78 protein-coding genes and 1 tRNA gene (2 of these 79 only partly in view) are annotated in these 53,884 nt (G+C 41.1%); 11 read left to right on the top strand and 68 right to left on the bottom strand.

All coding sequences use genetic code 11. The features are described 5' to 3' along the window. Nucleotides 1-234, top strand: partial view of a hypothetical protein gene (locus IRB79_RS27385; RefSeq protein ID WP_243510253.1) — the 3' portion only. It extends 123 nt beyond the left edge of the window; 234 of the gene's 357 nt are visible here — the last part of the coding sequence; its start codon lies beyond the left edge, outside the window; the stop codon is at nt 232-234. 28 nt (nt 235-262) lie between these two features. Here IRB79_RS27385 and IRB79_RS27380 read toward each other — a convergent pair whose 3' ends face one another. Together IRB79_RS27380 and IRB79_RS27375 are read right to left on the bottom strand one after the other, a co-directional pair. After that, entirely contained in the window at nt 263-1,162 is a 900-nt protein-coding gene (locus IRB79_RS27380; protein WP_243510251.1) for a DUF2628 domain-containing protein, read from the bottom strand. A gap of 233 nt (nt 1,163-1,395) precedes the next feature. Then, the gene (locus IRB79_RS27375; RefSeq protein WP_243510250.1) at nt 1,396-1,716 is read right to left on the bottom strand and encodes a hypothetical protein; all 321 of its coding nucleotides are present in this window, start codon (nt 1,714-1,716) and stop codon (nt 1,396-1,398) included. 172 nt (nt 1,717-1,888) lie between these two features. On the opposite strand from IRB79_RS27375, the gene IRB79_RS27370 reads away from it, so the two are divergent. The 7 genes from IRB79_RS27370 to IRB79_RS27340 all read left to right on the top strand — a co-directional run bounded on the left by IRB79_RS27370 (nt 1,889) and on the right by IRB79_RS27340 (nt 6,203). After that, a complete protein-coding gene (locus IRB79_RS27370) occupies nt 1,889-2,038 on the top strand; it encodes a hypothetical protein (protein ID WP_243510249.1) in 150 nt (49 codons plus the stop codon). Beyond that, complete coding sequence (locus IRB79_RS27365; protein WP_243510248.1) at nt 2,031-2,579, top strand: hypothetical protein; 549 nt, start codon at nt 2,031-2,033, stop codon at nt 2,577-2,579. The genes IRB79_RS27370 and IRB79_RS27365 overlap by 8 nt, the downstream gene beginning before the upstream one ends. Before the next feature lie 89 nt (nt 2,580-2,668). Next, nucleotides 2,669-3,265: a hypothetical protein gene (locus IRB79_RS27360; protein ID WP_243510247.1), complete on the top strand. Its 597-nt coding sequence runs from the start codon at nt 2,669-2,671 to the stop codon at nt 3,263-3,265. A gap of 50 nt (nt 3,266-3,315) precedes the next feature. Next, on the top strand, nt 3,316-4,614 hold the full coding sequence (locus tag IRB79_RS27355) for a metallophosphoesterase family protein (protein ID WP_243510246.1): 1,299 nt from the start codon (nt 3,316-3,318) through the stop codon (nt 4,612-4,614). A 47-nt stretch (nt 4,615-4,661) separates the two neighbouring features. Further along, the gene (locus IRB79_RS27350; RefSeq protein ID WP_243510244.1) at nt 4,662-5,141 is read left to right on the top strand and encodes a crossover junction endodeoxyribonuclease RuvC; all 480 of its coding nucleotides are present in this window, start codon (nt 4,662-4,664) and stop codon (nt 5,139-5,141) included. Further along, complete coding sequence (locus IRB79_RS27345) at nt 5,138-5,407, top strand: hypothetical protein (protein WP_243510242.1); 270 nt, start codon at nt 5,138-5,140, stop codon at nt 5,405-5,407. The genes IRB79_RS27350 and IRB79_RS27345 overlap by 4 nt, the downstream gene beginning before the upstream one ends. Continuing rightward, nucleotides 5,397-6,203, top strand: a complete 807-nt coding sequence (locus tag IRB79_RS27340) for a sigma-70 RNA polymerase sigma factor region 4 domain-containing protein (protein WP_243510240.1) — start codon at nt 5,397-5,399, stop codon at nt 6,201-6,203. Before IRB79_RS27345 ends, IRB79_RS27340 begins: the two co-directional genes overlap by 11 nt. Before the next feature lie 26 nt (nt 6,204-6,229). On the opposite strand, the gene IRB79_RS27335 is transcribed toward IRB79_RS27340, so the two are convergent. The 4 genes from IRB79_RS27335 to IRB79_RS27320 form a co-directional block, all read right to left on the bottom strand. Then, the gene (locus tag IRB79_RS27335) at nt 6,230-6,817 is read right to left on the bottom strand and encodes a DUF4236 domain-containing protein (protein WP_243510239.1); all 588 of its coding nucleotides are present in this window, start codon (nt 6,815-6,817) and stop codon (nt 6,230-6,232) included. A gap of 77 nt (nt 6,818-6,894) precedes the next feature. Then, entirely contained in the window at nt 6,895-7,491 is a 597-nt protein-coding gene (locus IRB79_RS27330; protein WP_243510236.1) for a hypothetical protein, read from the bottom strand. 37 nt (nt 7,492-7,528) lie between these two features. Further along, nucleotides 7,529-7,795, bottom strand: coding sequence for a hypothetical protein (locus tag IRB79_RS27325; RefSeq protein WP_243510234.1), 267 nt, complete (start codon nt 7,793-7,795; stop codon nt 7,529-7,531). A gap of 32 nt (nt 7,796-7,827) precedes the next feature. Continuing rightward, the gene (locus IRB79_RS27320; RefSeq protein ID WP_243510231.1) at nt 7,828-8,712 is read right to left on the bottom strand and encodes a CRISPR-associated protein Cas4; all 885 of its coding nucleotides are present in this window, start codon (nt 8,710-8,712) and stop codon (nt 7,828-7,830) included. A 33-nt stretch (nt 8,713-8,745) separates the two neighbouring features. Here IRB79_RS27320 and IRB79_RS27315 point away from each other — a divergent pair, with 33 nt between their 5' ends. After that, nucleotides 8,746-9,192, top strand: coding sequence for a hypothetical protein (locus tag IRB79_RS27315; protein WP_243510229.1), 447 nt, complete (start codon nt 8,746-8,748; stop codon nt 9,190-9,192). On the opposite strand, the gene IRB79_RS27310 is transcribed toward IRB79_RS27315, so the two are convergent. The 31 genes from IRB79_RS27310 to thyA all read right to left on the bottom strand — a co-directional run bounded on the left by IRB79_RS27310 (nt 9,189) and on the right by thyA (nt 29,820). Then, complete coding sequence (locus IRB79_RS27310; RefSeq protein ID WP_243510226.1) at nt 9,189-9,377, bottom strand: hypothetical protein; 189 nt, start codon at nt 9,375-9,377, stop codon at nt 9,189-9,191. The genes IRB79_RS27315 and IRB79_RS27310 overlap by 4 nt on opposite strands. Before the next feature lies 1 nt (nt 9,378). Next, nucleotides 9,379-9,717, bottom strand: coding sequence for a hypothetical protein (locus IRB79_RS27305; RefSeq protein WP_243510224.1), 339 nt, complete (start codon nt 9,715-9,717; stop codon nt 9,379-9,381). Continuing rightward, nucleotides 9,718-10,092 carry a hypothetical protein gene (locus IRB79_RS27300; protein ID WP_243510223.1) on the bottom strand — a complete coding sequence of 125 codons (375 nt, stop codon included), beginning with the start codon at nt 10,090-10,092 and terminating at the stop codon, nt 9,718-9,720. Between the two features lie 3 nt (nt 10,093-10,095). Then, nucleotides 10,096-10,392 carry a hypothetical protein gene (locus tag IRB79_RS27295; protein ID WP_243510222.1) on the bottom strand — a complete coding sequence of 99 codons (297 nt, stop codon included), beginning with the start codon at nt 10,390-10,392 and terminating at the stop codon, nt 10,096-10,098. A 106-nt stretch (nt 10,393-10,498) separates the two neighbouring features. Next, entirely contained in the window at nt 10,499-11,965 is a 1,467-nt protein-coding gene (locus IRB79_RS27290) for a sensor histidine kinase (protein WP_243510220.1), read from the bottom strand. Continuing rightward, complete coding sequence (locus IRB79_RS27285; protein WP_243510219.1) at nt 11,946-12,644, bottom strand: response regulator transcription factor; 699 nt, start codon at nt 12,642-12,644, stop codon at nt 11,946-11,948. Before IRB79_RS27285 ends, IRB79_RS27290 begins: the two co-directional genes overlap by 20 nt. 462 nt (nt 12,645-13,106) lie before the next feature. Then, complete coding sequence (locus IRB79_RS27280; protein ID WP_243510218.1) at nt 13,107-14,156, bottom strand: hypothetical protein; 1,050 nt, start codon at nt 14,154-14,156, stop codon at nt 13,107-13,109. 33 nt (nt 14,157-14,189) lie between these two features. After that, entirely contained in the window at nt 14,190-15,242 is a 1,053-nt protein-coding gene (locus IRB79_RS27275) for a hypothetical protein (RefSeq protein ID WP_243510216.1), read from the bottom strand. Between the two features lie 80 nt (nt 15,243-15,322). Beyond that, a complete protein-coding gene (locus IRB79_RS27270) occupies nt 15,323-15,883 on the bottom strand; it encodes a hypothetical protein (RefSeq protein WP_243510215.1) in 561 nt (186 codons plus the stop codon). A 191-nt stretch (nt 15,884-16,074) separates the two neighbouring features. Continuing rightward, nucleotides 16,075-16,350, bottom strand: a complete 276-nt coding sequence (locus IRB79_RS27265; protein WP_243510213.1) for a hypothetical protein — start codon at nt 16,348-16,350, stop codon at nt 16,075-16,077. A 54-nt stretch (nt 16,351-16,404) separates the two neighbouring features. Continuing rightward, the gene (locus IRB79_RS27260; protein WP_243510211.1) at nt 16,405-18,180 is read right to left on the bottom strand and encodes a DEAD/DEAH box helicase; all 1,776 of its coding nucleotides are present in this window, start codon (nt 18,178-18,180) and stop codon (nt 16,405-16,407) included. Nucleotides 18,181-18,215: 35 nt separating this feature from the next. Next, a complete protein-coding gene (locus IRB79_RS27255) occupies nt 18,216-18,968 on the bottom strand; it encodes a 3D domain-containing protein (RefSeq protein WP_243510210.1) in 753 nt (250 codons plus the stop codon). Between the two features lie 169 nt (nt 18,969-19,137). Then, nucleotides 19,138-19,272 (bottom strand): hypothetical protein, encoded by a 135-nt coding sequence (locus tag IRB79_RS28125; RefSeq protein WP_279401071.1) that lies wholly within the window; start codon nt 19,270-19,272, stop codon nt 19,138-19,140. Between the two features lie 162 nt (nt 19,273-19,434). Beyond that, on the bottom strand, nt 19,435-20,025 hold the full coding sequence (locus IRB79_RS27250; RefSeq protein WP_243510209.1) for a hypothetical protein: 591 nt from the start codon (nt 20,023-20,025) through the stop codon (nt 19,435-19,437). Between the two features lie 330 nt (nt 20,026-20,355). Continuing rightward, complete coding sequence (locus tag IRB79_RS27245) at nt 20,356-21,096, bottom strand: hypothetical protein (RefSeq protein WP_243510206.1); 741 nt, start codon at nt 21,094-21,096, stop codon at nt 20,356-20,358. Then, complete coding sequence (locus tag IRB79_RS28120; RefSeq protein WP_279401070.1) at nt 21,089-21,223, bottom strand: hypothetical protein; 135 nt, start codon at nt 21,221-21,223, stop codon at nt 21,089-21,091. The genes IRB79_RS27245 and IRB79_RS28120 overlap by 8 nt, the downstream gene beginning before the upstream one ends. 156 nt (nt 21,224-21,379) lie before the next feature. After that, entirely contained in the window at nt 21,380-21,577 is a 198-nt protein-coding gene (locus tag IRB79_RS27240) for a hypothetical protein (protein ID WP_243510203.1), read from the bottom strand. After that, entirely contained in the window at nt 21,574-22,053 is a 480-nt protein-coding gene (locus IRB79_RS27235) for a hypothetical protein (protein WP_243510201.1), read from the bottom strand. The genes IRB79_RS27240 and IRB79_RS27235 overlap by 4 nt, the downstream gene beginning before the upstream one ends. Continuing rightward, on the bottom strand, nt 22,050-22,667 hold the full coding sequence (tmk, locus tag IRB79_RS27230) for a dTMP kinase (protein WP_243510200.1): 618 nt from the start codon (nt 22,665-22,667) through the stop codon (nt 22,050-22,052). The genes IRB79_RS27235 and tmk overlap by 4 nt, the downstream gene beginning before the upstream one ends. Before the next feature lie 124 nt (nt 22,668-22,791). Next, nucleotides 22,792-23,277, bottom strand: a complete 486-nt coding sequence (gene dut / locus IRB79_RS27225) for a dUTP diphosphatase (RefSeq protein ID WP_243510199.1) — start codon at nt 23,275-23,277, stop codon at nt 22,792-22,794. Nucleotides 23,278-23,309: 32 nt separating this feature from the next. After that, nucleotides 23,310-23,480 (bottom strand): hypothetical protein, encoded by a 171-nt coding sequence (locus tag IRB79_RS27220; protein WP_243510198.1) that lies wholly within the window; start codon nt 23,478-23,480, stop codon nt 23,310-23,312. 11 nt (nt 23,481-23,491) lie between these two features. Then, the gene (locus IRB79_RS27215; RefSeq protein ID WP_243510197.1) at nt 23,492-25,459 is read right to left on the bottom strand and encodes an ATP-dependent helicase; all 1,968 of its coding nucleotides are present in this window, start codon (nt 25,457-25,459) and stop codon (nt 23,492-23,494) included. A 19-nt stretch (nt 25,460-25,478) separates the two neighbouring features. Next, on the bottom strand, nt 25,479-25,718 hold the full coding sequence (locus IRB79_RS27210; RefSeq protein WP_243510196.1) for a hypothetical protein: 240 nt from the start codon (nt 25,716-25,718) through the stop codon (nt 25,479-25,481). Nucleotides 25,719-25,821: 103 nt separating this feature from the next. Then, nucleotides 25,822-26,019, bottom strand: coding sequence for a phage holin (locus IRB79_RS27205; protein WP_431833459.1), 198 nt, complete (start codon nt 26,017-26,019; stop codon nt 25,822-25,824). 110 nt (nt 26,020-26,129) lie between these two features. After that, nucleotides 26,130-27,011, bottom strand: coding sequence for a Sak single strand annealing protein (locus IRB79_RS27200; protein WP_243510194.1), 882 nt, complete (start codon nt 27,009-27,011; stop codon nt 26,130-26,132). A 34-nt stretch (nt 27,012-27,045) separates the two neighbouring features. Beyond that, nucleotides 27,046-27,513 carry a hypothetical protein gene (locus tag IRB79_RS27195; RefSeq protein ID WP_243510193.1) on the bottom strand — a complete coding sequence of 156 codons (468 nt, stop codon included), beginning with the start codon at nt 27,511-27,513 and terminating at the stop codon, nt 27,046-27,048. Between the two features lie 103 nt (nt 27,514-27,616). Continuing rightward, a complete protein-coding gene (locus IRB79_RS27190) occupies nt 27,617-27,832 on the bottom strand; it encodes a hypothetical protein (protein WP_243510192.1) in 216 nt (71 codons plus the stop codon). A 2-nt stretch (nt 27,833-27,834) separates the two neighbouring features. Further along, the gene (locus IRB79_RS27185) at nt 27,835-28,185 is read right to left on the bottom strand and encodes a hypothetical protein (RefSeq protein WP_243510191.1); all 351 of its coding nucleotides are present in this window, start codon (nt 28,183-28,185) and stop codon (nt 27,835-27,837) included. After that, nucleotides 28,160-28,714 carry a dihydrofolate reductase gene (locus IRB79_RS27180; RefSeq protein WP_243510190.1) on the bottom strand — a complete coding sequence of 185 codons (555 nt, stop codon included), beginning with the start codon at nt 28,712-28,714 and terminating at the stop codon, nt 28,160-28,162. The genes IRB79_RS27185 and IRB79_RS27180 overlap by 26 nt, the downstream gene beginning before the upstream one ends. Nucleotides 28,715-28,717: 3 nt before the next feature. Further along, a complete protein-coding gene (locus IRB79_RS27175; protein ID WP_243510188.1) occupies nt 28,718-29,011 on the bottom strand; it encodes a hypothetical protein in 294 nt (97 codons plus the stop codon). Then, nucleotides 29,011-29,820 (bottom strand): thymidylate synthase, encoded by an 810-nt coding sequence (gene thyA / locus IRB79_RS27170; protein ID WP_243510187.1) that lies wholly within the window; start codon nt 29,818-29,820, stop codon nt 29,011-29,013. Before thyA ends, IRB79_RS27175 begins: the two co-directional genes overlap by 1 nt. Before the next feature lie 952 nt (nt 29,821-30,772). On the opposite strand from thyA, the gene IRB79_RS27165 reads away from it, so the two are divergent. After that, nucleotides 30,773-32,065: a replication initiation protein gene (locus IRB79_RS27165; protein ID WP_243510184.1), complete on the top strand. Its 1,293-nt coding sequence runs from the start codon at nt 30,773-30,775 to the stop codon at nt 32,063-32,065. Between the two features lie 88 nt (nt 32,066-32,153). Here IRB79_RS27165 and IRB79_RS27160 read toward each other — a convergent pair whose 3' ends face one another. From IRB79_RS27160 to IRB79_RS27020, 29 genes are all read right to left on the bottom strand, one after another. After that, complete coding sequence (locus IRB79_RS27160; RefSeq protein ID WP_243510181.1) at nt 32,154-33,230, bottom strand: recombinase RecA; 1,077 nt, start codon at nt 33,228-33,230, stop codon at nt 32,154-32,156. Between the two features lie 8 nt (nt 33,231-33,238). After that, on the bottom strand, nt 33,239-33,577 hold the full coding sequence (locus tag IRB79_RS27155) for a hypothetical protein (RefSeq protein WP_243510178.1): 339 nt from the start codon (nt 33,575-33,577) through the stop codon (nt 33,239-33,241). A gap of 54 nt (nt 33,578-33,631) precedes the next feature. Then, nucleotides 33,632-34,126: a single-stranded DNA-binding protein gene (locus IRB79_RS27150; RefSeq protein WP_243510175.1), complete on the bottom strand. Its 495-nt coding sequence runs from the start codon at nt 34,124-34,126 to the stop codon at nt 33,632-33,634. A 19-nt stretch (nt 34,127-34,145) separates the two neighbouring features. After that, a complete protein-coding gene (locus tag IRB79_RS27145) occupies nt 34,146-34,643 on the bottom strand; it encodes a hypothetical protein (protein ID WP_243510174.1) in 498 nt (165 codons plus the stop codon). Nucleotides 34,644-34,645: 2 nt separating this feature from the next. Next, nucleotides 34,646-35,224 carry a thymidine kinase gene (locus tag IRB79_RS27140; protein ID WP_243510171.1) on the bottom strand — a complete coding sequence of 193 codons (579 nt, stop codon included), beginning with the start codon at nt 35,222-35,224 and terminating at the stop codon, nt 34,646-34,648. A 27-nt stretch (nt 35,225-35,251) separates the two neighbouring features. Next, nucleotides 35,252-35,680: a hypothetical protein gene (locus tag IRB79_RS27135; protein WP_243510168.1), complete on the bottom strand. Its 429-nt coding sequence runs from the start codon at nt 35,678-35,680 to the stop codon at nt 35,252-35,254. Nucleotides 35,681-35,820: 140 nt separating this feature from the next. Next, nucleotides 35,821-35,894: transfer RNA gene (locus IRB79_RS27130), tRNA-Trp, on the bottom strand. 161 nt (nt 35,895-36,055) lie between these two features. Further along, entirely contained in the window at nt 36,056-36,277 is a 222-nt protein-coding gene (locus tag IRB79_RS27125; RefSeq protein ID WP_243510165.1) for a hypothetical protein, read from the bottom strand. A gap of 566 nt (nt 36,278-36,843) precedes the next feature. Beyond that, the gene (locus IRB79_RS27120; protein ID WP_243510163.1) at nt 36,844-37,272 is read right to left on the bottom strand and encodes a hypothetical protein; all 429 of its coding nucleotides are present in this window, start codon (nt 37,270-37,272) and stop codon (nt 36,844-36,846) included. 124 nt (nt 37,273-37,396) lie between these two features. Then, nucleotides 37,397-37,924 (bottom strand): hypothetical protein, encoded by a 528-nt coding sequence (locus IRB79_RS27115; protein WP_243510162.1) that lies wholly within the window; start codon nt 37,922-37,924, stop codon nt 37,397-37,399. A 66-nt stretch (nt 37,925-37,990) separates the two neighbouring features. Next, complete coding sequence (locus IRB79_RS28115; protein ID WP_279401069.1) at nt 37,991-39,154, bottom strand: peptidoglycan recognition protein family protein; 1,164 nt, start codon at nt 39,152-39,154, stop codon at nt 37,991-37,993. An 81-nt stretch (nt 39,155-39,235) separates the two neighbouring features. Beyond that, nucleotides 39,236-41,686 (bottom strand): hypothetical protein, encoded by a 2,451-nt coding sequence (locus IRB79_RS27100; protein ID WP_243510160.1) that lies wholly within the window; start codon nt 41,684-41,686, stop codon nt 39,236-39,238. 167 nt (nt 41,687-41,853) lie between these two features. Further along, nucleotides 41,854-42,123, bottom strand: coding sequence for a hypothetical protein (locus IRB79_RS27095; protein ID WP_243510158.1), 270 nt, complete (start codon nt 42,121-42,123; stop codon nt 41,854-41,856). Nucleotides 42,124-42,218: 95 nt separating this feature from the next. Beyond that, nucleotides 42,219-42,821 carry a hypothetical protein gene (locus IRB79_RS27090; protein WP_243510156.1) on the bottom strand — a complete coding sequence of 201 codons (603 nt, stop codon included), beginning with the start codon at nt 42,819-42,821 and terminating at the stop codon, nt 42,219-42,221. A 16-nt stretch (nt 42,822-42,837) separates the two neighbouring features. Then, nucleotides 42,838-43,761 (bottom strand): phosphoadenosine phosphosulfate reductase domain-containing protein, encoded by a 924-nt coding sequence (locus IRB79_RS27085; protein WP_243510154.1) that lies wholly within the window; start codon nt 43,759-43,761, stop codon nt 42,838-42,840. Between the two features lie 13 nt (nt 43,762-43,774). Next, nucleotides 43,775-44,584 carry a ThiF family adenylyltransferase gene (locus tag IRB79_RS27080; protein ID WP_243510152.1) on the bottom strand — a complete coding sequence of 270 codons (810 nt, stop codon included), beginning with the start codon at nt 44,582-44,584 and terminating at the stop codon, nt 43,775-43,777. Nucleotides 44,585-44,588: 4 nt separating this feature from the next. Next, nucleotides 44,589-45,116, bottom strand: coding sequence for a hypothetical protein (locus tag IRB79_RS27075; protein ID WP_243510149.1), 528 nt, complete (start codon nt 45,114-45,116; stop codon nt 44,589-44,591). A 3-nt stretch (nt 45,117-45,119) separates the two neighbouring features. Next, complete coding sequence (locus IRB79_RS27070) at nt 45,120-45,860, bottom strand: hypothetical protein (protein ID WP_243510147.1); 741 nt, start codon at nt 45,858-45,860, stop codon at nt 45,120-45,122. After that, a complete protein-coding gene (locus tag IRB79_RS27065; protein ID WP_243510144.1) occupies nt 45,857-46,465 on the bottom strand; it encodes a hypothetical protein in 609 nt (202 codons plus the stop codon). The genes IRB79_RS27070 and IRB79_RS27065 overlap by 4 nt, the downstream gene beginning before the upstream one ends. After that, a complete protein-coding gene (locus IRB79_RS27060) occupies nt 46,458-47,123 on the bottom strand; it encodes a hypothetical protein (RefSeq protein ID WP_243510142.1) in 666 nt (221 codons plus the stop codon). Before IRB79_RS27060 ends, IRB79_RS27065 begins: the two co-directional genes overlap by 8 nt. Beyond that, nucleotides 47,120-47,518, bottom strand: coding sequence for a hypothetical protein (locus tag IRB79_RS27055; RefSeq protein ID WP_243510141.1), 399 nt, complete (start codon nt 47,516-47,518; stop codon nt 47,120-47,122). The genes IRB79_RS27060 and IRB79_RS27055 overlap by 4 nt, the downstream gene beginning before the upstream one ends. After that, nucleotides 47,515-47,733, bottom strand: a complete 219-nt coding sequence (locus IRB79_RS27050) for a hypothetical protein (protein ID WP_243510139.1) — start codon at nt 47,731-47,733, stop codon at nt 47,515-47,517. The genes IRB79_RS27055 and IRB79_RS27050 overlap by 4 nt, the downstream gene beginning before the upstream one ends. Nucleotides 47,734-47,852: 119 nt before the next feature. Further along, nucleotides 47,853-48,215: a hypothetical protein gene (locus IRB79_RS27045; protein ID WP_243510137.1), complete on the bottom strand. Its 363-nt coding sequence runs from the start codon at nt 48,213-48,215 to the stop codon at nt 47,853-47,855. Next, nucleotides 48,199-49,035 carry a prohibitin family protein gene (locus IRB79_RS27040; protein WP_243510133.1) on the bottom strand — a complete coding sequence of 279 codons (837 nt, stop codon included), beginning with the start codon at nt 49,033-49,035 and terminating at the stop codon, nt 48,199-48,201. The genes IRB79_RS27045 and IRB79_RS27040 overlap by 17 nt, the downstream gene beginning before the upstream one ends. Further along, complete coding sequence (locus IRB79_RS27035; RefSeq protein WP_243510130.1) at nt 49,025-49,186, bottom strand: hypothetical protein; 162 nt, start codon at nt 49,184-49,186, stop codon at nt 49,025-49,027. The genes IRB79_RS27040 and IRB79_RS27035 overlap by 11 nt, the downstream gene beginning before the upstream one ends. Before the next feature lie 384 nt (nt 49,187-49,570). Beyond that, complete coding sequence (locus tag IRB79_RS27030) at nt 49,571-49,714, bottom strand: hypothetical protein (RefSeq protein WP_243510127.1); 144 nt, start codon at nt 49,712-49,714, stop codon at nt 49,571-49,573. A 64-nt stretch (nt 49,715-49,778) separates the two neighbouring features. Then, nucleotides 49,779-50,900: an AIPR family protein gene (locus IRB79_RS27025; RefSeq protein ID WP_243510125.1), complete on the bottom strand. Its 1,122-nt coding sequence runs from the start codon at nt 50,898-50,900 to the stop codon at nt 49,779-49,781. Nucleotides 50,901-51,018: 118 nt separating this feature from the next. Beyond that, nucleotides 51,019-51,150: a hypothetical protein gene (locus tag IRB79_RS28110; RefSeq protein WP_279401068.1), complete on the bottom strand. Its 132-nt coding sequence runs from the start codon at nt 51,148-51,150 to the stop codon at nt 51,019-51,021. 62 nt (nt 51,151-51,212) lie between these two features. Beyond that, nucleotides 51,213-52,046 (bottom strand): hypothetical protein, encoded by an 834-nt coding sequence (locus tag IRB79_RS27020; RefSeq protein ID WP_243510121.1) that lies wholly within the window; start codon nt 52,044-52,046, stop codon nt 51,213-51,215. A gap of 426 nt (nt 52,047-52,472) precedes the next feature. Here IRB79_RS27020 and IRB79_RS27015 point away from each other — a divergent pair, with 426 nt between their 5' ends. Next, nucleotides 52,473-53,105 carry a hypothetical protein gene (locus IRB79_RS27015; RefSeq protein ID WP_243510119.1) on the top strand — a complete coding sequence of 211 codons (633 nt, stop codon included), beginning with the start codon at nt 52,473-52,475 and terminating at the stop codon, nt 53,103-53,105. 13 nt (nt 53,106-53,118) lie between these two features. On the opposite strand, the gene IRB79_RS27010 is transcribed toward IRB79_RS27015, so the two are convergent. Continuing rightward, entirely contained in the window at nt 53,119-53,451 is a 333-nt protein-coding gene (locus tag IRB79_RS27010) for a hypothetical protein (RefSeq protein ID WP_243510117.1), read from the bottom strand. A gap of 66 nt (nt 53,452-53,517) precedes the next feature. After that, nucleotides 53,518-53,884, bottom strand: partial view of a hypothetical protein gene (locus IRB79_RS27005; RefSeq protein WP_243510114.1) — the 3' portion only. The gene runs 116 nt beyond the window's last position; 367 of the gene's 483 nt are visible here — the last part of the coding sequence; its start codon lies off the right edge, out of view; the stop codon is at nt 53,518-53,520.

The raw sequence follows: 53,884 nt of genomic DNA, 5'->3' as shown, positions 1-53,884 counted from the left end.
CTTTCAGAAGATGAGCGGGCTTTTCGTACCGAGCTAAGGGAAGAGATTAGGGGATACCGTGAGGAGATAGAAAGTCTCCGGGCAGAAATGAGCCAATTGAGGATCACCAATACCGAACTGACAATTGAAAATCGCAGGCTATTGCTTGAAATGGAAGAACTCCGCTTACAGCTTGCCAGATTCCTGGGTTCAAGTTCTAGCACATCTCCGTATAATGGGGAAGACCACGAATAAACGTGGTCTTTTTTTCGGAATCAAAATATCATCGACCGGAGAGAAGCGAGTCTAATAGCGACAACATGTCGTCTTCAGATAGTTTATTTTGATTTATCCATGCCGAATGAGCTTCAAATGAATCATCGGTTATTATAAAATCCATTGTAACTTCAATATCGTTACCTTCCTCGGATAAGTCATATCCGGTGAATCGCACAATATCATAGGCGCTACCTGAGACATACTCCCACTCCGGTTCGGAAAAGTAATCCTCAAAGGCATTTCCGACAGTAGTAGTCGGATAGTCATAAAACGATCCGTTTTTCACTATCATTATTTTGTCTTCATCGGTCGGGAAAATAAAAGCAGTAAGAACACCATAAATTAATAAGCTAATTACAGTAAACAATACCCCTAACCAGCTGGTTCCACCTTTTCTTTTTAAATAAAACATTTTTTGTTCATTATTCAATGGGGTTAAGTTCGCCTTGTTTATATGTTTGTTTGTATGTTTAAGATAAATATAATTTCCAAACATCGCCAGGATAATAGTTAAAGGAAAAATAAAAAGATTCCAAAGATCAGATCCAGTTGCATACAAAATCAGATCAACAAATAAATAAGCAACTAAAATAAATAACAGCGGAACATACATTTTTCTATACCCAAACCAAAACGGTCCAAATAAAAATGTTGCCCAATTCCAGCTAATTCTACCATTCTTTTCTTCAAGCCTATCCCATCTGTCAATATAGGTATCGTAATTTTTCCCTACAAACGCTTCTTCCAATTTTTGTTCAAGCGAAAAATCTTCCGATTCTTGACCAATCGCCTCTTGGTCTATATCCAGAGCTGTATTTCCAACTGTCGGATTAACTGACCTTCCGCACTTGGAGCAAAATGAATCTTGTTCCCTCAGTTGTGTACCGCAACTCGTACAGAACATTTTCTCCCCCCTATTACTCATATTGTTTTATTTTTAATGTAATACATTAGTTCATTTTACTCAATAAAAAAATGGAAAATGATTCTATATCTGAAATACCAATCCATTCAAGTTTATTATCGGTAATTTTTTTCTGTTAATGGGTTGATAACAGAACGTTTGTTCGATATAATGAGGACAGAAAATAAAAAGAGAAGACACTCTGAATGCCTTCTCTCTAACTAACTATTAAATTAATTATTCGTACCCTCTATGTTTAAGTCGGTGGGTATGAACCCGGCTTCTATAATAATATCGTTCAATATAAATCCGATAGGATTATTCTGTTCTAGGTTTAGATATATAGGCTTTGCATCTAATTCTTTTCTAATTAGGTGTTCGTTTAGGTCTTCTACTTTATTGTTAGAGATAACTTTGTCCTCTGATTCTAATATGGCGATGCCCATAGTCGGGAAGTAAAGCAATACCTCAGTTGTCCCTATCATTAAATTCTCTTCGTAAATAAAATGGCCGAAGGTGTCTTTAATGATCTGCAGGGCTTCGTGTTTGTTCAATTCTTCCACCTCATAATGTTCGACTCTATATCTTAAACTATTCCAATTTATATAATACCACACAAAACACTGAATAATCACGCACAATAACAGCCATTTGTAGAGATTTTCCTTTACAAGTGGTTTTTTAATGGTTCAAATACTCCTAGAAAAAGAAATAGGAGGATTGAACATGCTTAAATTCATTAACAAAAAAGGCCAAAAAGTGATGGAGCTTGCTGACAGCGGCGACGTTAAAATCCTAAATGAGGATCTGGAAAAGTCTTTTGAAAAGTCTCCAAAAGAAAAGACAAAGAAAAAGGAGAACGAAAAGAATGACTAATCAGCAAGAAGTCCTCGGCATTTTTATTACTAAACAAGAGATCGGCAATATGAAGATTGACCATATCCATGTTTCCGACTTTGCTTTGCAGGCTATCTTAAAATCTGTCCACCTGACTAAAGAAGCACAGGAAGAAATCGTTGATAAACTCGTTGACAGAACCCCTAACTGGGTCAAGCTGGACACCAATACTCAAGTGAATAAAATCAAAACAGTTCTAACCCAGGAAACCATCATAGAGTATCTTCGCCTCAATGACTATATACGGGAAGGTGTTGATATGGTTGAGGTCGGTATTGATGAAGAAGGGTCTGTTGTTGCTTCCGTTTTTTATGTTGAAAAGACTGAAGTTCTTGAAAAGGTCTTTACCGATGAAATGACGGAAGAGCAAGTCAACCAGCTCGAAAAAGAGATCAATATCCTGGATGGCTCTATCAATATATATGAAGAAGCGAAAAAGAAAATGGAGCAGATGGATAAAAACAAAGTGGTTCCATTTATGAATCGTGCCGCTCGCAGAAAAGCTGCTAAGAACAAGTGAACCATAGCAGACATGGGAGTGCCCATAAAACAGTGGAGCAACCATGTTAAGGAGATACTAGAAACTTATTTCAATGAGGAGAAGAACACATGAAAAAACATGAATACACTGAACCGCTATATGAGGTTGAAGAAGAAGACGATGAGGAAGAGACCATTACGATTGATTTTGAAAATAAGCAGATTTACTCAAAAGAAGAACAGCTTATTATATCTGGCGATATTGGTACTTCAGAACACATCAAAGCAGACCATATCAAAGCAGACCATATACAAACTTTTATCAATGATGTCAATGTAGGTTCTGGCTCAATTTATTGGAATTCAAAACCTACTTTCGCCACTATTGACACAACCCCTCCTAAACCAACCTTCAAAGACGAGCTGCAGGAACATCTTCTAAACAGCATCACTTCCAAGGCAGTCTCATCCCTACTGCAAAAACACAATGATTTATCTAATGAATTAGACAAAATCATACTTTCCAAACGCATCGGAAAATTGGGCGACATGGTAGAAGGTGATGTGGCTGATCTGATGTTCAAAAAGCGAATCGAACTGAGAGAGTGCTTGGTTGGCGGGTCTGTACGCTACGAGAAGATTCCACAGTGGGCCCATGAATACGTAAAAGATTATATGAAAAACATGATCCATGGATTATCTATATTAGCGGAGGACGGGGAGTAGGGAACTATTCCCCTTCCCTTCATCCGATGAAAACGGAGGAGCAAAACATCGTGAGAAGCTATCGAAATTCAGATGACATCATGACACCCGTAACTAAAGAACACCTTGATAAGGCCATCGATATTAAGCTCGAGCTGCAGGAAATGAGTCCGTCCCGTAAAACAAACTGGCTAGAGCATAAAAGACTGATGGAACTAGCCGGCTTTTACGACTCGGATACAAATGAACCCTACCGCTCCCTAATTAAGCATTATCAGAAAGAAGTCGGAAGGCTTGCCAATGCCCAGCGTTTTACAGACATGATTGCAGATGGAAAGCTTGAAGCAATCAAACATGCTGTGGGTGAAATGTATTTGGAAAAACAAGATTTTATGCGTGTAAAAAGAGAGCTCAACAAGGTTAAAAGAGAATTGTCTAAACCCCTATTAATCGCTGAAGAAGTACGAAATGTCATGCTTGATGACACTGACTTCCAAATCCCTCCCCTGGCTCTAAACCCTCCCTATCAATTCACCCATTCTACAAAAGCCATTATCGTCATTACAGACTGGCATATCGGTGCAACTGTCCACCACATGAAAGGTAACCACTACAATTTCAAAATAGCTCAGAAGCGGATTGACAAGCTGCTTAAAAAGTCCCTGGAGTACTGCGATCAATTTGGCATATGGGATGTAACTGTTGCGTGTATCGGAGACATGGTTGAGCACATCAATATGAGAAATGTTAATCAGAGCTACGAAGCCGAATTTCCGCTTGCAGAGCAAATTGTAAAGGCAACCAAACTGATCACGAGCTTCATTGTGAATCTATCAGAATATGTGAATGTCGATTTCTTCTGCATCGCCGGTAACCATGACCGCTTCCAGGCAAACAAAACAGATGTTATTGATACCGATAACGTAATGTATGTCATCGCTGAAAACATCAAGAACACTCTTGAGCTGCTTAACCTGCCAAAAGTTAAATTCATCGAGGCGGACAAGCACTTTAATTATGAGCATGTCGTTGAAATCAATGGCAAACGCATCAAGCTGGTTCATGGAGATTTTGAAAAGCGCACAGATAAAGGAAAAATAGACAAGCATATTGCTGCTGATGAAGAATTTTACGATGCCGTCATCATGGGTCACTTCCATTACTTTGAAGTCATCGAGCGAAACTATGGAAATCTTGAAATCCGAGTTGGATCCCCGATGGGCCGCAACTCTTACTCTCGTAAATTCAAAGCTAACAGCGATCCTTCCCAAGCCATCATTATTGTGACAAATGAAGATATCATTCCGATTCGAATTGGACTAAATGAAGAGATGGAAACACAACTTGAAGAAATTGGGGAAAATGAATAATTTTCCCTTCCCTCTATGAATCTATGCTACTATAGGAGTTGAACAACATGTATTTCTTGGGCTTGGACCCTTCAACCAAGTGCACAGGCTTCTGCTTGATGGATGAGAATAAAGATATCATTGAAAAAGGAAAGATTGATATCTCGAAAATTGATGACCACGGAGAAAAGCTTGCAGTACAGTATAAAGTAATTGAATCCCTAATGGATAAGTATGAAATCACCAAGGTTTTATGCGAAGATCAATACGCTAAATTAAACATTGATACCGTGAAAAAATTAAGCCGGACCACTGGCATTTACCTCCTTATGGCAAAGCTTAAGGGTGTCGAACTTGAATTAATCTACCCTACCAGCTGGCGCAAAGTCTTTCATGGTTATGGTTCCGCCAAAAAGGAGGACACCTTCGACAAAGTTGTTGCCATCTATGAACTAGAAGGCCTTACCTTTAAGAAAGACAACGATATGACTGATTCTGTTGGAATCGCTTGGGCATGCGTCGATATGCATAAAGGGGTGGCAGCATGAAAATTTACCGCGGGAATGTTGGTGTGGAGTTATCTCTTGGGGAATTGTCACATCTACTGCAGGACGATGAGCAGATTGATGATCTTCTTAACCTGATTTATGAACTGGAGATGGATGAAGCCATGAATTATAACGAGGATGATATTCAAAAATTTGAGGAGCAGCTGTTTGAGGAAGTTGCTGAATATCAGCAGAAACAGAAGCATTCAGATGATGAAGTCAAGATGAAGCGGATCTTGGAGCATTTAAAGAAGTATGGAAGATAAAGAAGCCCAGTACGAGCACATTGAAAAATTAGTGAAGTCCTTCCAAGAAGGTTCTGTCGAAGCTGGGTTTGAAATGGTCCGGCTTTTTGGATATGCAGAAGAACCTGATGACCTTAGTGGCTTTATAAAGAAGTACTTCAACCTTCTGCGATATGGAGTCATCAATTTCCGAGACCGGGACACCAGGGGATTTATACGGCTTTCAACTGCTGACGAACAAGTAAAGCAGGCGTTAATTCCCGGCTTTCAGTATGCAGAAACAAAGAAAGCTGCCCGTAAGATTGTCCAGCGGATGAATGACCGTATGCAGTTCTTGAATGACACTGAATTAATCCACGAATTATGTTACGTCCTTCTCTACATGGCTAAACGCTACAAAAAGAAATCCCCTAAAAAAAATTTCTGCGGATTCCTCTACAGCAGCTATAAATTCTACGCACACAATCATTTTAGAAACCTTTTTAAAGACCCTTCCCTCTACAGCAATTTACATGAAGGTGACGAATTTATAGAACATGATGATGAAATAGAACTCCAGGACCAATGGTACCTTGACCTTTATTTTGAAAGAGAATCACTGGAACTTGGACTCAATTGGATTCTAGGTAAAACAGCTACATTCCCCTTCAGTATACTCACCCCTTTTGAACGTACCCTACTGTCACTTTACGATGAAAAAGGATATACGTATGAAGAAGTCGGAGAAAGAATGGGCTATCATCGTGATACGATATGGAATAAGAGGAAACAAATCAAACAAAAACTTGAATCAGCAATGAAGGAGCCTCCCTGCTAATAGCAATGAGGCCATATTTTTTGATATTACTTTTTAACTCTTTCAAACCATTCCATGAATTGATCTGCAACTTGTTCATTTACGATAAGAGTGTATACCGTTTGCCAGCCGCTATCGGTTTCTAAAGTTAGTTTAAGTTCAACTTCTTTATACTTAAAGATCCAGAATCCCCTGTCACGAACATTCTTTTCTGGTTTTATTTGATTCAAGTGATAGGGTAAAATATCGCCACCCAACTCAGAGTTATCGGAAATAATATTAATTTCTCCATTGTTGATATAAACAGTACACAGCTGACCAAGCAATACAGAAAGTGATTGGCGCTCCCCATCTACCACTTTATTTCTGACGATGCCTTTAAACTGATAATTAGAGCTAACAGGAGGTTTCTGTTGCAATTTCTGCTCCTGCTTTGGTGCTTTGGCTTTAGATCCTATCGTCTCCTGATAGGAAATGCCCGTACCAGGAATGGATGCAGTTACCCTAGTTTTTCCATCAGCTCCATGACTTACACGCAAGCCTTTCGTCCCAGCGGATATCCCTACACCTTTTTTCCCTGCAGTTAATCTGACACCCCCGCCTAGATTGACACTTTTTCTAAAACGAAATCCCATAACTCTCCCCCCTATACCATTTTTTGTTATATAACTAATTATAAAGTCACATTCGAACCACGTCATTATAAAATTGTTTAGTTTGACAAGTATTTGCTTAGATATTCCCTTGCTTCTTCTTTCATGCCAGGCTCAAACGAAGCTAAATCTTTATGATATGCTTCCTGTTTCATCCATGGTGGCTTCTGAATACCTGCATAGTACCCTACATGGCTTAAAACATGGCCCTTCAAATCAGCCTCATGCATATCCTTCCTTTTCAAATCATAGGTACCAATGTAAGTTTCATCATCTTCAAAGGTAATCACAAAATCCGTTTTATCATAACCTCCGCAATCCGGTGCAGTTTTGGCCATAGACCTTAGAACTAAGTTTCCTTCATCCCAATTAGAGACGGTATAAGGAATACCTGTTTCAACCGAGGGGCCTTCCCCCCTGGTTATGACAATATTTCTAATTGGAACTTTTCCTTCAAGATCGTATTTAATATAATCGAATGCTGCGTTAAACGCTGCGTTGCTCGAGGACTTTATGGATAGGTCAACTGAGTTTGAAATAAGGACAAGGAGTGATTCCTTGAGCTGTTTAGCTTGACGATGACCTGAATCGATGTCAAAACACATATGATAGATCTTTTCGGAGTTAAATAGTGAGGCTACTTTATGAATATACATACATATCTCCCCCAATAAAAAAAGACGCCTTTCAGCGTCATCCAACTTCATTCTTTTCCTTGTCTTTGCTTAAGAATAGTGCGGTATTGAATTCCACTCCTGGAATCTCCCTGAGTGTCATATATGACAGCGACTGGCCGACTACGATGGTCTCTATTGTATATTCCTCGCCTAGTGAAAGGTGCTGGGCAGCTTCCTTCTGATCGTACTGATATCCATGTTCAGGATACTGATAGATAACCTTATCGCCCACCTCTGCTTTTCGGGCAGACATGGTTTCGGGAAAAACAAATTGATAATTCAAACCGAATCCCTCCTATAAAAAGAGCCGCCTATTTAGGCAGCATCTTCTTGTTCATCAAAATAAATAGATAGCCATTCTTCCTCTGACACAGGAATATGGCAGATATTGCGGAAATCACAATATCGGCACATGATATCAAGCGGATTCCCTTCCCTTTCAGGCAAGTCGTGGCCGTCCACATAACGAATAATATCTTTGATATACGCTATCGTCTCTTCAACCATTGCCTCGTCATACTCTACAAAATAGTATTTAGTTTCTTGTGTGTCTTTGTTTTCATAATAGACAAGACCTCTTCGGATCCCTGTTAATTTAAAATACAGCTGCAGCTGCATTTCATGTTTTTTCTCCGGCTTCGTTTTTGGCAGCTTGTGAAAGTTCTTGCTCTTGATTGACTTGAATTCGACAATGAGGATATGATTGTTTGGACCACGATAGACTTCAATATCCTCTTCTACCTTCTTAAGCTCGTCGCCCTCCTGGATTTCAACCTGCTCTTTTCTAAAGAGAGAGATTTCCTCCCCAGGCGGTTCACCTTTATCGAGCAAAAAGTTCCAGATGATTGCATCCGAACGCCCGCTAATCCTTAGCTCCTTATGTTTTAAAGACAGCTCGGGTGCTATGAGGATTCCCATTCTTTCAAAGATATCTTCCATCCTATTATGAAAGCTCGTCCCATTCTCCATAATCAGCAAGGATTGACCATTAATGGGCTTTGTCGGATAGCCTTGCATCTGATAGGCAACTGCCCTTTGACAGCGGCCCACCGATGACGGATAAAACTTTCCGAGCCTGCCTTCCTCTATGCGTCTTTGCTGATTTTGTGCATTTTCTTCGGTAAGAAACGTGTGGACCATTTCCACGATATCATCCGTACCGTATTTTTCTTTTATTTGATGTATTTTCTTAAGTGACATTTTTCTCACCTCATTTCGAAAGGAGTTTTTACAATGGCTATCGAGAAAAAACCCTCCCACCAAGACCAGGACACCCTCTATTCCCAACGCAAAGAAGACGAAAAACAATGGGGAGAATTCGGAGAATTAGCCCAAGATGTCTTTAAGGATTGGATTAAGCATTGGGATGGCACTTCAGGCCAGCCGGCGAAGGACTGGAAAGACGGGGGCAGAGCGTGTTTCCGCTGTGCTGGTTCCCTCATGATTTTTGAAGAAAGCGACAATGGCAACCTTCTTCTCCAGTGCAAAAGCTGCGGGCAGCACCAATGGCTTACTGATGTTTCACCTTATTCTGCAGAGGATTTAAAGGAGTTGGAGAAGGAAGCAAGGGAGGTGGGGGCTAAAGCTCGCCACTTGCCGGATGAGCTTTATCGAACCATACCAGACTCATTGGTCCTGCAATATACTGAGATGCGGAAAAAAAGAAGGCAGGGCTATTAAAGCTCTGCTTTTTCTTTTATCGTCAAAATGATTCCTGTTTCAGGATCTTTTACTCCAATGACACGTTCCCTTGCCAGAGGGCTTTCATCTACATAGCGTTTCATCGCCCCGCTCAGTCGTTGAAGTGCATAAGCAGTCTGATATGCATCTGCATTGTTTGGATTTTCTATTTCAATAGTCGTCATGTTAATTCCCCTTCTCGGTGAAATTCTTTTTTCCGATGTTTAATAAGTAATACGGCCATAATAGGAAGCCCAGCACAAAGACTAAAACCATATAACGATGTTCATTCTTTTTGTAGGCTGTATATTCTTCTAAGGCTTCTGCTTTTTGAATATGGAGTTCTTGGAGCTCCATAAAGTACTCAGCCCCTTGCGGCGTGTAAGTATACGCTGATATCATTTTCCGAAGCAGCTCTTCCTGCTCCCCAGCAAGTTTCAGGGTGTTGATAATGTGTGTTGTGTGATTCATTCCATAAAATAAACCTATAAACAAATAAGAAGAGATGACAGAGAAAATCCACATTTATTCGATTCCTCTCTCTTCGCAATACTCTAGCAGCAAATGCTCTTCTCCAATTGAAAAGTATTCGACAGAGTGTTCTCTTGTTGTTGAAATGATGGTTTCGACTCTATAAACAAACAGAACCTGAAATGGGTTATCCTCATTAATGTACGGAGCAATAAAGATTCGCAGAATCCCATCCGGCACACTGCCTTCAAAGAACGTCTTCGGTTCCATGAGGAGCTTGATATTTCGTCCAAACAGGTCATACCAAAAACTTTTCCCTATAGGTATTCCATGAATCATTTTCTCGTTCCATTCCTTTAAGTATCTGGTCAGGATAGGAGTCATTTCGTCGATATAATCCAGCATGTTCTTTCTAAGTTGAAACTCCATAGCTTAAAATGCTACCTCCATAACGCAGTCCGCATTTTCCTTTTCGAGATAAAGGATTTCATCATCAGTAATAAACTCTATCTCGACCTTCACAACACGGAAACCGTGTCCGGGCACGTTCTTGATCTCTCCGTAGACCTCATATGCGCCGTTCCCCAAACCTGGGACAAAAGACAGCATCTGGTGAAGTCTTTCCTGTTGCCCGAAGATGAACATACGTCCCATCTCAACCTTTACGGTTCCAAGGTAAATTCGGCCTGGCTTCATTTCTTTTTCATTGATGTCCAAAGAGTAGCTCATAGCTGCCTCCCCTTTCATACGGTTAGTAATGTATCCACTTGATTCATAATTTTCAAGACCCAAAATGAAAAAAAGCCCAAGAAAATATCCTGGACTTTTCTAGTTCTTATTTTTTTCTTGGAAATACAAGAGTGAAAGTGTTAAAGCCTTGTTCGCTGACAACATCTATTCTTGCTCCCTTGTACAAGTTTACAACTTCAATGGCTATATGAAGCCCAAGACCAGAGCCTTGCTTATAGCTATAATTAGTTCCCCTGTAATAACGCTCAAAAAGGTGGGGAACTTCTTTAGGACTAATTTGATTCCCGCTGTTTGTGACACTCACATGCGTTTCCTTACCGACTTCCTTTACCTTTACAATGACTTCCTTGCTGTCTTTAAAACTATACTTCACCGCATTTTCTATTATCGGGTTGAGTGCCAGATGGAAATGATCCCGGTCTATATAGATTTTAGGGTCTTCCGATTCGTATTGTACATTAAAGACCGCAGTGGAAAATACACGCCTTTGATGTGCCATAAAGTCTTCAAGAAGTGATCTAACCGGCTGTTCCATCGGATTAGCCTCATAGGAACCTTGCCTTAATTTTGCCAATGCAAGCAATGCCAGCATGATTTGTTTTGTCCTCTCAACACTCTGTTCAATCGCGGACAGTCTCTGGTTGACCAGCGCCTTATCACCATTGCCATAAAGCTTGATAACATCGACTGATTGCTTTATGGCAGTAAGCTGTGTATTGATTTCATGGGACACATCCTGCATAGAATTGATATTATCCCTGACAATTTCTTGCATTCTGTCTAGTACAGAATTCAGCTTATCTATGATTCTTGATATCTCTCTTCCAAACCGTGGATCTACTCTAACCCTTGTTCGGTAATTATTATTTTTAACTTCTTCAAAACTCTCATCAATGGCTTTCCCTAACGGACGGAAGATAAGTCTCAATATGAGCCAGGTTCCCAAAAAACCAATAAGTGTAAACCATCCAAGGAAAATCAAAACCCTATTCACATAATCATCTACAGGTTTACTTAAAGCCGGCCAAACATTTCTTGAAAGCTTGACTTCAACTGGCCGTTGAGTCTCATAATGAACAAATCGGTGAATGAATACACCCTGTAATTTCCCTTCACTTAGATAGACCTCAACATCGTGATTTTTCTTTATCTTTTTGAGATTGCCTTCATTCAACTTAAACAAAAGGGAAATAAAGCTAGAAGCCATCTCGCTTTCAAAACTGCTAAGCTCCGTTTCCCTCTCAAAACCTGGAATTGCATAAGATTGATTGTCTTCAGTTACTGTTATATCTTCGCCAGGATAGTTCATCCCATCCCAAAAAGTTGGGCTTACATCTTCAACGCTGCCAGCCCCCCTGACGGCATTCTCTATTTTAAATGCTCTCCATTGCATATTGCTCCAGACGGTGGTAGCAACGTTCTCCATTTCCTGATATAGAAAATATGCGCTGATTGGAAAAGAAGAACATACGATAATGGCCAGTGCAGTCAGTATAATTCTGCCTTGAAGCCGGGAACCATCTGCGATTATCTTAATCCGCTTCCAAAACATAGCCCTTACCCCTGATCGTTTTAATCAACTGTGAACCTATAGAATTTCGAAGGCGTTTAATATTGACCTCAAGCGTATTCGTGCCCATAGCTGCATAGGGTTCATATCCCCAGATATTCTTATAAAGTTCATCCTTGGAAACAATCTCATTTTTGTGCTCCATTAAATAATGCAGTAATTCAAACTGCTGATTGGGGAGCTTTACCTCTATCCCATCTACCCAAACCTTATGTGATAAAAGGTTCACCTTTAGAGGGCCAGATTCCAAAATCCCTGTATTGATGCCAGCATTTGTCCTGTCATGCCTTCGCAAAACCGCCCTGATTCTCGCAAGCAGCTCTGTAATATCATAGGGTTTTGTAATGTAATCCTCAGCGCCCAAATCCAAACCTACCATCACATCGAAAGATTCTGCCCTCGAGGTGAGAAAGATATAGGGTGTAGATTTTTGCTGGCTAATTTTCCTGGCCGCTTCAAGACCATTGGTGATAGTCGTATCCACGCTTTGCTGCTTCAGCATAATATCCAATAAAATTAAATCGTAATCCTTTTCCAATGCTGCCTGGACCGCTTCATCCCCGGACGAATGATGGTCTGCTTCATAACCCTCTCTCTCCAAAATATATTGAAGGGTTTGCCCGATTTCGATTTCATCTTCAAGAATCAGAATTTTTTTCATTCCCCGCACCTCAATCCCTGCTGTAAAAACTATTCAAAACTTACCAAAATGGAAAGTAGGGTTATAACTAAGAAAAGCTAGATGCAGACAAAATCATAGGTCTGCTCTAGCCCGGAAAAGTTATGATACTATTTTTCTAGTACCCTACTTTTTAATAAAATTATGTAATTATAACATTATTTATCTCTATACCCTTTTTGGTTCCAGCTATAACTTCTTTTTTTAGCAAAAATTTTAATTTGAGGTTTAATCCCTGATTATAGGGATATATATGTGATTGTGCATTATTATTCTCAGGTTGTTCCCCCAACCTACAATGACGCTGAGGAACGGAACCTCAGCGTTATTCTATTTTCTGGTTTAATAGGCAGGAAGAAAGGGTAAAGTATGTTACCCCTAGTTAGATCCTTTTTTGGATGGATACCATATCCCCTGTGGCGGCAGTGCAACTGTCGCTCTTTTTTATGCAGTAATCCTTTCCAGTCCGGATAAATAGGAAACGGTAATTTGCATTCTTTCTTTTTCATCTATTTGGGGTGCATAACGCTGACCCTTTTCATCTATGATTCTTCCATAGCTCCTTGTTCCAATCCAGGCGGTGGAATCCGCGCTGAACCAAGGGAAGGCAGTAACCAGATTAGAGCTTCCTCCGAGAAAATGAAAGTTCTGCAAGGGAAAAGCATTAAAGATTTCCTCAAAATATCTTAATCGTTTCCCCTCCCCCTTTCGCACCGAGCCTCCAATCCCAATCACCGGATGGTCTTCTTTGACGATGGAATGAAGCTCAGCCAAAGGAGAGCCTACGTGATAGACAGGTATTGGCTTTAGCCCTTGGGACTTCAGGAAGTTTTCATGTTCTTTACTCTTTTCAGAATCCCCGACAACATCTAGATTAAAATAGCCCAAAAGAATATCTTCGTGTTTTTTGATGAATGCAGCATATTCGCGTATATCCAGGTCTTTGACCTTGCGACCTTTTTTTCTTGCTTCCCATAAAGTGTATGCCCCGCTATCCAGAAGCACTTTGAGCCCTAGTCTTTCAGCGTGCTTTCTCCACATGATTCCGTTCTTAACATAATAGTAACTTATCAAAATATAGCGCCCGCCATACTTCGCTACCATTTCCATATCTGTTTTTGCCTTGCTGCACCCAGCGAAAAAGAAACGGACCCCTTTAAGCGTAAGCCGGTATAATCCAGAAGGAGTCTTTACATACTTGACCGATTCTCTAAGCATGGTACGCAGCAGCCCGAGAAGAGCGGAAGAGAAGCGGGAAAACTTCTCCAAATCTTTTCTAGTTACTGTCTTAACATGGTAGACATACTGAATTGCCCTTCGCACCATAGTTCTTTTGATTTTGTTACCTCCTGCTGACTTGGCAGTTAAAATGGAATATGCATCTTTATCTATATCGACAATCCGGTTGTCCTTGCCGGTTGCAGTTTTAAATAAGCCTTCTGACTTTTTCACCTTTCGGATGAAGGCTCTTTCTGTTTTCCTCGGATCAAACATCTCCACTATCCTCCTATTTTGACAAAAAGAAATTTATGCCGCTATCACTTTTCCGTATTTTTCACTCAAAATGGTGGACCATGAAGAAATCCAATCATCCAGCTCATTCTTATAGATAGCTGATAGGAATTCATAATCTTCCGGATATGCGTCCTTTAAAGGCATACGGGAATAATGAAAATACGGAACACTCTTCATATTTTTTCTACCAGTTTTCTGAACTTTTCTTAGCTGTTCGTCGAAATAGCATGCCTTGAGGAAAGAAAGAGACTCATGGACAATAATTTCCCTCCAATCCACTCCCCTGGAATCACAGTTGAAAGGACACAAATAACATCGGCTTCTTTTATCTGGCATATTGTTGTCCTTCAAAAATTGAATACTTTCCTCTGTTGTCATGTTCTCTTCGACTAGAGGATATGACAGAGAAATATATTTGTATTGAGGAGATCGGTATAAATTTATACGGTTCATTTCATCATAGCTGAATCCGATATCCATAATTATCCCAACGTCAGATGGCATTCTTTGGTTGGAGCCCAGCCCTAAATCCGCAAGGATTCTCTTTCTTGCAGCCTGCTGGACCGGAACAATTTTAAAATCAACTGTGCACTGTCTTGGCATTAGCCCTCCTTTAATTTCTTCACCCGTCTTTTCATCGATTTGATTACAATAAACAGGCATCTGAAACCTTTGATAGTCTGTATGGATATAGCGCATCAGCATTTCTTCCAGGCCCCGATCCATGCTGCTGTGCCTTGTAATGATGAATGGAGTGGTATTACCCAATTCTCTTTGGCGGTCTTGCCACCAGCGCACTTGTTCATGGATGAACTCTGGTTCGGCACCAGTATCGGAAAAAATAATATAGTCATAGTCGATTTCGCCCTGAAGATGCATTTCCATTAAGTGTGTGGACTGGGTTCCTCCTCCGAATGACAAAACAGAAAATATCCTGGTACGCCCTTCTTCATTCATCTCCCTCATGATTTCACTTCGGGTTTTAAAAACGCCTTCCCGATATTTTTTATGCAGGCGGAAATCCTTCATTTCACCCAGTAACTCTAATTGCTCCAACCTTATCACTCCTTTGCAACAAAAAAGACCAGTGCTAAGCACCGGTCCAAATGATTTAAAACAACACAAATATTTATTTTTCTCATTTCCTACAACTCTTCTTCAATACCCTTTTCCTTGTCTTCCTTTATTTGATCAATATGCTCTTTGCTGCTATAAGTTATCCTGACAAATTTTAAAAAATAACTATCATGAGAGTTAAACTCTATGACAGTATCCTTGTCTTCAAATTGAAGATATTTTCTTGTATCTTCATCTTCTCCTTCAAGTTCTTTTGGTTTCCCATATTTTTTTTCCAGTTGCTCAATAATGTCAGACTCAAAGTTTTCTAATTTCCCCTCAGTAACGAAAATAGGTGACTTATCTTCATCTGAAATTCCATTTTCGATTGAGTACCAAGCAGATATTAGTTTTCCTTTATCAAATTCAAAAACTATATCAACATCTTCTTTATTTAAAGTACCGTTGTAATAAATAAATTCATCCGATTCCTTTCTAAAATTCATTGAGGTATCAGCTGCTTCCTTAACTTCCTCTTGTGTCATCCCCCAATATGTATCTCGAAAAGTACTTTTACTAGAACCACCAGCCTGCGTATCACCGCAGCCAGCTAACACTATTATGGATAAAAATATAATTAAATATTTCATACATGTTTGCCTCCTGGATAAACTTCTTTTTAAGTAAGGGGGGGGGAGGAACATAAAGCTTATTCCCCTTCCGGATTAATGATTTATCCACCATTAATTATATGGTAAATAAGTCTTATTTAATATCCTTTTTTTATGATAATTCATATTTTTTTCCATATTCAAACAACGTTTCGCGTCCCTATAGTCTATTAATGTTTTTTCCCATAATACTTCTGGCGGGATTCTTCCCTTTCCTCCAAAGTCATAGATGACCAGAAATTCCTTAGTTCCAATTCAGCCTGATCACGGTGACACTTCAAATCATCCATCTCTCTTTTTAGTAGGCTAAGGGTATCTGACTTCATATGAAAAATGGCTTCATTGGAATAAAAATTCTGCCACTTCTCGAGAATCATCCGCAGCTCTGCCGCTTCTTTCCTCTTCTCCAAGTACTGATCCACTTTTGATTTTGTTAGAGTTGTCATTAAAATCTCTCCTTTTGTGTATTAAAAAAGCCCATCCAAATGGACGGGCTGATTTTATGATTTAGGCTGCTTCTTAATGGAAGCAATTAAGCTATTCATGGTGGAGCGCTCAGAAGCGTTACGCTCAATGACCGCTTCCCCTAATCTGCGTTTCTCTTCCAGTGTTTCCTGGATTTTTTCATCAATGGTTCCCAATGTTACAAGACTAATTATGTCCACCACGTCATGAGTGGACCCTATGCGATGAACCCTTCCTGCCCTTTGTTCAAAGACGGCGGGGTTCCATGGGCAGTCATAATTAATCAGGGTATTGGCAAACTGGAGATTGACCCCGTAATTCATGGCGTCAGTACCGATTAGGAATCTGCAATTCTCATTATGCTGGAAGCTGTCAAATGCTTCCTGTCTTTTAGCGGAAGTCATGCTTCCATTGACTGTTTGCACTTCTCCCAGCTTGCTTAACTCTTCTGCTATAATGCTTTGCATCTGCGCAAATTGGGTAAAGATCACGATTTTTTCCACGCCAGACTCCATCCGATCTTTACAGATATCCAGCAGCTCTTCTAGTTTAGGAGACTTGATATCTTCAGGGATTAATTCCTGGTACTGCTTGGACATTCCCCTTCCATGCTTTAGAAGTGCTGGATGGTCGGAAATGGCCACCATCATGTACAGATAACCAAGAATTTTATCCTCATTGCTGCGTTTTTCTTCAACCCAGTTGCCTTCGTCATCAAACTTCCCTTCGACTTCCTGAGTAGACAGCTGTTCGAGCAATTGAAGAAAATCTGCTTGGACTTTTTCATAGAGGACAGATTGAGATTTATTCATCTCAACATCACGGCGGTGGAATATCATTGGAGGGAGATCCTGCGCCACATCTTTTTTTAAGCGGCGGAGCATATAGGGGGATATGTTTCGTCTGAGCTCACCGAGGCGTTTTGGCCCGATTGGGACATAGCGGCGGCCAAACTTAGAGGCATAAACAATGTGTTTTTTTCGGAAATTGGTGATATTGCCAAGGAGTCCTGGCTGAACCCATTCCATGAGGGCGTACAATTCTTCGATATTATTTTGAAGGGGTGTTCCCGTACTTGCCATTCTATTAGTACAGGATAATGAGGAAACGGCTTTGTAGGTGGCGGAATTACGATTTTTCAGTCGGTGGGCTTCATCTGCAATGATGACATCATAGTGATGTTCTTTGAATTGGTCAGCCATTGTCCGAACCAGCTCATAGTTGGCAATCCCGAAAAGATAGTCACCCGAAACAAAGTCTTTAAGAGCTTTCTGCTTTTGTTTCGGAGTCTTCCCATCAATAACAATGTTGGTGTGGCCAAGGAATTTGTCTATTTCCTTCGACCATTGATATTTCAATGATGCCGGGCAGATAACCAAAATCTTATTGGCTTTGCCCTGCTTATGGAGCATATGGGCGGCTCCTGCGGTTTGAACCGTTTTTCCAAGGCCCATGTCGTCCCCGATAATACCGCTTCCGACATGGCTTAGGAAAGATATGCCTTGCTGCTGAAACTCGTATGGGTGTAATTTAAAATCGGAAAAATCGGTGAGTGTTGGGAATTCGGGGAGAATTACTTCTTCTATTTCTTTAATGGCTTCAATCGTGGTGTGCCAGGCGGTCATGTCTTCATAGCGCTGGGCAAAGATATCTATATTTTTCTTTGGCACCATCCATTTGTATTCAGCCTCGACGTAATAGGCGCCGGGCAATGACCTCATAAAATCCGTGTAGTCACGGAAGCCCTGGTGGGAGAGTTTGGATTCAATGCGAATGTCCAATAAGTCACCGCTTAAACGTAGCGAAAACAATGGGCACCCTCCTTCGTGATGAAATTATGTGGGGGTTAGTTGAGGATTTCGATCTTTACTTCTTTCATACCGAATGCAACGGCTTTACTGTGGGATTCCATGAATATGTCTACTCGATTGCCTTTGATCGCTCCACCTCTATCGGCTACTGTGTAGACTCCGTTAACATGTGGAGCGGCAGGACTTGTAATCCTGACTTTTGTGCCAAGTGGCACCCATTTGGCCATGGCGACCATCCCGCGTTCCACTCTTTCTCCGGAAGCAGTAATCCCTGTACATCCATTGCAACTTGCCGTATAGGCTGAAGCTGTACCATGAACAACAGTCTTCACATTCTTAGCAGCTGGCTTATTTGGCTTTTTTTCTTCAGCCACTTTGACTGTTTGGCTTGCCGGCTTTTTGGCTACTGGCCTGAGTTGGCTCTTTTCTGCTTCAAGGCCCAGCTTCAACTTACGGTTGCTCTTTTCAAGCTCTGTATTTTTAGTCTCAAGCTTTTTGTTCTTTGCTTCAAGCTGAGCAGACTTCTTGGCCAATTTGCCTTTGTCTTTTTTTAGCTTTTCCGCTGTCTGGCTTAGAGACTGGCTTTGCTCTAGTAATTGTGCATTTGCTTTGGCTGCTTCATCTAACTCTTGGACGGATTTTTCATATTTATGATTCAAGGCCTCTAAGTCCTTATTCAATTCCTGGTTCTCATGAAATTGAAATCCTACGCAACCAGCCACTACAATTCCTGCTCCAATCTTCAGGCAGTTTTGTATTACTATGTTCTTCGTGATTTTTCTTTCCATTTGAATCAATTCCTCTCATGTTGTATTTCCGCTGATATGAGAGGGTGGGAAAAAAAGAGAGCCCACCAAATAAGATGGACTCTCTATCGTATATTTTATTCGGCTTCAGTAAGCTCCAACCCGGATTTAATGATCTTTTTCTCGAACCACTGATGACGGCAAGCACGCTTCAGGCAAGTGTACTTGATTCTTGTTTTCCATTCATCTTTGTAAGCTCGAGCATTTCCGCACTCTGGGCAAGTATTCTCGACGTATCGATCCTTGTAAGTGTTGCCCTTTGTCTTATGACCTCTGCTTTGTGCATTATAAGATACGACCTGTTGTGCTTTCTCCATGTTGATGTTCCCCACCCTACGCATATTTTTCAACGGTTTTTTGCCTTAATCACGGTTACAATACGATAAAACGTCCAAGCAGTAACATAAGCACTCGAACTGGAAAATGCAAGTGCTTTTTGTAAAAAATTCTATAATAGCTTCTTATTATAGAAATCTATTATTTTATAAAGAAGGGAAAGCCTCTGCTCTTCGAATTGCTGAAACAGTTTAAAATCATTTTTCACCGCTTGAACCGCGTCAATATCGCCGGCAATCAAATGCTCCAAATCCTCAATCGTGTCCATGATGTCTTTGTGAGCACCCGCATACACATCCTCGTACTTACCTTCCAGCAGCAGGGGGTATGTAACATAGATAGCCTTAAATTCTTTGGTCATATGCTGGTAAATATAATGAGTATATTCCTTCATCTTCCGAAGTTCCTGCAGTCCTAATTGGACCGCGCGCGCTTCCTGTTCTCTATCAAGAGGAGGGATTGGCGGCCTTGCTGCGAATTGTTCCCAATGCTCGTCACTGACGGACGGAGGGATATAATTCTCAGCGGCTGCAGCCCACTCCTTTTCGGTAAGGGGCACATGTTCTTCCGGTGGTCCGAAAAGTGCCTCTTCCAGAGGTGTCTCAGGTTCCTGTTCAATGTTGTTTTCAGGCTCGGTATTTAGCAGGCTTCCAAAAGCCTGATCGAAAACTTCCTGGTTTTTGTCTTTTTCTTCTTTTGGCATGTTATGACTCCCTTTTGACAAAGATAATTTGATCACAGTTTGAGCAAATGTATCGTGTCTCACGCTTTTCAGGGAGTTCCGTAAAGGAAATCGCTTTGCCATTTTCTAATTTTTTATATTGGGCAAGGACATGTTCCTCTTTTCGAAGGTAAGCTTGTCCACACTGGCATCTCGTGAAATTTTCGTGCATTCTCATGTTGTCTGTATTCCTTTCATGTCGATGCCTGCTGCCCGTCTGCAAAAGTTATTTTCCCACAAATATGCGCAAGACACCATAGATTTAGAATGAATGTTCGATGACATTTTTGTCATTTTTCTAGACCGCAAAAGTCATTTTGCTTGACTCCTCATCTGCTCCAGTTCTTCCCTCAATCTTCTAATCTCCTGATACATTTCAATCTCCTGGTCAAAACTCTTAACGAGATAGATTGAATCATCATTCTTGTATCGGAAGGGAAGAATCCAAAACGGCCTGTTCTCCTGGAACGCTTCCTTTTCCTGTTTGGTCAGCCAGTCTTTTGGGATGCTGATAGTCTTCTCACCCCGGGCATTGACTGTTCCCCTTTCCTTGCACTCCATTAGGTAATCCTGTGTCTTGATATCGCCCTTTGCATACCAAAGAGCTCCGCTGTTGCTTTGGCGCTTGGCGTCCACTACCGGCTTTTCCTTTGCAGCAGTTTTTGTAAAAGTTGATAAGGAAACCGTCTTTGGCGGGGCCGCTTCCGGTACCTTATCTTCCTTTACGCTTTCAGATTCATCCAATTGAATGCGAGGCTTTTGAATTTTTGTCTTTTTAGAAGATTGCTTGAAGGCATCGCTTTGTTTTTGCTTTGCATGATAGCCTGAATTCCAGGCCTTCGTCACATCTTTTTCAAAGGACATCCCTTCTTTTTTCTCTGCCTTGTGAATGCGGAAATCGGCTCTTTTTTCAGCAGCCTTCCGTTCCTCCCGGGCTTTTTGTTTTTGCAGTCGTTCTTCATAGCTGTTCTTGTAAAGGCGGATTCCGTCACATAGATGACAAAGCGCGGAATTCTCACACTTGTTATGTTGCTCTGGGCTGCAGCTAAACAACGGCCAACAACTCCTCATTAACTTCAAAGCCATCTAAATCTTCATTTGGCAATGTAATGGTCACAACTACCCTTCCGCAGCATACTGCCCGATAGCGGGAAGTGACCAATATATAGTGGTTTTCCACATAGGATTTTTTCCGCTCCTGAACATCACGGTCAAGGTCTTTATTAATCTGGCGAATTACCCTTTTTCTTGCTGTCGTCCGTCCGCCGATCCTTTTCTTGTATCTCTTGATGGCATGATCACTGATGATGTAATGAATGCCGTTCCCCTCCCCTCTTTAAATCATCCATTTGTAAGGGTGGGATTCTGTCTCCATGACTATTAGATTAGACATCAATTCATGTTTCCGGATCCAAATTGTCAAGTAAGGATGTCCCGAAATATAAACCTTGTACCAAATCCCGCCCTCCCTTTTTCTGTACCATTTAAAACCTCTGCCATACCAATCGAACTCGTTCTTTAACCAGGCAATCATCGAGATCCTCCCATGTAAGCGAAGGAATCACTGGATACCATCAAATCTTTATCGAGTTTTAGCAGTCCATTTATAGTGATAAGGCGATTTTGCTTATTAATTAATACATCCAATATCCCCTCGATGGCCATATAGCGCTCAGTCGATTCCCTCTGCAAGTCATACAGGGTGAAACCAGCTTCCGTTGTAATCTTTCTGACTTCAAGAGCAGCATTCCGCTTACGCTCGTCTTCATTTTTGCCCTGGAGCCCTACCCGCTCGATTTCTTTTACCATTAAATCGATACGTTCTTTGGATGATTTCAGGTCGGAAAAATGCAGCCGAAGGTTAGAGTAAATGCTGTCAATTTTGGAAAGGATGCTGATGGCTGATTTGGGGTTTACATCTGTGGGGATATGGATGCTTTTCACATCTCTGCTGAGATTATCTCGATACTCTGTCCATTGATCTTTGGACATATCTATTAAAGGGATCATGCTTCCTGCACCTCCTTGCCCAAAAGGGAAAGAGTGCGATCAAGTATCAAACTGTGCAAATCCTGCGGAGTCTTTGTGGCATCTAAAATCATGCCTTTATTGTCCAATACTTCCAGGTGCATATACTTCAGATAAAGCTGGCGGGCTTTATTTAGTAAATCAAGGTTGCTCTCATATAGGTCATTCTCACCATGCTCGCCTTTTCTTTTCATGGACTCTTCCGCTTCGATGTCCAAGTAGAACTGGAAATCAGCAGGCGGCATATACTGAAGCATGTTTGTGGTGAAATCAATGTCTATTCCATTGGCATGGCTATAGACACATTGGCTTGTAAGATAGCGGTCGAGTATCAGGACATCGGTTTTTTCTGCAAGCTCATTAAACCAATCCAGCTGCGCATATTTATCGGCAGCCATAATCGCCTCAATGGCCAGTTGGTTCGGTTGGTATTCCCCGTCCAGGAACTTCCGGATTAACTGCCCGGTTGGGGAAGAGTAGTTGTGAAATTCAGATTTAACTACTTCAAAACCACGTTCGTATAATGATTGATGTAAGAGCTCTGATTGAGTTCTTTTGCCCGATTTGTCGAGCCCCTCGAATCCCAATATAATCATGTTGAAATTTCCTCGCTTCTTGTTGAACTTTCTTTCGTGGAGATTGATGATACATGACTTTTACAGAAGCAAACTGCCTTCGCAATTCATCGCTTCTTTCTTTGCCTGTCAAATACTCACCTCATTATGCCGCTTGTCCGGTGCTGCCGAACCCGCCGACTCGTTCTTCCCTTTCCTGCGTATGATCATTATCCGTTGCAAGGTATGGAAGAAAAATTCCTTGTGCAATGCGGTCACCTGTCTTGACCATAAAGGGAGTCGTCCCTTCATTGCGTAGCAGAATCCTGATATGGTTTCCATAGTAATCCGAGTCGATGATTGCAATGGAATTCTGGAGAGTAAGGTTGTGATTAAACGCCAGCCCGCTCCTGACAACAATCGCAAGAAACTCGTTTGGCTTCATATAAGCTGTCAATCCTGTATCAATGGCCACTTTGCTTCCTGGCGGAACTACATAGTCACCGATGGAACAAATGTCATAGCCAGCTGAACGGTGTGTCTTGCGATTAGGTGTTTTCACATAACCTTGTTCAAACCAGCGATCAAACTCTTCCAGAACCTCAAATCCGCGGCGTCTCTTACCAAATAAGCGTATAAAAAAATTCTTCATGTTGATGAATCCTCCTGGAGAATGGGTTTTTATTATTTAACTGCTTCCAAAGTTTCTGTTGTTTCAATTTCTTCTGATTTTAGCTTCGTTTGTCCTGATTCGATAGCGGAATTCCAATTGTATAACTCATGTGCATAGATATCCGCTTCCTCTTTTGTATCAGCTTCTACTTCCAAAACAGCAATGTACCTATACTTTTTCACGAATGTTCCCCCTATGCGGTCTGGATTCGAACCGTTTTATATTGAGCAGGTATTTCGTCTAAAAATGGACTGGGCTTTTGCCGAACCGGTTTCTGCGAATTGTATTCAAATTTATAAGCCGAATAAGTACAAAACAATCGTTCAGCTGCCCTTGTCATGGCTACATACATCAATCGGCGCTCCTCTTCAAGATCAGATGCTTTCTGCTTGGAACGGTAATGCGGGAAGGTATCGTCTTCCATGCCTATAATGAAGGTCTGTGACCATTCAAGTCCTTTAGCGGAATGTACACTGGTCAATGTGACATAATCTTCATCGTCCACATCATCCCTATCACCATCAAGACTGATTTCGGAAACAAATTGGGCAAGTGTATTTTGCTCCTTCTCTTGCATGTCCCAATGCTTGGCATAATCGCGAAGGTGCGCAATGTTTTCTATCCTTGCCTCGTCCTCTTCTTTTTCTGGATTGAACTGGCTTAGATATTCGGTTTCCTTAAGCAGGGCTTTCATAAAGTTAGTAGCTGAAAAATCCCCCGTGACAGCTTGCTTTGATAATGAATCCATGATTGCTGCGAAGTTTTTAATTTTAGCCACTGTGCCTTTATTAATCTTGGTTTGTTCCGCCACTTCATCAATGTTCAATAATGCCGTAAAGAAAGGGATTTTTCGGTCTTCCGCAAAAGCTGAAATCTTATCAACTGTCTTATCTCCAATCGCTCGTTTCGGTACATTGATAATTTTCTTTAGCGCATAATCATCAAATAGGTTGTGAGCTGCACGGACATAAGAAATAATGTCCTTAATTTCCTTCCTATCGTAAAAGGAAATAGAGCCGACAATCTTATAGGGAATGTTTTCATCCCTTAATGCCAGTTCCAGGTGCTTGGATTGGAAGTTCATGCGGTATAAAACAGCAAAGTCTTTCCAGTCCTTCTTTTCTGTTTTTCGTATATTGACGATCAGTCGTGCTACAAAGTCTGCTTCCCTGGATGCATCATTGAATCGGAACACATGTATGTCATCCCCTCTTCTGCCAACAGAAAAAGCTTCCCTGTCCAAACGCATTTTATTGTTTTCCACCAATGCATTCGAAGCATTAACAATGGCTTGTGTGGAACGATAATTTTCCTGGAGGGTAAACGTAATCGTATCCGGGTGCATTTGCTGGTACCGTAAAATATTTTCGATTTTAGCGGAACGGAATGAGTAAATAGATTGATCCGGGTCACCTACAAGGAAAATGTTTTTATTTTTCGCTGAAAGCATTTCAATGATTTCAAATTGGACCTTATTGGTGTCCTGGAACTCGTCCACCATGATGTAGCGGAACATATTTTGATATTTTCCAAGCAGCTCTGGATTCAATTGAAAAAGACGGATGGTTTTTAGCAGCAGGTCATCAAAATCAAAATAATGATGGATAGCCTTCTGATTCTCATACGCCTCATATACATTTGCCATATCTCTTTTGTCATTGTTTCCATGTGTTATGGACTGCGCTTCCCCTGGCGATATCATATCTGATTTCCATAGGGATATCTGAGAGAGCATGTTGTAGACAATATTCTTATCCACCTCAAGCCCAAGCTGCTGAGCTACCTTTTTCACCATGGCCCTTTGATCTGATTCGTCCATAGGAGTAAACTTTTCAATCCCCAAAAGGTGAATGTTCGGCATTAGAATTCGAAGGCAAATGCTATGGAAAGTCCCAACCCAGCATTTATAGGCGGCTGGGTGCATTTTCTGAACCCGCTCCTTCATTTCCTTAGCTGACTTGTTCGTAAATGTGATGGCCATGATACGCCATGGGTCTACATTTTGGCCTAAAAGATAAGCAGTACGGGTTGTCAGCACTTTGGTCTTCCCCGAACCGGCTCCGGCCAATACCAAAATTCGGCCTTCTGTTGCAAGGACTGCCCGCTTTTGGCTTTCATTTAATCCTTTGAATAAATCAATTTCTGGTTCTGTTGCAATCAAGTAATTCTCCCCCTTCTATCTACGCAACGGTATCGAAATTATTTAGATAGGAGGCTCTTCTCGACACTGGCTCTTCTGAAACCTCATCGATCTCTACTTCTACCTCTTCATCTCCAATGTTGTAATAGCTCCTGTCGTCTGGATCCTCTTCCAGGATTTCAAGCGCCATTTCTTCTGCCTGCTCATAATTTTCTGCAGTGATTTCAATCTTGAACTTCCGGTTGATGGTCGCTTTGCCCTCGAAAACAAACTGTTTCATCTTATCAACTCCCGTGTGAAACGTAAGCAGTTGATAGGCCCTCGTCAATAGGCAAAATAGAAAAAGACGGACTAAATTTAGTCCGTCTCAGTTATTCATGCGGTTATTCAGCTGGTTTTTCTTCGTTTTTCTTAACCTTATTATCTTTAACCAAAGTCCACACTGATGCTACAAAAGTAAGCACAGCTGCCACTTCTTCTTCGCCTAAAACCGGCAAAGGCTGGTGTCCTTTAGATACTAGATACTGGTTAAGCCACGCAAATAAAAACACAATGATTCGAATTAAAGCCGCTCTGTCCATTACTGACACAAGCATCCACTCCCCGCATAGAATTTTGCTGCACCTTACTTTAACGGTTAGAGTGAATGCCGGGACAGCTTATGCTTTTTGCTTTCCTAACTCAGGGCACATTAAATGACCTGGCTTAGATCATCGCCTGGTGTCTGGATCATTTGCGGATGCTGTACGCGCTGTTCATGAATTGCTTTCACCTGCTGAAGCATTTCATTGATTTTTTGGTTGGCCAATTGGAAAGTCAAATCCCCTGTTACTTTATATTCACCATAAATATCGCCCATTGCCTTAATCATTGCATCGTGGGTTGCTCCATTTCCTAAGCGGAGAGCAGCGATGTTGGTTGCAAGCTCACGCAGTTTGCCTTTTTGCTGTTCCGTCATTGGACCATTAAGGTTTGGCTGTGGAGGCTGCTGGTTCTGAGGTGGAAGGGAATGTGTATTTCTATTTTGCTGCTGTACAGGATTGCGGTTAGGGTATTGCGGATTGCTGGTTCTTTGCTGGCTGACTGGTGCAGGGTTTGGAGTGCGTGTATCGTCAATAGGGAAATCTTCCCCCTGGTAAATGTAAAGGCCTAAACCATGTCCTGCAATAGCTTTAGCTTTTGCCCGCTGGATTGAGTCATTAATATTTTTCGTGGTTGGGTTCCCAATAGGGTTGTTTTTATGATCTGTTATCGGGAAAACCTCTTCAACAGAATTCCCATTCACTATCACTTCAACCTCTACAAAAAAGCCCTGATTGGTTCTCAAATACGGAACCATTCTCATATTCCCGTTTTCATCAGCTTCTGGGAAGCGCTTTGTGATGATTTTCGCATCCGGGTGCTTTCTCTTTAATTGATCAACGGCATCTGCCCAGCTGAGGTACGTATATCCGTTTTTCTTTCCAACGAGATGCTGTACATCGACAGCAGCCAATTCCTGAAAGTAGTTACTAGCAGGTTTTGGGGCAGATGGTGTATCAACAACATTTTGTTCTGCGACTGTTTGTGTCATGTTTTTTCCTCCTGATTTCTCTTATATAAAGGGATTAAGCTACTTGTTCTTCAAGCCATTGCTTCTCTGCAAGAGCATTGCAATGGTCAAGGCTTTTTGTGCTGAATCGAAGACTTGTCCTATTGTCCTCTTCATCCCATATGACGATGCCAAAGTCTTTTACCAGCATGAATTCGAATTGCCTATTGCCAATAAAAACCTCGTTATACACTTCTTTAAGCGGAAGTGACACAAGCTTTTTCATCCCATCAAGCGTGAAAGGTATTCTCCCGTCATTGCTTTCTGAAAATAGTTCTTCATCGAACTCACGAAGCTCGATACTGGCTACAAGGTGGCCTTCCTCGTCAATGAAAGTGCCAGCACTGACATCCAGCCAATCGAAAATAACGTCAGCTTCCCCATCTGTGACGTAAAAATCGCCAATGGAAACATGCTGTACATGACTTCTTTGATAGGAAACCTTGTGTTTAGAACGCAAAGTGACATAGCCTCTTGCTATCATTTTTCTCTCTCCTCACATTCTATTTAGAGTTTCATAAAGGGAGGGTGCGTTAGCACCCTCTTCTCATGGAGAAATGAAACCCCCTGTGCAGGGAGCCCAAAGTCTAGTTGGATGGAGTAAAATAGTCATTGAGGATAGCGGCCAGCTGTTCAGGCGTCGTGAATTTTTCAACTGATTTCAATAGCTGAAGATCTTTTGAGGACTGTTTTCCGGCCAGGGCAACCACTTCATAAAATCCTTTGCCCTTGCATCCGTGGCAGAAGCCGGAAGCAACAAGCCCTGTGCCATTGCAACCCCCACAGGTTTTAGCACTTAGCATGATTACTTCCTCCCCTTGTATTTATTAAAGAGCCAGATTCCTCCCGTTAATGCCAAGACTGTTCCTACATAAAGAGCGCTTTTCTTATTCACTGGCAAATTGGGTTCAACAATATAAGCAACCACTTCATATTCCGGCATGAAATCAAACGATGTCGCACCGAATTCGTCATACGCTTCCTCGGCATACATAATCGTGTTTTCCAAAGATTCATATGTGCGCAAATTACAGTGCGTACAAACCGTGTATGGATGGTCATGGATATAAAGGGAAACTTCTTTATAGTAGTGAGCAGTAATATCCAGCATCGGCAGCAAAAGTCCGTTATCACAGTGACTGCATTTTAGTAGCATTTCGCCCAGTCCTTTCGAGAGTATATAGGCTGAAAAATTGGTCGTTATCTTCATTTTTCAAGCCGCTTCCATGGAATTCCTTAATGAACCAATCATCTAGGCTCAATTCAGGAAAGAACGTGTCAGCATTTTCAAACTTGTGATGGATCCTGGTTAGGTAAATACGTGAGGCGAATGGAAGAAATAACTCATAAGTCTTTTGCCCGCCGATCACCACAAATTCTTTCTCCGGTGACTGGTTGACCATAAATTGAATGAATTCAAAGTCTTCGAACATGAGGTTTTCATATTGATCAATTGTGTCTAGGTGTTCGATGGTTAAGCCCATGGGGCTATTGGTGAGGACGATATTGAAGCGGTCTTTCAGGGGTTTCTTGCCTAATGATTCAAATGTATTCGAACCCATGATGATGGGCTTTCCTGTTGTCGTTCGGACAAAATGTTTCATATCGTCCTTCAGACGGCAAAGCAATTTATTCTCATAGCCAATGGCATTGTTACTATCAGCAGCGACAATCATGCTGATCATATCCTACCTCCTCATAGACAGGCTGCCGTTTGCTTTAACATCGCCAGCGACATCTCCGCATGCAAGGGAGCCGTTTACTTTCACATTGCCAAGGACATTTCCATATATGGTTGTCGGTGAATTCACGGTTAAGTCCGCCACATCGCCTTCAACTTTGACTGAAACAATTCCTGAAACGCCTGATTCCTGGACAGCGCCGTCAATTATGATAGAGTTATTTGTAATTTGTACGCTGCTGCCTGAATAGGATTTTCCATTAATCACAATAGAATTTTGTTTCTTGCGAAAAATGCTCATTAGATTGCGACCTCCATCTTTAGTTGCCCATGCTTTTCATAGTTCTCAAGACAGAAATCTTCTCTTGTGAAGTCATAGAAATTAGAAACGTCAGGATTAATCCATAGGGTTGGAGCGGGAAACGGCTCTCTTGAAACCAGTTCAAGCGCTTGCTCTTCATGCTTATTATAGATGTGACAGTCCCCAATAATATGAATCAATTCCCCTGCTCCATAACCGGTATGACGGGCAACCATATGGACAAGAATTGCATACTCCACAATGTTGAAGCCGTTAGCTACGCAAAAGTCCTGACTGCGTTGCTTTAAAATTAAATTTACTTTTCCGCTCTTTATGACAAATTGCAGATGATGAGCACATGGAGGAAGATTCATTTTATCCAAATCATCTACGTTCCACATTTCAATGACTAAGCGGCGGCTTGTTGGATTCCTTTTAATCTCGCCAAGGACATAATCCATTTGATTGTCATATCCTCCAACAGGCTTTGCTACTTGATAACCATATGCACGGCCGATACTTCCTTCTTCATTTGCCCAGGCATTCCAAATCTTTCCTCTGAAATCGTTTACGTTGTTCGAACGCTGACGATAGATCCAATCCACTTCATCAAAGCATGTCTTTAAAGGTACAGGCCTTAATGTTGGTGCTGGAAATTCCTTTGATAGATCATATCGGTTCACCACACCAAAAATTCTTTTCGTCATGATGGGTGTTCCATCTTCCCAAACAGCACGATTATCCGGTTCCCATTCCTGGGCTAATATCTGCTGCAATGTCTCTTGCTGATAAATATCTATTAAAGCCAATTTAGTGCCTCCTTACGCTTAACTGGCTATAACGTAAGGACTTGGCAACACGAAGTCAATCCCCTAAGAACAAAAAAACCCCTCCTGTATTCAGGAAGGATTTCATCCCATTATGTCACCCGAGATAGGGTTAAACCCTCAAGTTGAAGCCTACATTTCTAGGGATATGTCACCCCAGATAGGGTGAAAGCCCTCAACTTGAAGGTTTCATTCTGTCGAAATTCCAAAAAACGGGGGATTTCTGGCTCTTCCGACACAAAACAACTTCAATTCCATAACATGGCCCTAGATTGGATGACGTAACGCCCTCAAAAAGAAGCCATATAAAAAACCTAACCTAGATAGGATGACATATACACACTGAAAAAGGTGACATATGTTCAAGCGGCCTAGATTAGGTGACATTATGTTTGAGGTAGCACCCTAGATAAAGTGACATAACTAATAATTTGTTTTTCACCCTCAAAAAGATGACATATAAAACAGCTTAATATATTTACCCTCAATTAGGTGACATATAAACCTAAAAATGATGGCACCCCAGATAAGGTGACATATTAAAAATTTAATGTAAAACAATTAATATTGCACCCTAGATAAGGTGACATATAACCCTAATTAACATGACATATCGCCCTAATTAACATGACATATGACCCTAAATTAGGTGACATCGGACCCTAGATAAGGTGACATATGTACTTAATTAGGTGACATATAGACGTTCAAACCCTTGTCACTGTTGGGCTAGGCTTGTCCGTAAACAAAATAAACAATAAACAATCTTTAACAGTATTAACATATTAAACATGAACAATACTTATCCACAAAGCTTCACCCTAGATTAGGAGACATATTGCAGTTATGTTAAAAGTGCAAAAAGTTCTATATTTTTCCTTAATATTTCGATACAATTAAACAAGATTCGATGTTAGGAGGTATTATTTACCCAATGGCTGAAGTTTCATCTGACCAGTTGTCATTACCACTATTCGAAGGCGATATTAAACCCTCCTACTGGGTTAATCAATCTACTACTCTAATAAATGCTATTCAAGATCTGACCATAACAGAACGAAGAATTATATATACCTTAATCGCATTGGTTCAACCAGACGATAAAGACTTTAAAAAGTATGTCATCGGCGTTAAAGACCTAGCTCAATTACTAGAATATAAGGGAAACGCCATATATAAACAAGTACAAAATGCAATTGACGGATTAATGGGCAAGCAGCTTGTGATTCATTCTAATGATGGCAAACAAGATATCATCGATAAAATTCAATGGGTTCAGCACGCAAGATATGAAATGGGAACCGGCCGCATTACCATCCAGCTTTCAGATGGATTAGCCCGTTACCTTCTCAACCTGGAAAAATACGCAAAGTACAGGCTCTATAATGTCCTCCGATTGAGCAGTGAATATTCCTGGAGAATTTATGAGCTTTTAAAAGAGTATGAATGGAAAAAAGAACGTATCATCAGGGTTGATGAGCTACGCAAAATGCTTTCCATACCTGATGATAAAATGAAGCTAATGAAAGTTTTCAGGAAAACCGTTCTGGAGAAAGCAAAAGCAGAACTTAAAGAAAAGACCGATATTGAATTCAAATATGAAGTTCACAGCAAAGCTGGCCGCAATATTGAGTCATTTATTTTTTACATCGATAAAAACAAGAAATTTAAGCGGCCACAAATTGAATTGGACTCTCTCAGAGAAGACATGGAATCGATTATACATACATTAATCCGCCAAGGAATACGGAGAGATGCAGCTGAAAAAGTCGCACATGAATATGACTATCAGTATGTTGATGCCAATTTGAGATATGTCCTTTCCCTTGATTCACTTGAAGTCAAAAATAGAGCCGGTTATATCATGAGTGCCTTAGAGGATAACTATGCTGGTTTTGACGGTCCAGCAAAACGAGAGACAGAGGATCCTATGAAGAGTCTCTTTATTGGCCAAACCATTGAGCGCTTAAAAACAAGAACCGAAAAAGACAATAAATCACTCGAGGGCCTATATAAGCTGTTTGAAAAAAGACTGCTTGAGAATCGAGACATCAACCTGAAGGCATTCCAGGAACAGAGAAAAGAAGCCTTCTTTGAACGATTCGATGTCATTTCGGAAGATAGACGTAAGCAGAAACACCCCCCTCTTCTAAAATCAGACATTAACCATTCCACTATTGCGGAACTATTCGAAGAGTGGGATAAAATTGGAGAAGAGGTCTACTGAGGCATCCACTTTGGGGATGTCTTTTTTATTACAATAATATAAAAATAGACAGCTACCATTTAGATAGCTGCCCATTTTTATATTATCGTTAAGCCACAATTTCTTCTGCAGACGTTACTTCACCATAGCCTTCTTCGTCTACACGTTCGCCTTCCGGAAGCTCTACTTCAACTCCCCGGATCAATGCATCAAGTTCAGCCACCACATCTTCATTTTCTCGAAGGAAACTCTTGAAAGCTTCCATTCCATTAAACTTTAACTCTTTCCCGTCTTTCACACGGATTTCACCAGTTTCCTGATCAATAATCCGCAGCCAGGCTCCTGCTTTCGCTACTACTCCAGCTAAAACAGACACCTGTGCAATTTCGTCAATGATGTCTACACCGTGGCCATAAATAAGCGGGAATGTCGCTTCCTTGAAAGGAACAGCAACCTTATTCTTAACAACTTTGATTTTAACAGTATGACCGATAATTTCATCTTTGTTTTTGATATATTCGCCCATTTTTACGTGGATACGCTGGGATGCGTAAAATGGAAGGGCTCGTCCACCGGAGGTTGTGGTTGGAGTACCCGCTGGGCTGAATTTACCTACAGCTTCACGGACTTGGTTGATGAATAAAAGAGTGGTGTCATGCTCATAGGCAATGCCAGTAAGCTTTTGCATAGTAGTGCTCATGAATCTGGCCAATAACGCCATAGTCTGCTGCTCTGCTGATGATTCCACAATCTTTGTTGGAACCATTGCGGACACTGAGTCTGTTACGATTAACCCGACTTCCCCTGACCGGATCAATGCGTCCATAACATCAACTGCATTTTCGGCTGTTTTGGGATTAACGTATATGAGTTTGTCCAAATCGATTCCATATTGAGCAGCTAGATTTTTGTTCATAGCATGCTCGGCATCAATAAAAGCAACGTACCTCTTTCCTTCTCTTTGGACTGCAGCCATATGAAGGAATGCCAGAGTGGTCTTTCCTGCCATACTGTTACCATAGTATTCTATGATTCTGCCTTCAGGAATACCGCCACCCAAAGCAAGGTCCATTGTCAATGAACCGCTTGTAACGGTATTAATGATTGGTCCGCCTTCTGAACAATAAGCAATGGTGTTGTCACCAAGCGACTTGTTGATTTTGGCCATTAAGCTATCAATACTCATGTTGTCTCCTACTCTCCTGTTGAAGTGTATTTCCTGATGATTTCCTGGGCCGACATCAAAGTTTCTAGATCGTTGTAGTATTCATACTGCTTTTCAGGCACTTCCTCTGCCTTTGACCGTTTTTCGATCAACTCGATGTATTCTTCCATACTAAGCGGCTGTGACTGCTGCTCTTCTTTTTTGATAGACTGATTGGAAAAATAGCCGTGCTCCTCTTCTAAGCAAGTAACGATTTCCTGAATAGCGTCTTCATGAGACAATGACTCCCGATAAGATTTATAGAGAGTCATTGTAAATTGATGGAGACCCTGTTTCAGCTCAGATCTCATTCTTCTTTGGTTTGACATGGTTTTACCTCCTTACCTTATTTAAAAGACCAAGGGGCTAAAGCCCCCGTCAAATCAAAAAGGTAAGTTATCATCGGAAATGTCATTGGCATTAGGGAAAAATCCATTATTGCCAAATTGATTCTGATTCTGGAAGTTTTGGTTTTGCTGGAAATTCTGCGGCTGATAGTTTTGTTGCATGTTTTGCTGGTAATTTTGGTTTTGGAAGTTTTGATTCTGCTGGTATTGGCCGCCATTATTATTGTTGCTGTTGCTGCTCTTGCTATCTAAGAAAATGACATCATCAGCGCGAAGTTCCCAGTAAGTTGTTGTATCTTTCTTAGAAGATTTCATCTTACCGACAACTTGAACTAAAGAACCTTTTTTCAGGTAGTCCTGAACATTCTTTCCCCTCTTTCCCCAAATGGAGACATTAAAGAAATCTGTTGTCTTCTTTTCGCCATAGCCATCATCTACTGCAACGCCAATGCGGCAAACAGTGTTTTCTCCGTAAGTATCGCTTTTTGGTTCTCTTGTTAAGCGGCCAGTAATTGTGATTTGTTGGTACATGTTATTCCCTCCGAATTGTTTATTGTATATAGGTTTCTTCCGCTACATATTCATCCAGCGGCTTTAATAACGAAAATACAGCGTCCTTATTGGACATTTTCTTTTCTTGAAAATCTTTCATAAACGGATTTTCTGAAAGTTCAGCTCCATAAGAGGACCTAATATTATTCTGGCTAAGAAAATTTTCAAGTGCCTTATTTGCTTCCTGGACTTGCTCTGGAGTTGGATAAGGAAGATCAGATTGGCATTTATAATAGGTATGATTCCTGCAGCCAACGGCATAAACACTGTTCCCGTTATAATAGCTTTGATGGCGGATGCCAAGCTTGTCCAATAAAGGGATCATCGTTTTTGGAACGGGTGCACCAGATGTTCTCTCCCTGCGGTTATAAACATGCAAAAGATTAAATTCAATCCTATACTTTGGATGACCGGCTTGGTGCAAATAATGTTCATAACGGGGCGTATGAAATGTAAAAAGGACGCTTCCTACTGTCAATTTCTTATGCATTGCCATGGTTATGAACACCTCTTTTCATTTTTCTTGAATTTTCGGTAGCATTTACGGCATACGCTTTTGTAGCTTTCATTGCCTCCTACCTGAATCACTTCCCCATCAAAGACAGGCTGGCCATTAACTAGGCGCATATTTCGAATCGCTTTATTTTCACAGTAGATGCACTGGTTCTTGACTTCCCGGATGCTGTCCGCATTGTCCACCAAGCTTTGAGAGCCTGGAAATTGCTTTCCTTGGAAATCTGTCAATAAACCATAGGCAACGACATTGATCCCTGCTTCATCTACAAGCTGAGCCAGGAGCTCAATCATTTCCGGCGTCATAAATTGGACTTCATCAATAAAGAGCCATTCAGGTTTATACCGGTTCACCCATATCAGAATATCCATGGGATGCGATACCGGTGTGCAATCCATCTCAATACTCAGGGCACGGGACTTAACCTTTCTATCCCTGGTATCCTTTGAACTCTTAATGATATGAAATCTCTTCCCCTGCTCCCTAAAATTGAAAGCAGTCATTAGGAGGTTAGCGGATTTCGAACTATTCATGCTGCCATAGTAAAAGACCAATTTGGCCATAAGACCTTCTCTCCTTCATGCTGTGAATCAGTGTAGAACGACTTGATGCATTCTTGCATCTGCCAGTAGTAGTTGAGTCCATTCACCGGCATGTGTCTCTAAATAGCGGAAAAACCCTTCTTGCTCGGCATTCCCAGATTTAAAATCAAAAACCCATACCAGCCCATTGACGATATCAAGTGTCTCGTTTTTGGTCTGATCGTTAAAAGCGAATAAGAAGTTTTCCGTCCCCTGCCCGAGTTTTATCTTGATCGTCATGGTAATGATGGCGGCAGTGGTATCTTTTGTTGCATTCGGGAATAGGCGCTTAAACGATTGAATGGTAAAGTGATTGTCGTTTTGAATGTCCTCCCCTTTAAAGATGGAAGCATCTTTTAAGTCTTTCACGCTCAGAATAAAATGATTGCGGTGGAACTTGGTCAGGTTATTTTCATGGATGGTTGATAGCTGTAACAATGTGATGAACTCCTCTCCGAAATAGAACGTAAGCAGTTAATTATTAAAAATCAAGACCCTAAATAAAAAAACCGTCCATGCCCCCACGGCATAAACGGTTCGGTTTACTGGTTTCCTTAACTTATTGAAATCTTAGCAATTGGCAAAGGCAGCAGGAATCGAACCCGCACCGGAGGTTTTGGAGACCTCTGTTCTACCGTTAAACTATGCCCTCATATTAGGAAGTCTTATCTTTGCGATATCCGTAAAAAGCCACATATTGTGCGATCATCTTTTTTCTTTTTACGTCCGCAAGACTAATAACTTTAGCAGATTTCATTCCTGGTGAACTCCTTCGTGAAGATATGTATGTCCAGCTAAAAGCTGAACCTTTGCTTAATCATTCCTCAGTAAAATCATATGATTGGCCGATGGTGTACCGGCGCCTTCCTGGACATCAAAAGTGAGTCCTTCCAATTCGTATTCGCTTCTTATGATGAAGGTTACAATATCCCTGTCAGAATCGAATAGCGTATCAGTGATGATCACTTCATCCGGCAGCTGAAGCAAAGTGCGTAATAATTCCTGCGTTAGCTGGATTTTACCTTTTGTGTGCATGATGAACATCCTCTTGTTGTATTGCTGGGCCCTAAAGCGGACCCAGCTTGTGGTGGATATCTAAGTTGGTTTGTGTGAATTCTAAGGTGTTAAGCCGCTTCGGGGATTTGAACCCCGTTCCACTACCCTGCTGGGAGCTACCCATGCGGAATTACGTGATTTTGCCCATTAAACTAAAGCAGCATGGCGGGGCTGGTGGCCACTCTTTATATCCGGCAAGACGGAAGCCCCTCTTACTCTGCTGATCTCTTAGGTGTGTACCTTTGTGAACATGCCTCCGATGAATACAGCTGCAGCCTGTAAACTTTTTGGGGAAACACACAAAGGTATGTATTGCTCAATACCCTGACTGAGCAATTTAAATTCAACCCTTAGCACATCAAAAGTCAATACCCAAAATAAAAAAAGTCCGCAATTTTTCTGCGGACTCTTCTAAACAATAAGTTTAATTTCTTCGCTGGTAGATTATTTTTTCTAGACTATCACTATCAAAATCTGTTAGACTTATGATAGTAAGCAGTAAACTTAGTTTACTTTTTTATACCCAGGTACCAAAATGGGAACTTTTAATTTGGCAATTGATAGTATGTAGTGCCATCCCTTTTAAACTTATCCAAAAAGAGATACCCGCCCCTTTTTAGACCAGCAAGGGTATCAAAAAAGTTCTTCCATTTAAGGCCATATTCTTCAAATAGTATCTTCACTAATTGAGTATGTGTCACAACCTGGTGTTTCTTTAGTATGTCAGTGATCAGGCGAGATAATTCCGCATAGGAAATTTGCCCTCTGTGATTAGTTGACTTACTAAAAAATGATGGCTGGTGAACTTTTTCAGATTCAGTTTCAGGCTTAACCTTCGTTTGAACTGGTTCAGGTTCAACTGGTGCATTTTTTTGCTCAAGCTCCACAAACTGTTCTAGAATCTTGGCTTGCTCATCAAGAATTGAATAGCGGAGCAACAAAGCCTGTTTGATATCCATTTTTCCAAAATCCATACTGTTTATTAACCTCCAAAAAATAGTATTTTTGTAACTCGACACTATAATTCTACTATTTTTATAGCTGTTTGGCTAGGAGGATAATATAAAAAGCCGGGCATTTTTTGCTCGGCTTTACTTATTATGCCAATTTTAAACCTTTCATTTTAAGTACAGTACGGCCAATATGTACCATTCTAGGGTTCCAGAACTCGTCCCCTATATGTTTTTCAAGGTCATCCGCACTGACAACCTTTAGCCACTTGGAATAGTGAGGCTTGCTTACATATTCCCCGCTTTCAATCAATTCGAGCTTTTTATGCCGGTCTCCAAGCTTAAATTCTATCGTCTTATTGTCCTTATCCAATTTAATATAAACCTTATGATAAGGATTATACTTGCTGACATGTTCAACATATCCCTCTGTATTGATAGTTTCATAATAAATATTTTCTTCAACGGAAGCAGCTGACAGCCCTATTTCCCCCAGCATGATCACATCTTTCATGTCCTCATGAAAAAAGATAAGTTCAGCTTTACTGATAAGATCAATTATTTCTCCCCTAATTTTCTTTTCCATTTTATAAGTGCCTTCAGGAGAAAACTTGTAAATCCAATACTGTGCATCATCTTTTGCCTTTTCCAATGCTTTTAATAGATTTTCCTTCATAACATTCCCTCCTTAAAAATAAAAAAAGACAGATACACTTGGTATCTGCCAATCTCCAATTTTATGCTATTTAATTATAGCACCTGTGCCAGGTCCAGCAAAAATCTGAACGCGCCCAAAAGAGCTCGTCTGAATTTCGTATATATGGTTACCGCGAGACTTTAAGATTTCGTAGGTTAAACCGCCGAATTTCTTAGGCGCAAGCATTCCCTTCTCATTTCCGGCTACAGGAGCCTTATTAGTAGGATATACACGCCAAGTATCAGCAGTAGCTGGAAGAAAAAGCTTCTTTTTGGCCACGGGTTTTGGAGCGGGACTGGGTTTTGGTGCAGGAGCAGGTTTGGGAGCAGCTTGCATGGGTTCATGTGCCACTTTGCCTTTTACAGACAGTTTTTGTCCGATAGACAGTTCATTAGAAGGAAGGCCGTTAGCCTTCTTAAGTTCGTCTACAGTCATATCGAACTTCTTCGCAAGGCTGTACAATGTATCGCCTGAAACGACTGTGTAGACAGCACCAGTTACTGATAATACTTGTCCAACAGACAATGAATCAGAAGTAAGGCCATTCCACTCTTTCAAGTTGGCTACAGTTGTTTTGTATTGAACAGAAAGACTCCAAAGAGTATCTCCTGCAACGACTGTATGTGTTCCTGATGTAGCAGCTGGCTTATAAACCGGTTTGACGACTGTTTCTGCCGGCTTATTTAATGCATCCAATTCTTTCTTGACTGCTCCTAAAAAGTCATCCCAGCGGTTGGCATCTAAAATACGATGAGGGCAGTTCTTTACATAGCGTGATAAACCTCTCCTCACACCGATTTCAGTCCAGCTTTTATGGGTACGTACACGGTCAATTCCCCATTTACGCTCATGGAGCATCTGGGCAATGAAACGGATTGCCAAAGCTTCCGCTTTTTCATACCGTGGACCGCCTGATTTAGAGTAGCAGATTTCTACCCCAATCGATTTGCGGTTCCCGTCACCCTTGCTGCTGTCACCGCAATGCCAGGCGTTTCTGTTTTCAGGCACGCCCAAAATGACCTCCCGATCATCAATCGCATAGTGAAAGGAAACCTCATTGTTATTTCCAATCATATACTTGACTTCGTTCTCCGCAGTAGCGTCATTCAGGGTATTGTGAACCGTGATATATTCCGCTGTCATCGGATAAGGAGCCTTGATCCCATATTTGCTCGTTGCGACCAACATTTTTCTGACTGCAATAGTCATAGCCGTACACCCCCGTAAGAGATTGCATACTAAGATGCACGGCTAAATTAACCACTACAGTTTCTTTCCTCAATGTTTTGCTTAAGCTACTTTTGTAAAATCACCTAAGCGCATGGAAACAATAAAGACATTCCCGTTTTGCTGAGCTCCTTCGATCCCTTGAATAACAGCAGAATGATGTTTGCCGTCCATCAGAAGCGCTTCATTCATTGGCACTTGCCCTTGTGCCACAGGTGCTCCATTTTTGCCCATCATGGAGACCGTTTTATGTGTAACGGGACCATTTCCAAAGGACAGCTCACTCTGGAGTTCAATTCTCTTTCCAATTGATTGAGCCCATGAGTTAGGCGCATAGCCAGTCATGAATTGAATAACCGTTGAAGTTTCGGTTAATTCTCCGGCTCCATCTTTCAGGTTTCCAACCACTTCGGTTGTTGCAGCCTGTTTTGTTTCTGTGACCGCATGAATGCCTGTTTCTGTAAAAGTCTTGTTTATGATAGTCGAGATTGCCTGATTGGCTTTTTCCATGACACCCTGGGAATTTTCTGCAGTCATAACAGAACGGCTGCTGATTTCTTGCATTGCCCCGGCACCATTCTTGTTTGGATCAACTGTTAATTCCTGATAAGCACCAGATGCGTTCCCTGTTGGCTCAAGAAGAGTTCCTGCCGCTGTATCATATTCCTTTGTCACTGTTCCCTGATTTCCACTTGGTGAAGGTTGGGCAGCCGTTCCAGCAGATGATGCTTCTTGGGATTGTCCAATTTGAAGCTGGCGCTGGGTGTAGGACTGTTCTGTGATTGGAACGAATTCCAATACATCGCGGACATCCTCTTTTGGCTCAAACGTGAATTGAGGATACTCAACAAGGTAATCAAACTCAATAGCTAGAGATTTTCGTTTGGACTGGGCATCTTCTATAAGATCAATGTTTGTTAAGCGGGCAACCCATTTGGAATTGCGCATGCTTCCTGCTGTTAAAACATTCTTGGTTGTAGCCATTTCGAATACATCATGCATTAAAGAGATTCGGCTTTCCTTCTCTTCCGGACGAGTTAGGATCCCGAGGTTAATAGGCTTGCCAACCATTGCTTTGGCAGCTTCAAGGCTGAACATCGCCTCTGCATATGGATGCAATTCAAGGGACAGTTTATTTGTCTGCGGGAAATCAGACGGGACATCACCTTGTGGTGTAACAATGACGTTATCCGTTTTCTTTCCTGCTAAAGCTTCATGCTTTTCTTCTTTGGCAGGCTCCGCAGGTGTTTCCTTTGCTTCCTCAGTCTGTGGCTGGGAAGCTTCAGTTCCATCTGCCATAAGCAATTTGATTTCTGCAAAAGTCTTACCTTCAGCTTCTTTTAGTTCATAATCTGCGATAGTCACATAGAACGTGCCATCCTTGAACGTAGCCTTTTCATTCAATCCAACCGTAATCGTTTGGCCGCTGCCGTTTTGTGTAAACAGCTTCGCAGTGCCATCTTGAGAAACAACGGCAAAGCGCTGCTGTTTAATGGCTTCCTTGTGGTCCTTGAATTGCACAACTAGATTCGGATTAATCATGAACGTTGTCACAAGGTTAGGGGCCTCTTCTGTTTGAGCTTCTTGAACGGGAGCTACCTCTTTTTCTTTCGCATGCTCAGGGACTTCACCCTTTTCAAGCAGATTGAGGATGTTCTTAGCAATCCAACTATCATCGCTAAGCTTCTGGAAGTTCTTGAACATTACATCGACATTGCGAGATCTTCCTTTTACCTCTACCTTGCCAATTTCAAGGACATCGACGGTAACGAATTTACCTGCCTTTAAGTGGGCACGGATATCAGAAGGGAATTCCTCAATCTTCTGTGTTTTTGCAAGGGCCAGTATTTCATCATCCAGGCTTAAGGAAAGCATATAGGAACGTTTGTCCCTAAAGATAACTCCGCCCTTTTCCTTCAACACCTCAAGCTGTTCTTCTTTCGTTGTGGAAGGAAGGCCAAAATTTTCAACATAAACTTTTTCATCTCCAGGAGATGGGATTTCTGCTATTTCAGCTGGTGTATCTTCCCTTACTCCTTCAACAGGTTTTTCTGCAGATACATCCTTAACGGTTTCGACTTCGCCAAGGTCAAATGCTCCTTGCCCTGATTCATCTACGGCTAAGGTTGATTCGCTAATCAAAGCCTCTGCTTTTGGCTCTTCCGGTTGTACCGGCTCTTCCGTCGCTTCAACCGAAACTTCCTCTATAGGAGGGATTTGTTCAACCAGGGGCTTTTCTTCCGCTACTGCCTCTACTGCCGGTTCTGCAGAAGGTGTTGTGTTTTCAAGCTTTAATTCCTCCACCTTTACCTGCGTTTCCTGAGCAGCTGCCGACCCGCCTGCAAGACTTTTTAAATATCCTTCAATAACTGAAAGCATTTGGTGTTTAACTTCTGTGCTATCTTCAAAATTGACTCTTTTTAATAGCTGATCGAATTGATTTACGTTCATTAATATTCTCTCCCTTTCGTGATCCTCAATGTGTTTGATGGTTTCTTCAACTGTTTCAAGCATTGGCTTGCTCCCTTCAACGGACAAATAGTTGAAAAGAACGTAAGCCGTTAGTTTTAAAAAATCAATGGGTCGGCATCTTTTTTTGGGCAAAATTTAAAAATTAGGCAAAAGAAAAAGCCCCCAGAATTGAGGACTTTTTCGTTCATCTAATTTTATTTTGTAAGATATCAACCATAAAAACCGTTTTTGTAGCCCCTATAGCAGTGATAGCCCAATCCGCCAAAGATAACTATGGCGCATCCAATTCCATATGCTACATCAAAATCCAGGAATATCATCAGTGGAAACGAGACTATTATACAAGCAACAGTTAGGACAAAACATGATACAAGACCTAAACCAAAACAGCCTATCATCCCCAAGGCACCTTCTCGGTTTTCAGGGCTTAGCTTTAAAATAAACTTTATAAATTTAACAATAATTTTGACTACATCCATTCGCTCTCCTCCTATTGTAGTTGGCTCTGCACGATGATAATATCGGGAAAAATAAATAATTGTTTATACAAAAAAAGAGGGTGCGTTAGCACCCCTTATGGATTCAAATTAATGCCATTATTCGGCCTGTTCACTACGATGACCTGAACATCTTTCTCCGTGCGCAGCCAGTCAAGAAAGTCATTCGGGTCAATTTCTTCTTTCGATTCATTTCTAGACTTATTAATAAATTCCCCAACATGTGAGTTCATTTCATCTGGGGGCGAGTCCGTAAATAGGTAAGCCAGATTACCATCATTGTCGTCCCAAAGGTCATAAACATGTTCTGTGCTGAGAGAGAAGGACTTCTGTTCTTGTGGCTCTTTTAAATCCTTTAATAGAGTGATATCAAATGAAGTGCCTCCTAGAAGTTCTTGTACCAGCTCATCCCTGCTGTCGCATACTAAAATCCATTCATATTCACCGTAATAAGTATCGAACAGTTTTAGAGCGATCTGTTCTTGGTCTTCTGGAGATAAACCATATTTAGTTACGATGTTTTCAATTTCATAATCCTTGACATTATCAAAAGGGGCATCAATATATTTCAGTTCATATTTTCCGTTTTCTAAAGGATTAATAATGACAATAACGAAGTCGGAGGGACCTACTTTCCCTACCCATTTATTCGCTTCAACAAGTTTCCACTCAATTAACAATATCCATTTCTCCCTTCTATACAGCACAAGGTCTTTCATCAAATTTGAAATCCAGTGCTCCTTTCTTAACGAAGTCCAACAGCGAAACAGGGTTCTTTTTTTCGTACCTCATGGTGTGTCCCATGCGCTTTTCCATTTCAACCAATTCATTAAAGTCAAGAGGGTGCAATTCCGCGACCTTTGCCATTTCTGCAGGCGACAGGAATATACAGAATTTACAGCTGCACCGGGACACATACTCATAACAAGGATGAGGATCAATGCCTGCCAATCTCATTAACTCCCAAACTTCTGTTTCCAGAAGGTGATGGACAGGGCGAAGCCAATCCACGTAACGCTTTTTGGTGGGGGCGTTGGCATGTTTATAAGTCTCAAAGACTTTCTTTTTCGCCCGTCTGGAGCTCTCTTCAGCCCTTTCTCCGCTCACACACAGGTATTTTCCGGAACCTAGTGATCTGGCCCATTTACTATAGACGTCCCTTTTTAAATAACTTGTACAGAACTGCATAGCGCTTGAAGGCCACATGCCCCTCATTTCAATCCGCTCTTTTAAACTAATATCCGATGACAGCATAATAAGAGGAATGCCAAGCTTCCCTGAACAATATTTGAGATACTCATCCGTTTCTTTCCAATCAAAGAAGGCCTTTTTCTCTTCTGGCCCATCTACCCGCATATGCACGAGAACAAGCTTCTCCTTTGGCACTTTATAGCCATATAAGAGAAGCAAGACAAGCGCAATGCTGTCCTTGCCCCCGCTAAAATTGCAATGTATCTGATCATAGTCTTCAATTGAATCCATTTCTTCCGGAAGAGGGATAGTCATACGCTCCGCATAGTCCCTCAGAAAAATATCAAGCGGGTTGGGTTCTGGTACAATATCCAGTTTTACATTCAGATTAAACATGGATACTGGACTATCAACCTCGTTAAAAGCCATTTAAATGACCTCCTTAAGCTGGCAGCAATGTTGGTCTCATGGTATGAGTTAAGCTATTAAAGTTGGTGTAATGGGAATAGAGTCTTCTTTCCGCAATAATTTGGGTGAGGTAACCCATTGTCACAAGGGCTGCCATTTCATTAGCCTGCATGCGCTGGGGTTGCGACACGATATTGAGACCGCAGCTCTGTGTAGGAAGCTTGCTCTTTTTATCTTTCAAAATGTCTTTGTAAACACCGGCTACAGGGGCAAGCATAGTATCGTTGTAATGAATGCCTGTGACACAATGACCGCTGTAACCTGACTTGCGCTTTTCTTCTGCTGTGCCCTTTCTCAATATTCCATCGACTCCGCAATCTATGTAAATCAGGCTGGAGTCCTCAAGAAAGTATTTATGCATGACCTTCCTTGATGCATTGTTATCGACAGCTCCAATTAAGATTCGGAACAGGATGCGGTTTGAGTCCAATACATATGTTGCATGATTAGATGGAAAGCAATTTCTCAGCTCCTGGATGCTCTCCACGTATTCTTCACGATAAAAGATAGGGAATTGATAGGCTTTCCCGTATCTTCCAGCAAGCACCTTTGCCTTATTTTTTCCTTCATCATGCGGGAGGAATGGCTGCCGCTGAAGATTCTTTTCTTCAACTTGGTCCTGATCGACAAGGGTATAGCTGAAGGTGGAATGGTCAGAATTAAAGGAAAGAGAGGCCAGCAGTTTAGCCAGCCTCTGCGTTATATACCCTCCGTTTCCTCCGCAGCCTATCTGAACAATATCAAAATGGATCTTTCTGTTTGGGAAAAATTCGATTGGCTTCATATAATCACCCGTTCTTCGCGCCAGAAACGATTGGCACGACTAATTTTCGTTCTTCATTAGCTTCCATTCGAGTACGTTCCTTTGATAATTCTGGATAGTCCAGTTCCAGCTCCTCACGCAATTCCTCCAGTTTCATTGGCCTTGAAGGGCTAAGCTGATTGCCTGCATAAGCAACCGTCCAGGACTCATCTACCTGGATGTCTTCCTTTTTCTTTTTCTTATCTTTGGAGGTTGCTTTAGCAGCTGTTTTCTTGTCATTTTTATCAGGAGCCTTTGCTGTTTCTGTCTTCTTATCCTCATTTTTGACGGGTTCTGCTTTATCAGCGCCTGGCTTGATCGGAATAACGGCAGCTAAAGTCGAGGCAAGCTTCTCTTCTGCCTTTGGCGGCTCAGGAAAGGGGATGCCTGCAAATGGATCATCGTTTCCTGTGCTTCCGAACGGATCTGAGCTTCCTGCTGTTCCCCATAGGTTGCTGTTGTTTGTATCTAGGTTTCCGAATAAGTCCAATTGGTTTTTGTCTTTATCTGTCATGATTTAATTCCCCTCTTCTTCTTCAATTTGTAGTTCTTCCGGAAAATAGCCGTTTACCAGTTGCTTGACAAGTTTGGCCATGGTTTGCTCAGCAGTTACTAGCTGCTCATATTCAAATGATTTCTTTCCTTGGATCTCGGTAAAAATTTCTCTTTGGGTTTTGCCCCAGTAATTCCTGCCGACTCCTTCGCCATGGTAAAAGTGATCGGTAAATTCTGCATTTAGCCAATGATGGACAAATGTAGATAGCTGTACAAGATCCTTATAATCACTTTGAAAGTGGAAACACATCCCTCCATCTGCATAGACATGGGCAAAAGGCCATCTGAATAGCTCCGTGTCTTCTCTAAGCACAGTCCCTTTGAATGTAAAGACTTTTTTGGCTGTCAGCTTAAAGCTTCCATCCTGGTTTGGAACGAAAGTAAACATGAACAATAGATTCGGAAGCGGTACTTCCTTGAAAACAGTCCCATGGTAATTGATGTCGTGGCTGAATGCCTTCTTTTCCATGAATAATGCTACTTTACCGTCTGGCATAGCCATATATTTTACGGTACCTACAGGTAGGGCTGGCGTTTCAAAAACAGGCAGGTCCAATTTCTTTCTGCTTACACTCTTCTCATAGCAATTTTGCTCAATGAACTCAAAAAGCGTGTTGTGGTCTATTTCAAAATCCCGCTCCATGCCATTCTTTTGATATCGAACGCGTGGCAGGCTTTCATCCCCTAAAGTGATTTGTATCATGCTACTAATACTCCCCTTTCCTTTTGCTGCGCTGCAGGCTTGACCGCTGTATGCTCTTTAATCATCTTGGAAATATACAGGCCCAAAGCCCTTACTTCCATATAGAAATTCATATAATCGTGTTCCTGGTGGTAGCCTTCATCTTGGATTGCAAGTATGAAGCACCCTTCCTGATTGCCGAAATTCTGATAAATCTCAATATCTTCCTCCGTGTCAGCAAAACCTGAAAAATCAGAGGTTGGCAGATACACAAATTCCAATGAATGACCGCAGCCCCCTTGGTTAGATACCGTAAGTCTTTCAACGAAATTATCATCCTTTAACAAGGGAAGGATACCAGGCACGAAAATAGCTGCGTTAATATAGTAGAAACATCCATCAGACAAATCCTCATATAGCTTATCTGGCACGATAATTTCTTCATATTCGAAAGGAAAGAGCTGGTCCATCAGTTCATAAGACGGCCTGACAATCCTTTCGTCATCTTCCTCATAAATGGCATCATCAAGCATAATCTGATTCATATCGTCAATTTCATATTTGGAGCAAATGATATATGAGGTAAGTTTGTTCCTTACATCATGAACAGAAATTTTATTAAGCACCAATCTTCACCTGCCTCTTTTCATTTAGTTCAAGCATTAGTTCCTTATTAAACTCTAAAAAGCTCAAAGCAAATTTCACAAACCTTCCTATAAATTCAGGCCCCATATCTTCAAATGAATCAAAATTATCGTAGGTAAACACATACGTATATTTCATGTGCTCAGAAAATCGGGAGAAAAATGGATGGCCACCATCAAAAAATTGGGTTTTGAAATTGCTTTCATAAAACCCTAGATAGCACTGGCAATGTTCCAAATTGAAACTTGAGAACAATTCTTCCATTTTTGTAAGCCACACCAGTCTCTCGTTTGAAGTAAACCAGTGAAGATTCTCAAAAAGGGTTCGGAAGTAAAATAGGCCAGCTATCTCGATGCTAAAACCAACTTCCCTCATATTCTCGTCTATATTTTCAATTACTTGACGATATTCTTCGTCCGGCTTTTCCATCTGGATCAAGGCGCATAGCTGCTCCAGAATTTCATAACGGTAATAATTGCTCCCAATCATGTGGCGGGCTTCATCCTCATAATCAAACCAATCTATCTCCCTGACAGGAACCTTGTCATCTTTATATTGACTGATTTCATCGTGGGCCTTGGTGTATGCCTCATAAACCAGTGCTGCCTTTACCGATTCAACAGAAAAGTTCCCAATCATATAAAGTCACTATCCTCATCCAGGTGTTCTTTCAGTTCGGAAGCCTGTTTCTCTACAGCCAAACTTCGGGCGTATTCGTAATAGTAGATCCTGCCGTCCATTTGCTTTGGACCAGCCATTAGGATATCCAATTCATGATCCAGCCCTTCCTGCGCCATTTCTAAGTAGCTGTAGTCAAGACCCCGGACTAAATCAGGCGGCAGTTCTCCATCTGTGAACATATGGGTATATACAGTAGAAATAACTTGGAAATGTTGAGACCAGTCTTCCGGAATAGCTTTATCCCGGTTGGCCTCCAAAGTATTAATAAGCCCTTGAATGTTAATTTTTTCGGTCAATACCTTTTCAACGGTTACATTTGATAGGCGGTTAATTCCATGAAGTGTGGGCCTCACTCACAATCCACCCCTTGCAGCTGCTTCAGGAAACAATCAAAGTAATCGTTTTTAACCCCGAGCTCTGAAGCCAAATTTCTTAAAGATGCTGAAATGGCGTATTGTATATCTGCTTCATAGGTATTTCCCTTTTCGGTGTGGTCAGCCGCCACCGTTTCCGCCTTCATGATATTAAGTGCAATGATATTTGCAATTCTCTTTTCTGTAAGTGCCATTGGTCTTCCCTCCCCTTAAAATAAAAAAAGACCCCTCAAAGAGGAGTCTCGGATTGCAATATCGAATTATATTAGTGGGCAATTCCCACCGTCTTCAGTTTTGGCTACAATGCCTTGATTCATTCATGAACCAGTGCGACATAGGATCTGTCAGCAATAGTCGGCTCAAGCTCCATATTCATAAATCGATTAACATCATATGAATAATATTGGATTCCTGCCGCCTTAAGTAATTTACTGCGGTCTTCCCCAGTTATAAAAAGCTTATTTGGCAAGATTCCGTACTTGGAAACAAAATTATGGTACATGAGATAAAATTTTTCCCGGATTTCAGCTGATTCCAGTTCTTCCCGTATTTTTTCTCGGGCGATATATTCAGGAATAGTAAAATCCGGATTTGCATCCAATTCGCCGGAACGCATTAGCGAGTAAACACCTGGCATGATTTCCTTAATATTAAGGGGCTCATTTCTTGTCAGCATCGACAATAACCTCGCCTGTCTTCACTGTTACCCAGCCGTGCTGTTTACGTGCTTCTGCCTCAATTTTTTGAAGCAGCTCCGGTGTGATGGATTGAGCGACAATATTGTTCGCTTTTGCTTCGGCTTCCGCTTCAATCAATTTCTTCTTGGCTTCACCTTCAGCAACGACACGTTTCTTTTCGGCTTCAATTTTCTCGTTTTCAAGCTCAATCTTTTTCTTTTCTGTTTCCTGAGAAGCTTTGATTCTGGAATCAATAGCAGCTTGTGTATTTTTGTCAGGTTTAGGTGCTCCAAGTGTTACATCTGAAACCATAAAGCCCAGGCGCTTAACGTCTTCCTCGTATCTCTTTTGAATATCAAGCCCTGCTTCAGATGAATCTGCTCCATAAATGCCCAACAGATCATAGTTTGATACCGCAGCACGGGCAGCAGCCAACATACGCTTTTCAAGGTAGCCGGACTCAATATCTGTAACAGATATGTTTCCAAACTCTTTAAAGATGCTGACAACCTTTGTGGGATCTACTTTATAGGAGTAGGAAATGTCGGCATTAATATTCTTGCCGTCCTGAGTTGATAGAACCATATCGTGATAAGATACGGTTTGGAGGCGGGTAGGATACTCAATGACTTTATCGAACAGTCCAACCACATGCCAGCCTTCCTTTAATGTTTCATCCTTCACTCCGCCTGATGGGCTATACACAAGTCCTACATATCCTGTAGGGATTTTCTCAATGAACATTGGGAGAATGATTCCAAGAGCAAGAATGATGGCTCCAACGATTCCTCCGCCGATAATAAACGGTCTATTTGTCATGTCTATATTCCTCCGTTGCTTTTTCTTTGATGTTTTCTTTTTTTCGCAAAGCCGCTTTTCCGACTGAGCTGAATAAATTCGTCCCGGCTAATCCGAGAAAGAATACTACCATCAAGATGATAAGGACGATGATAGATCCAAGCTTCACCATTCTGTAATTCTCCTTCTCCTTCAATTGCGCGCTTAAGGAACGTAAGCAGTTGAACAGGAAAATACAAGGGGTGAAATGGATTTTATTCAAAAAAAATCAAAAAAAAAGCAACCCCGGAGGATTGCTGGAAAAAACATTTACCAAGTGCCTATTTTCTTATGAATCAGGTAAACCAAAGTCCATACGGCAAGAAAGGTAGACCCTGACGGTATATGATCCCATTCTCTGAAGAAAAAACAGACCACGATCAATAGAAAATTTGAAAGCAATCCAGCGTACACTAATGATCGTATAAAAACAGGATTAAACATTCTGTCAGGGCCTCCTTCAAATGAAATGTAATTTAGCTTTGTATGCTCTTTCGATGAGTGAGACTTAGGTGACTCATCTATCCACCAATTCCTTAAAAGTTTTATCGTAAAGGCGCTGTATGACATCAAAAGCTTCCTGGTCCAGTTCCTTTGCAAAATGAATTTCTTTATCTTGCTCCAACTGTTCTTTCTCAGAAGCCCGATTATTTTCCTTCATACCATCACCTTCTTTTTAAGTAGTCTACCATATTATACTAAAAAGACAATCCAAAAGGACTGTCTTAGCTTGCTTTTTGTTCTTCATGGATGCGGAAAGAAATCATTTGGGCATGCTTTAGGACTTTCTTTCTGACAGATTCCTGGCGGATGATTTCAGAGACAGCTCCATCCTCCACGTTAATGACATCAAAAACCTTTTGGAACAGTTCATCGACAAACCGCTTTCTTTGTTCAGCTGTCTTAAATCCTTCTTTCCATACGACAATGCCATTTTTATTCATTTCGGTCCCTTCAGAGGCAAGTCCTGCAACAAGCACTAATGCAAGACCTTTCATGATTCCGATTTTCTTTTCTTTTCCTCTGGTCTTTAGCCAGTTTTGTCCAATGCTCTTTTTGAGGGGCTTTAATTGAATGCCGAAGCGGCCGTTAAAAATCGTATACATGGCAATGTCATGAACATCTTTGGCGATCCATTTAAGAGTTGACTTAAAGTCATCGTCATTTCGTGTAATCCTGTTAAGAAAAGCTACGTTCGCATGCTCGGATTTTTCCATATTATATAGCATGTCCATCTCTTTAGATTTGCTATCATACTTAAATAAATTCAGAAACGCCATTTCTTCTTTAATTTCCACGTTTCCACTATCCCCTTCGTGGTAGATAACCTCAGAAGCTTTATGGCCAATGGCATCTTTGTGCCAGTCAAAGGCACCCTCTTTGTTTTGAAGGCTATATCCTTGAAGTCTTTTGTTTAGGTTTAGTGCCTCTGCAACTGCAGCGATGTTGTCTCTTTCAAGACCCAATTCAATCGTTACTTTAACCTGGCTGGTGTCCCTTCCATGGAATTTGAGGGCATGAAAAGTGTGACCCCCATTAGCTATCCCATCCCCTTTTTGGAAAGTCAAAGTATAGGATCCGTCCCCGTTTGAATCACAGGAAGAAGCAAAGATGGTAATACCGCCTGAGTTTTTGCGTGCAAACATTTGAGGTTCGCTCTTTAATGTCTTCACCATTTCCTTGTAATTCGGGTTAGATTCGCCAATAAATTGTCTTGGGTTTGGTTCGGTTGGAACTTCAAGACCAACAAAGCTGTCTCCACGGACTACGCCAACCATTTGTTTTGAGCCATCTAAGAAAGTTGTTTCTACGAATTTAGCATTTCTAAGTACGATAGTTTTTTCCAAGTTATGTCCACTCCTATTTTGTCAACCTTTTACTTTAGTGAAATGAACGTAAACACTTGAACATGGAAAATCAAGAGGAAGTTTTACCCATATGACTTTTTCGAGTTGCAGTAATATTTTATGTGTTTGCTATAACACTTAATAAATCAACAATTTGGGATAACCATAGTGCGATAAATCCAGTTCCAATGGCTATGCCAGCCAAGGCAAGAACGCCAATTATTTTTATTGTTTGTTCATCGAAATTCACTCTGTTACCTCCTCTGTTTCACTTAAATAAAAACCCCGCACCTATTGATGCAGGGAAAAAATTTATTCAATAATTCCTAATTCTGTTTCAAGGGTCACCATTGATACTGTTGCCTCTAACATGTACTTGTCAGCCAGTTCAATTGACTTGGTGGCTTCTTCCATACGGGATTTAGTATCGGCAACTCCTTCAATCGCTTGCGTAATGGCTCTGCCTGCATTTCCCCTGTATGAAATGGCTTTTCCCATATTAAGCCTATAATCTTCTAATAGCTTAGTATTTTCCTTGCTTAAGCCTTTTGGTTCAAAAGCAATGATTTTGTCAGACAAAGTGGAATAACCATTGGTTACTGCCTCCATGTCAGATGCCAAATCATTTATATTGGAACTTCCGCTACTGATTGCTTTGAAGGCGGGTTTCCAATTCTTTTCCCAAATGGCATCGTATTCTTTTGTTATTTCATTGATTGTCACCTTATGGTTTTCTAGATAATAATTCTTTTCTTTAGAATTGGCTTCTTCCTCAGCTTTTTTAGCAGCAGCTTCCTCTTCTGCCTTCTTTGCTGCAGCCTCTTTTTCAGCTTTTTTCTTTGCTTCTTCTTCAGCTTTCTTCTTTGCTTCCGCTTCAGCATCTTTATCTTCTTTAGCGGCTGCTGCTTTATCTTCTTTCTTTTCTTCATTCTTTTCTTCTTTACTTTCCTCTTTCGGCTCAGTTGAGGCAGTCTGTGTTTCCGATGGGCCATCGAGCGATATTGCAACAATCATCAAGACAAAAGATCCTGCTGCACTGAGTAGCATCTTCTTAGCCTTTCCTGATTTCTTTATTTTAGCGACAAGCGACATAATTAAAAAGACAAACATGGCCACAAAACTAAGTAAGCCTATGAACATCCACATTTAACATTTTCCCCCTATTATTAGTAACTTTGGCATACTTATAATATACTACCTTAAATGCCATTATATTGGAAGACCAAAAAAGGAGGTGGCGTTAGCCACCCCCCTCTCATATTATCCTTGGGACAGTTTTATCTAATTCATATTATTATTGTTCAATAGTTATATTACTTCTTTTTCTTCTTTGGAAGACCGTATTTTTTACTCTGATCCAGACACCCTTTTGCTACTTTCTTGGCGTCTGCCGCGGACATTTTCACTTTTACTCCCATTACAATCTCCTCCTCTATGGCTCTCATTATGCCCAGAAGAAGTTTTTTTATACATGGTACACATACTCCCCCATCCCCCGGCATATCTATTAAACAACTAGGACAGCAGGAATGTGTCCCAGGGATAAATCGGAATTTTGGGAGTGAGAAAGGAATGGGTAAGACAGGAGAGAGGAAAAAGAGAAGTGATGCCAAGGTTGATGTCAAACCGACAGTTGAACTTGAATTGTACGACTGCGTTTCCCGCATTTCACATATCACAAACACCCCTATGAAAGATGTAGGTGAGCTTGTCTGCAGGAATGGGCTGTATTCCAGAAAAGTAATTGAACATTTATCAGAAAAGTTTAAGCGTAACTACAAATTTGGCAATACGCTGTTTGTGGGACACCCTGATTTGTTTGCGGAACGGACCAAAAAGAGGAAAGGTCCAACCCGAAGATTGACCATGAGATTTACCCAGGATGTGTACAATGACCTGTGTGAGCTTGCATTTGCGATGGATACTACCGTCTCCACATGTGCCAGTATACTTATAGAGTCCTCCATAAAAGATACGGAGATTCTAAATGAATACGTAACAAGCTATGTACATGGCGAACTCGATTCCAATCGGAAAAAACAGCTTAAGCTTGTCCTGGATTTTATTCGCAAGGAGAATCCATATGAGGATGATATTACGCTGACACAGTTAATCAGTTACATTATGGATGAATTCATGGAGCATGGGCGGAATCTGAAGGTTGCGGTACATAATTGGCTGGATAGCGTTACAGAGAAGGAGTAACCCCCTTCTCTTTTTATTTGCCGGTTACCTTTACGATGTTGTTCTGTCCGGATTTATTCGTAACAAAGAAATAGTTGTACGTATTTCCCCTTTTAAGGGTTCTAGAATAAGAGCTTTTTGGAGTCTTAAATGAGAAAACTTGTCCGTTGTCCAATTTCACCTTGAAATTATGGGTGTCAACCCATTCAACAAGCTTGCCTTTAACCCCTTTAACCGTGACTGTTTTATTACCTGCCTGCACTGTTTTGTGATAAATTTTGGCCTTCGGGGCCGCTTCTGCAGCAGAAGAAGTACCTGCTAGTCCTAAAGCTGCTGCGATCAGTACTGCTGCTAATGCTTTTTTCATAAATTTCACTCCTGTTTCCAATATAAGTTAATTTTAAGTAGTTCCTGAAGGTGGGTCTAGTGGTAATTATTTACTATTTTTCAGAAGTAGCTCTATAACATTTTTCTTATCAAATGAAGATTCCAATGCCTTAACAAGAAGTTGGATGGAGTCATCCTTGATATAGTAAGGAGGTTCTAATTTTCCATTAATCAGCAATGCTGGCTCATTCTCTGGATTAAATGGCCGGATATATATGCTGGGGAACTTTTCAAGTCTTCTCCATCGTTTGTAAAGGGCGTAATAGGTGGAAATGCCATCACCATCAATAAAATAATCACCAATCTTTACAAGGGCATGTTCGGAATGTGTCTCCTCCTTTCCCTTGACGAGTTGGTAATAAGCAATATTTTCTTGGCCAAGCCATAAGGCTAGGGCTTTCATAAGGGAGCGG

Origin of the sequence: Cytobacillus oceanisediminis (assembly GCF_022811925.1) — a bacterium.
Classification (GTDB): domain Bacteria; phylum Bacillota; class Bacilli; order Bacillales; family Cytobacillaceae; genus Cytobacillus; species Cytobacillus oceanisediminis_D.
Note: the sequence above shows the minus strand (reverse complement) of the source record. Positions and strands in the feature narration are given on the sequence as shown.

Bases quoted from the DNA above. Each gene is read 5' to 3' on its own strand.
- IRB79_RS27380 (WP_243510251.1), bottom strand. From the start codon at position 1,162: ATGTTCTGTACGAGTTGCGGTACACAACTGAGGGAACAAGATTCATTT.
- IRB79_RS27370 (WP_243510249.1), top strand. From the start codon at position 1,889: ATGCTTAAATTCATTAACAAAAAAGGCCAAAAAGTGATGGAGCTTGCT.
- IRB79_RS27365 (WP_243510248.1), top strand. From the start codon at position 2,031: ATGACTAATCAGCAAGAAGTCCTCGGCATTTTTATTACTAAACAAGAG.
- IRB79_RS27360 (WP_243510247.1), top strand. From the start codon at position 2,669: ATGAAAAAACATGAATACACTGAACCGCTATATGAGGTTGAAGAAGAA.
- IRB79_RS27350 (WP_243510244.1), top strand. From the start codon at position 4,662: ATGTATTTCTTGGGCTTGGACCCTTCAACCAAGTGCACAGGCTTCTGC.
- IRB79_RS27345 (WP_243510242.1), top strand. From the start codon at position 5,138: ATGAAAATTTACCGCGGGAATGTTGGTGTGGAGTTATCTCTTGGGGAA.
- IRB79_RS27340 (WP_243510240.1), top strand. From the start codon at position 5,397: ATGGAAGATAAAGAAGCCCAGTACGAGCACATTGAAAAATTAGTGAAG.
- IRB79_RS27335 (WP_243510239.1), bottom strand. From the start codon at position 6,817: ATGGGATTTCGTTTTAGAAAAAGTGTCAATCTAGGCGGGGGTGTCAGA.
- IRB79_RS27330 (WP_243510236.1), bottom strand. From the start codon at position 7,491: ATGTATATTCATAAAGTAGCCTCACTATTTAACTCCGAAAAGATCTAT.
- IRB79_RS27320 (WP_243510231.1), bottom strand. From the start codon at position 8,712: ATGTCACTTAAGAAAATACATCAAATAAAAGAAAAATACGGTACGGAT.
- IRB79_RS27315 (WP_243510229.1), top strand. From the start codon at position 8,746: ATGGCTATCGAGAAAAAACCCTCCCACCAAGACCAGGACACCCTCTAT.
- IRB79_RS27310 (WP_243510226.1), bottom strand. From the start codon at position 9,377: ATGACGACTATTGAAATAGAAAATCCAAACAATGCAGATGCATATCAG.
- IRB79_RS27305 (WP_243510224.1), bottom strand. From the start codon at position 9,717: ATGTGGATTTTCTCTGTCATCTCTTCTTATTTGTTTATAGGTTTATTT.
- IRB79_RS27300 (WP_243510223.1), bottom strand. From the start codon at position 10,092: ATGGAGTTTCAACTTAGAAAGAACATGCTGGATTATATCGACGAAATG.
- IRB79_RS27295 (WP_243510222.1), bottom strand. From the start codon at position 10,392: ATGAGCTACTCTTTGGACATCAATGAAAAAGAAATGAAGCCAGGCCGA.
- IRB79_RS27290 (WP_243510220.1), bottom strand. From the start codon at position 11,965: ATGTTTTGGAAGCGGATTAAGATAATCGCAGATGGTTCCCGGCTTCAA.
- IRB79_RS27285 (WP_243510219.1), bottom strand. From the start codon at position 12,644: ATGAAAAAAATTCTGATTCTTGAAGATGAAATCGAAATCGGGCAAACC.
- IRB79_RS27280 (WP_243510218.1), bottom strand. From the start codon at position 14,156: ATGTTTGATCCGAGGAAAACAGAAAGAGCCTTCATCCGAAAGGTGAAA.
- IRB79_RS27270 (WP_243510215.1), bottom strand. From the start codon at position 15,883: ATGAAATATTTAATTATATTTTTATCCATAATAGTGTTAGCTGGCTGC.
- IRB79_RS27265 (WP_243510213.1), bottom strand. From the start codon at position 16,350: ATGACAACTCTAACAAAATCAAAAGTGGATCAGTACTTGGAGAAGAGG.
- IRB79_RS27255 (WP_243510210.1), bottom strand. From the start codon at position 18,968: ATGGAAAGAAAAATCACGAAGAACATAGTAATACAAAACTGCCTGAAG.
- IRB79_RS28125 (WP_279401071.1), bottom strand. From the start codon at position 19,272: ATGCACAAAGCAGAGGTCATAAGACAAAGGGCAACACTTACAAGGATC.
- IRB79_RS27250 (WP_243510209.1), bottom strand. From the start codon at position 20,025: ATGCCAAAAGAAGAAAAAGACAAAAACCAGGAAGTTTTCGATCAGGCT.
- IRB79_RS27240 (WP_243510203.1), bottom strand. From the start codon at position 21,577: ATGATTGCCTGGTTAAAGAACGAGTTCGATTGGTATGGCAGAGGTTTT.
- IRB79_RS27235 (WP_243510201.1), bottom strand. From the start codon at position 22,053: ATGATCCCTTTAATAGATATGTCCAAAGATCAATGGACAGAGTATCGA.
- tmk (WP_243510200.1), bottom strand. From the start codon at position 22,667: ATGATTATATTGGGATTCGAGGGGCTCGACAAATCGGGCAAAAGAACT.
- dut (WP_243510199.1), bottom strand. From the start codon at position 23,277: ATGAAGAATTTTTTTATACGCTTATTTGGTAAGAGACGCCGCGGATTT.
- IRB79_RS27210 (WP_243510196.1), bottom strand. From the start codon at position 25,718: ATGAAACAGTTTGTTTTCGAGGGCAAAGCGACCATCAACCGGAAGTTC.
- IRB79_RS27205 (WP_431833459.1), bottom strand. From the start codon at position 26,019: ATGGACAGAGCGGCTTTAATTCGAATCATTGTGTTTTTATTTGCGTGG.
- IRB79_RS27200 (WP_243510194.1), bottom strand. From the start codon at position 27,011: ATGACACAAACAGTCGCAGAACAAAATGTTGTTGATACACCATCTGCC.
- IRB79_RS27195 (WP_243510193.1), bottom strand. From the start codon at position 27,513: ATGATAGCAAGAGGCTATGTCACTTTGCGTTCTAAACACAAGGTTTCC.
- IRB79_RS27190 (WP_243510192.1), bottom strand. From the start codon at position 27,832: ATGCTAAGTGCTAAAACCTGTGGGGGTTGCAATGGCACAGGGCTTGTT.
- IRB79_RS27185 (WP_243510191.1), bottom strand. From the start codon at position 28,185: ATGCTACTAAAATGCAGTCACTGTGATAACGGACTTTTGCTGCCGATG.
- IRB79_RS27180 (WP_243510190.1), bottom strand. From the start codon at position 28,714: ATGATCAGCATGATTGTCGCTGCTGATAGTAACAATGCCATTGGCTAT.
- IRB79_RS27175 (WP_243510188.1), bottom strand. From the start codon at position 29,011: ATGAGCATTTTTCGCAAGAAACAAAATTCTATTGTGATTAATGGAAAA.
- IRB79_RS27165 (WP_243510184.1), top strand. From the start codon at position 30,773: ATGGCTGAAGTTTCATCTGACCAGTTGTCATTACCACTATTCGAAGGC.
- IRB79_RS27160 (WP_243510181.1), bottom strand. From the start codon at position 33,230: ATGAGTATTGATAGCTTAATGGCCAAAATCAACAAGTCGCTTGGTGAC.
- IRB79_RS27155 (WP_243510178.1), bottom strand. From the start codon at position 33,577: ATGTCAAACCAAAGAAGAATGAGATCTGAGCTGAAACAGGGTCTCCAT.
- IRB79_RS27150 (WP_243510175.1), bottom strand. From the start codon at position 34,126: ATGTACCAACAAATCACAATTACTGGCCGCTTAACAAGAGAACCAAAA.
- IRB79_RS27145 (WP_243510174.1), bottom strand. From the start codon at position 34,643: ATGGCAATGCATAAGAAATTGACAGTAGGAAGCGTCCTTTTTACATTT.
- IRB79_RS27140 (WP_243510171.1), bottom strand. From the start codon at position 35,224: ATGGCCAAATTGGTCTTTTACTATGGCAGCATGAATAGTTCGAAATCC.
- IRB79_RS27125 (WP_243510165.1), bottom strand. From the start codon at position 36,277: ATGCACACAAAAGGTAAAATCCAGCTAACGCAGGAATTATTACGCACT.
- IRB79_RS27120 (WP_243510163.1), bottom strand. From the start codon at position 37,272: ATGGATTTTGGAAAAATGGATATCAAACAGGCTTTGTTGCTCCGCTAT.
- IRB79_RS27115 (WP_243510162.1), bottom strand. From the start codon at position 37,924: ATGAAGGAAAATCTATTAAAAGCATTGGAAAAGGCAAAAGATGATGCA.
- IRB79_RS28115 (WP_279401069.1), bottom strand. From the start codon at position 39,154: ATGACTATTGCAGTCAGAAAAATGTTGGTCGCAACGAGCAAATATGGG.
- IRB79_RS27100 (WP_243510160.1), bottom strand. From the start codon at position 41,686: ATGCTTGAAACAGTTGAAGAAACCATCAAACACATTGAGGATCACGAA.
- IRB79_RS27095 (WP_243510158.1), bottom strand. From the start codon at position 42,123: ATGGATGTAGTCAAAATTATTGTTAAATTTATAAAGTTTATTTTAAAG.
- IRB79_RS27085 (WP_243510154.1), bottom strand. From the start codon at position 43,761: ATGGCTTTTAACGAGGTTGATAGTCCAGTATCCATGTTTAATCTGAAT.
- IRB79_RS27080 (WP_243510152.1), bottom strand. From the start codon at position 44,584: ATGAAGCCAATCGAATTTTTCCCAAACAGAAAGATCCATTTTGATATT.
- IRB79_RS27075 (WP_243510149.1), bottom strand. From the start codon at position 45,116: ATGACAGATAAAGACAAAAACCAATTGGACTTATTCGGAAACCTAGAT.
- IRB79_RS27070 (WP_243510147.1), bottom strand. From the start codon at position 45,860: ATGATACAAATCACTTTAGGGGATGAAAGCCTGCCACGCGTTCGATAT.
- IRB79_RS27060 (WP_243510142.1), bottom strand. From the start codon at position 47,123: ATGATTGGGAACTTTTCTGTTGAATCGGTAAAGGCAGCACTGGTTTAT.
- IRB79_RS27050 (WP_243510139.1), bottom strand. From the start codon at position 47,733: ATGGCACTTACAGAAAAGAGAATTGCAAATATCATTGCACTTAATATC.
- IRB79_RS27045 (WP_243510137.1), bottom strand. From the start codon at position 48,215: ATGCTGACAAGAAATGAGCCCCTTAATATTAAGGAAATCATGCCAGGT.
- IRB79_RS27040 (WP_243510133.1), bottom strand. From the start codon at position 49,035: ATGACAAATAGACCGTTTATTATCGGCGGAGGAATCGTTGGAGCCATC.
- IRB79_RS27035 (WP_243510130.1), bottom strand. From the start codon at position 49,186: ATGGTGAAGCTTGGATCTATCATCGTCCTTATCATCTTGATGGTAGTA.
- IRB79_RS27030 (WP_243510127.1), bottom strand. From the start codon at position 49,714: ATGAAGGAAAATAATCGGGCTTCTGAGAAAGAACAGTTGGAGCAAGAT.
- IRB79_RS27020 (WP_243510121.1), bottom strand. From the start codon at position 52,046: ATGTGGATGTTCATAGGCTTACTTAGTTTTGTGGCCATGTTTGTCTTT.
- IRB79_RS27015 (WP_243510119.1), top strand. From the start codon at position 52,473: ATGGGTAAGACAGGAGAGAGGAAAAAGAGAAGTGATGCCAAGGTTGAT.
- IRB79_RS27010 (WP_243510117.1), bottom strand. From the start codon at position 53,451: ATGAAAAAAGCATTAGCAGCAGTACTGATCGCAGCAGCTTTAGGACTA.